This is a genomic window from Streptomyces sp. YS415 (assembly GCF_023544665.1).
GTDB lineage: Bacteria > Actinomycetota > Actinomycetes > Streptomycetales > Streptomycetaceae > Streptomyces.
On the sequence record NZ_JAMJFL010000006.1, the window covers coordinates 115,344 to 172,516 of the forward strand.

Genomic DNA, 57,173 nt, shown 5'->3' on the forward strand with positions numbered 1-57,173 from the left:
GGAACTCACCTGCTCCACCACCCTGCCGGACGTGTCGCCCTCGACGGCCAGCCGGCACTGGAACGTCCTGCGGGAGGCGGGCATCCTGCGCGCCCGCCGGGAAGGCCGGATCATCCTGCACAGCCTGCGCCGCGACGATCTCGAGCAGCGTTTCCCCGGACTGCTCGACAGCGTCCTGAGGGCGGTCAGGGACGCCTCCTCCACGTAACCGACCGACGCAAGCCTTCGCTGACATCGCGCCCCGATGGTCGTCAGAGCCGGCGGCCGGGGCGCCGGATGGTTCCCGGGAGTTCGTGGTGTTCTCCGTACGACCCGCCTGTGCTGACGACGTGCCCGCTCTCACCGCCCTGATCGAGCGGAGAGCCGCGTGGATGCGCGAGCGGCAGCTGGAGGACTGGGAAGGGTGGTCGAGCAGTGCCGCGATGATGGCGGCGCGAGCGGCCCGCACCCGGTCGCCCGCCTGGGTGCTGGAGCACGCCGAGGGCGCCGTCGTCGGGTGCACCACCGTGTCGGACCGGCCCCTGGACGAAGGGTGGACGGCTGCGGAACGGGAGGAGACCGCCCTGTATCTGCACACCACGGTCACCGACCCCGCATGGCGCCACTGCTGGCCCGGCGCGGTGCTCGCCGCATGGGCCCTGCGGCGGGCGGCCACCTCAGGGACGACGTGGGTACGGAGGGCCTGCACCAGCGACGGACTGCTGCGCTACTACCGGGACGCCCAGGGCTTCGCCCTCGTGCGGACCGTGCGCGGTGAGCACACGGTGACGCATCTGCTGGCCCGACATGCCACGACGGCGGACTGGTCCGCAGCGACGCCGACTTGAGGCGGCGGCCGACATGTGCCGCCCCTCGTGGCTTGTTTCCCGCTTGCGCCGCCGGAGAGGTGTTGGTGGTCGATGTAGGCATCAGTTGCCGATGTCAGGCCTTCGCGCGCGCGTCCATCCTGTGACGTATGCCGCGCCGTGTCGCGCGGCGAGGTCCCCGCTGCCGTAGTTGCGACACCGTGTTCGGCGTCCTGCTCTTCAGCTCACCCGCGCGCAGATTGGCGGAAGCGCTTTGGACACCTTGACACCCCCTCACACGACGGCGGCGGTCACCCTGAGCGGCGTCAGCCGCACCTATCGCAGCGGATCGCACAAGGTGCGTGCCCTCGACCGGGTCAGCGTCGATTTCGCGCGAGGCACGTGGACGGCGGTGATGGGTCCCTCGGGGTCGGGGAAGTCGACTCTCCTGCACTGCGCCGCAGGGCTGGAGCGCGTGGACGAGGGCAACGTCTGGCTCGGGCAGACGGATATCGCGGCCGCCACCGAGCAGGAACTCACCCTGCTGCGCCGGCAGCGCATCGGCTTCATCTTTCAGAACTTCAACCTGATCAGCGCGCTCACCGCGGAGCAGAATGTGGCGCTGCCGCTGAAACTCGCCCACGCCGGCCCGCACACGGCACGCGTGCGTGAGGCGCTGACCGCAGTCGGGCTCGCCGACCGGTTCGGCCACCGGCCCCGGGAACTGTCCGGAGGCCAGCAGCAGCGTGTCGCCATCGCGCGTGCCCTCGTCACCCGGCCCGACGTGCTCTTCGCCGACGAGCCCACCGGGGCGCTGGACTCCCGGTCCGCGGCCGACGTGCTCACGCTGCTCCGCGACATCGCCCAGCAGGGACAGACCATCGTCATGGTCACCCACGACCCGGCGGCGGCCGCTCGCGCCGACGCGACGGTATTCCTGCGGGACGGCCGTGTCGTCGATCAGTTCATCGGCGCCGACGCCCGCAGCCTCGCCGATCACCTCGTCGCCCTGGAGGCCTGACATGTGGCGTCTGAGCTGGGCGAGTTTCACCGAGCGCTGGACCCTGTTCGTCGGCGCCGCCCTGTCGGTGTGCCTCGGTGTGGCCCTCGTGCAGTCCTCCCTGCTGTTGCTGCTGTCCGCGGCCACCCTGGACGCTCCGGCGGGAACCACCGACCTGGAAGCCATGGACTTCGACCAGCGCTCCCTCGTGGCCGTCACGGTCGTCGCCGTCATGCTCGGCTGCGCGGCCTTCCTGGCCGTCTTCATCATCAGCTCCACCTTCGCCTTCACAGTCGCCCAGCGGCGCCGCGACCTGGCCATGCTGCGACTGACGGGTGCCACGCCCCGGCAGGTCCGCGGCCTGCTGCTGGGCCAGGCGACGCTGCTGGGCCTCATCGGTGTGGCGGGAGGAGTACCGCTCGGCGTGGCGGTCATCCGGCTGCAGGAGAAGGGCCTGCGCGAGCTGGAGTTCGTACCGGCCGGCTTCAGCGGGCAGTGGCACGGCTGGGTCGTGCTGGCGTCGGCGGGCACCGGTCTGGGCCTCGCCCTGACAGGCGTACTCCTCGCCGCTCGGCGTGCGGCGCGCATCCGGCCTCTCGAGGCCCTGCGACAGACCCGTGAGCAGGGTCGGTCCCTCGGCCGGGTCAGGTCGCTGCTGGGCGCGCTCTTCTTGATCGGCTCACTCGTGCTGGTCGTCCTGGCACCGCTGGCGGGCCCGGCCGGAGGCCAGGCCATGGCCATGTGCGTGTCGATCTGCGCGGTGCTGGCCCTCGCCTGTTTCGGACCGGTCGTCGTCCCGGCTCTCGTGCGGCTGCTGCCCGCGCGGGCGGACTCCACGGTGGCCCTCCTCGCCAAGTCGGGTCTGCGTGACGACGTGTGGCGCAGCGCGGCCACCGCGGCGCCGGTGGTCGTCCTGGTCGGACTGCTGCTGGGCCAGGCGGTGGCCTTCGACTCGGCGGCCGCCGCGGCCGCGGGGGAACAGCGCCGGGCAACCACCGCCGATCTCGTCGTCGAGGCCCGCGGTGACGTCAGCGAACGTCTTGCGGACGTGGCCGGCGTCACCGGCGTTTCCACGGAACTCGATGTGCCCGTCGCGGTCACGACGGGCAGCGGAGACATGGCGTTCACGGAGTTGCACCGGGGCATGGTGATCCGGCCGGACGCCTACTCCCGCCTGCATCCTCGCGACCGCTCCCTGGCGGATCTGAGGGGGCGCGCCGTGGCCGCCGGGCCCGGTGCGGTCGGCATCGGCGAGGGAGACCGCGTGGGTGTGCGGGTGGGTGGCGCGGACCTGGGCCGCGTGACTGTCGCCGAGGCCGTTCCGCCGCGGATGGGCGGCGGTGCGAGCCTGCTGATTCCCGCGGGACTGCTGGCGTCCGCGGACTTGGAGTCCGCCGCGTCCAGAAGCTTCATCGCCGTGGAGCGGTCCACGGACGTGGCGGAGGTCGAGGCGGACCTGTCCAGGATCGGCACGGTGTCCACGGTGTCGGACTGGGCCGCGCGCGATGCCGAGGCCCGGGCGTCGGCGAACGCCGGGACGCTCACCGCGGTGATGGGCCTCGGCGGACTCTTCGCGTTCCTCGGCATCGTCAACACGGTGGTGATGGCGGTGTCCGACCGGCGCACCGACTTCGCGGCGGCACGGGTCACCGGATTCACCCGAAGCCAGATTCTTGCGTCAGCGGCTCTGGAGGCGACCGCGATCACCGCGATCGGTCTCGTCCTCGGAGCAGTGGCGACCGCGGGCACGCTGATCGCCATGGCCGGCACTGCTGCCTCGGTCACCGGCTCGCCCACCGTGGCCGTGCCCTGGTCACTGGCGGCGGGGCTGGGCGTCGCCTGCCTGGCGGTCACCGGTCTTACGGGCGTGTCGGCGGCGTGGATCGCGACCGGGCGCAGCCCCGTCTCGCTGCTCGCCGCGCGCGAGTGACGGATGACTTGACGGCGTCCACGTTAGGCGGCGCCGCTCTTGGCCTCGGTGGCCGCGCAGGCAAAGGACGCGGGCGCCGGGCTTGTCAGGCAGGAGGGCAGGAGGCAGGAGGGTCGGGGGCGGCTGTCGACGACGCGGCTGCGCCGGTCGTGTCGTGCCCGCGCCTGCCCAAGCGCTCGTGCAGCGGGCCCTGGTTAGGCGGTGATCGCCGATGTGCGTCCGGGTGCGCCCCTGGCAGCGTGGCGTACCGGTGCACGCCGTCCGCTTCCCGGTGCGACGCGGTGCCCGCTCGGAACGGAGAAGCCATGGAAAGCGCGAAGCCTGCGGTCACGGTGACCAGAGTCGACGACAAGAACCGGCTGGAGGCGTACGTCGACGGACGGCTCGCGGGCCTGGTCGAGTACATCCCCGCCAAGGGGCTGCTCGCGTTCGTGCACACGGAGGTGCTGCCCGAGCGTGAGGGGCAGGGCATCGGATCCGCCCTGGCGAAGGCGTCCTTGGAGATGGTCAGGAGGGCTGACCTGAAGTTCCTGCCGGTCTGCCCGTTCATCGCCGCGTACGCGGACCGGCACCCCGAGTTCGAACCGTGGCGCTACCGGCCTGTGAGCCGGGTCGCCGACTGAGACGGCCGACTCCCGTCGCCGACGGTGAATCCTCACCCTCAGCCCCTGATGTTGACGCATCAACAAAAGGCGCTATTGTTGACACGTCAGCAAAACAGGACCGGGGCCACCCGCCCCGCGCACACCGGCCGCGGCACCCGACTCCACGGCTGATCACACACACGTCAGGAGCAGGATCATGAAGGCGCTCATCGCCCGTTCGTACGGCCCGCTGGAAGACCTCGAGTTCGCGGACGTGCCCGCCCCGACCCCCGGCCCGGATCAACTGCTGGTCAGGGTGCAGGCCACGTCCCTCAACGCCGTCGACAAGGTGCTCGTCACCGGCGCCATGCGTGACGCGCTGCCCGTACAGCACCCCTTCGTCCCCGGCGTGGACGTCAGTGGAGTGGTGGAGGCCGTCGGCGAGCACGTCACCCGCTTTTCCGTCGGAGACGCCGTCATCGCCTGGAACAGCATCAGCGCCGGAGCGCTCGCCGAGTACATCGTCATCGACGACGCCGCGTCCGTAGCCCTGCGGCCCGCGGGGCTCACACCGGCCCAGGGTGCCGCGCTGCCCACCGGCGCCCTCACCGCGGCAGCACTGCTCGACGCCGTCCGGGTCGAGGAGGGCGGCAGCGTCCTGATCGTGGGAGCCGCGGGCGGTGTCGGCTCCTTCACCGTCCAACTCGCCAAGCAGGCGGGCCTGACCGTTCTCGCCACCGGCCGCGCGGACGACGAGCCGTTCCTGCGCCGCCTCGGCGCCGGCCATGTTCTCGACTACCGCGACGTCGACATCGCTCAGGAGGCGCACCGCCTGACGGACGGTGGCGTCGACGTGGTGATCGACCTGGCGAACGCCGGTCCGGCTCTCGCCGCCACGGCCGCCGCGGCCAGGGCCGGCGGACAGCTGGTCTCCCCGCTCGGCGGCCCCGCCGCCTTCGAACGCGGCGTCACCGCCGTCTACACCGGTACCCGCACCCCGAAGGGCAGGCTGGAGGAGCTCGCCGCGCAGGCCGCCGACGGCCGACTGAGCGTCGAGATCGACTCCGACTACGCGTTCGGCCAGGCGGACCAGGCCCTGGTCGACTTCGCCTCCCGCCACGTGCGCGGCAAGGTGACCGTCACCTTCTGACCCCCGATCCGCCCCCCCGCGGGGCGCACTTCAACCTCCGCCGGGGGCCTCCAGAGCCAACGGTCCCACCCATGCATCACCAGTCAGGAGCTGGACACAGTGACGGACCAGTATTTCGACTTCACCGGCAAAGTCGTACTCGTCACCGGCGGCGCCACCGGAATAGGCCGGGCGGTCTCCCTCGCCTTCGCCCGCCAGGGCGCCACCGTGGTCATCGGTGACGTCGACGAACGCAGCAGTGAAACCGTGAACCTCATCGAGAAGGAGGGCGGGCGGGGTCTGTTCGTCCCCACCGACGTCACCGTCGCCCGAGAGGTGTCACGTCTCGTCTCGACGACCGTCGACACTTTCGGAGACCTGCACATCGCCTTCAACAACGCGGGCGTCTTCGTCCCGCCGGCCCCACTGGCCCAGCAGACGGAAGAGGACTTCGACAAGGCGATCGCCGTCGACCTCAAGGGCGTCTTCCTCTCCCTCAAGTACGAGATCGCCCACATGGCGTCCGCCGGTGGCGGCTCCATCATCAACACCGCCTCGATCGCCGGACTCATCGGCGACCCGGACATGGCGCCCTACGTGGCGGCCAAGCACGGTGTCGTCGGGCTGACCAAGGCGGCCGCCGTCGACTACGCCAAGGCGGGCATCCGGGTCAACGCGCTGGCTCCCGGACTGACCAGGACGGCCATGACGCAGCCATGGCTCGACGACCCGGTAAAGCGGGACATCGTGGTGGCGGGCCCGCAGCTGGGCCGTGCCGCCGAACCCGAGGAGATCGTCGGCATGGTGCTCTACCTGGCTTCCTCCGCCGCCTCCTTCACCACCGGCGGCGTGTTCGTGGTCGACGGCGGCCAGACCGCTCACTGAGCCCGCCCGGACGGTCGCCGAACCCACGACAGCACGCCGTGGGACGCCGCGACCGCCCAGTGCCGAAGGAGCAGCCATGTCGCAAATCCTCGACTCCGAGCGGCGGTCGGCCCCGGTCCCCTCCGGAGAGGTGGGTCTGCTCATCGCCCGCCAGGTGGACCCCGGCCACGAGGAGGACTTCGAGAAGTGGGCCCACGGCGTACTCACCGCGGCCTCCGCGTTCCCGGGACACCTCGGCTACGGCCTGTTCCGGCCCAGCCGCCCCGGCGAACCGTGGTGCCTGGTCCACCGCTTCCGCGACGCCGAAGCGCACGCCCTGTGGGACGCCTCCGCCGAGCGCGCCGCCTGGTTCCGGCGAGCCGACGGCCACCACTGGGAAGTCGACCGGCGCCGTCTCAGCGGCATCGAGAGCTGGTTCGTCCCACCCGGCAGCGCCCACGCCACCCCGCCGCCCCGCTGGAAGATGACGGTGACAGCGGTGCTCGGGATCTACCCGATCTCCCTCTTCGCGGGCACCATGGTGCAGCCCCACCTGGATGGCCTGCCCCTTCTCCTGCGCACGGGACTGGTGGCGATCCTGTTCAGTGCTCTCATGTCCTACGCCGTCATGCCCGCGCTGACGTGGGCCTTGAAGAAGTGGCTCCACCCGAGCTGAGTCCACGGGCCCCTGAAGCCCCGCACCATGCTGAAGAACCCTTTCTGCCCGATCTGCGCCCGGGCTCCGGAACTGTCGAACCAGGACGAGGACGTCTACAGCATGGCGCTCAATGTCCAGGGGCTGCTCGTCTTCCAGGCCGATCCGGCAGCAGGCTTGGCAACATTCGGGCGTGCTGCGAGTCTGGCCAGGCAGCGCGGGAGCTCTCCTCTGGAAGCGATGGTGCTGGGCATCGCGGTCCACGCTCGGCTGGACCTCGAGGGCCTGGACGGACGACCTGTCGCCGACTCGGAGCGGAGTGTTCAGCTGGCCCGCGAGGTCGGCGACCGCTTCGGAGAGGTCATTGCCTCCTACTCCTACGGCCAGGTCAAGGCACGCCAGAGCCTCCTGGACGACGCGGCCGCCGCCTGCGGCCGATGACGCCCATGTCCATACCCCCACTCCGTAGTTGCTGCATCAACAAGTTGGCAGTCAGATGTGCATCGTCCTGCGCAGCCACTCGACCCGCACCGCGCGAGCCCGTCGCGACAACTCCGCCTCGGGGGCGAGCGCGTCGAATCCGTGGAAGCCTCCCGGCCACACATGCAGCTCGGCGACCCCGCCGGCCTGCCAGAACCGTGCGGCATAGGCGACGACCTCGTCACGGAAGGTCTCGGCGGAACCGACGTCGATGAACAGCGGAGGCAGACCGGACAGGTCCTCGGCGCGCGCGGGAGCCGCGTAGGCCGGGACGTCCGGGCCGCCGCGGCGCTCGCCCAGCAGCGCGGTCCATCCCGTGTCATTGGAGGTGCGATCCCATGCCCCCACGCCGGCCATCTGGCGGGCGGAAACACTGTCGTTGCGGTCGTCGAGCATCGGGCAGACCAGCAACTGACCCACCGCCACGGGACCGTCTAGGTCCCGGGCGAGCAGCGTGACGGCCGCGGTCAGGCCGCCGCCCGCACTTGGTCCCGACACCACCACGCGACGGGCATCGATCCCCAGCACGTCGGCATGCGACATGGTCCACCGGAACCCGGCGTACACATCCTCCAGGCCCGCGGGGAAGGGGTGTTCCGGCGCGAGCCGGTACTCGACGGAGACCAGGACGATGCCCAGCTGCTGCACCCAGTCGAGCATTTCGCCGATGAGGTTGCGATTGTCGCCCAGGACCATCCCGCCGCCGTGCGTGAAGTAGACCGCGGGCCGCGGCTCGGTGGCGCCGGCTGGCCGGCAGACCAGCAGGGAGATGTCCGGTGCTCCTGCCGGTCCTGGGACCCGGCGCTCCTCGAACTCGATGGCGCCGCCGCGGCGTATGTCGTCATCGGTCACGGCACTGGACGCCATGAAGTCACGCAGCCCGGGGAGCATCTCCGGAAGCACGGCTGGAGGCATGAACTGCGCCAACGACTCCAAGGCAGGTACGAGTTCGGGGGCGAAGGGCGGCGGCGGTCCGATGCGCGACGTATCGGTCATGGATTCCTGTGTTCCTGTCGGGCGATGCGGGTGTGCGGGCGCGAGCCGCGGGCGGCGCGGCATCGAGACCGGTGCCGTGCCGCCCGCGCTGTCGTTGTCGGTAGGGCTCGGATCAGCCCTTGTTCTGACCGAGGAGCTGGAGCTCCCAGGCCAGGCTGGTGCCGAAGCTGCTTCCGTGCTCGAGAAGGATCTCCGTCATGCCGGGAACGGTCTCCTCGCGAGCCCAGTCGCGCTGCCACTCCGAGATGACGGTGCCCGAGCACGTCGGGATGACACCGGCCTGGATCATGCGCTCGATGCCACGCTCGTGGGCCTCGGTCGTGGTGGCGCCCGAGGCATCGGTGACGGCGAAGACGCGGTAGCCGTCGGCGAGGGCGTGGATCGCGGGCCAGGCGAGGCAGATGTCCGTCCACAGACCGGCGATGATGAGGTCCTTGCGGCCGGTGGCCGCGACGGCGTCGACGACTCGCTGGTCCTCCCACGTGTTGATCGCCGTACGGTCGATCGGCGTCTGCTCGGGGAAGACGTCCTGGAGCTGGCGGATGATGTGGCCGCCGCGGTCCTCGACGACCGTGGTCAGGATGGTCGGCACGTCGAAGAGCTTCGCGCCCTTGGCCAGTGCCGTCACGTTGTTGATGACCAGGCTGGCGTCCATGCTGCGCATGCCGGCGAACTGGGCACCCTGGTGGTCGATCAGCAGCAGCACCGACTTCTCCGGGGTGAGAAGCGCGTCGAGTCCGGTGTACGTGATGCCCTTGGCTGCCATGTCATCTCCGATGATCGTTGTGGCCGACGGCCTGGATGCGGCCGCCTCGAGCAGATTCGCAGCAGCCTCGACACCTGCGCATCGGTGACTAGTACGTACGTCGTTCGCAGAACAATCGCCTGCACGAAGGGCAACTGACAAGTAATCAGGTCCGGCAGCCCGCGGAGTACCGCAGTTTTCACCGATGCCGTGTTCCTGCTTGGCCGGGACGATGTCTACTGGCACGGGCACGACGGCGACGACGGGCATGAGAGGAAGAGCGGATGGCACGTATCGCTGTGATGGGCGCAGGCATCGCCGGATTGGCCACGGCCCTCTTCCTCGCCCGGAGCGCGCACGAGGTGACCCTCTTCGAGCAGGAGGCGACGGACCCGGGCGAGAACCTCGACGACGCCTTCTTCCGGGGACCGCGCCCGCGAGTGCCCCACGCGATCCAGCCGCACGCGCTTCTGGGCCCGGCCCGGGCCGTACTCAAGGCGCGCGCTCCAGACGTCTACGCTCACATGCTCGACCTCGGCGCCTGGGAGCAGCACGAGTTCGACTGGTTCGCCGAACACCCGCCGTACCGGCCCGGAGACGAAGACCTGGTCCTGGTGCGGCTGCGGCGCATCGTCCTGGAGTCCGCCCTCCGCACGGCGGTGGAAGCCCAGGGCAACGTCACCATGTACGTCGGCGAGGCGGTGCGCGGACTGGTGACCGAACCGGGAGCCGATGGTCTGCCCTGGGTCACCGGACTCCGGTTCACCGGCGGGCGGATCGGCACTGATCTCGTCGTCGACGCGACCGGTCGCCGTTCGCCCGTCATCGGCTGGCTGACCGCGGCCGGAGCCCGTACCCCCCAGACGGAGTCCCATCGGGTGGGCCTGGCCTACGCGTGCCGCTGGTATCGCACGGGACGCAGCATCACCACCGCGATGCCCCGCGTCCCTTACACCTCCGCGACGCCCCACGCCCTTGCCATCGCCTTCCCCTCGGACAACGACCTGCTGGGCGTGGCCCTGGTGTGCACCGTCAAGGACCCGACGCTGCCCGCGCTGCGCGACCCCGCCACCTTCGATGCGCTGGCCCGTCTCTTCCCCTCCACCGGGGCGTGGCTGTCCACCGGTCCGCTGCCGGTGGGGGACGTACAGGTCATGGCGGGGCTCGACAACCACTGGAGTCCCACGGCTGACGAGTCCGGCCTCATAGCCACCGGCGTGATCCGCGTGGGGGACGCCCTCGTTCACACCAATCCGACCATGACGCAAGGCATTTCCCTCGCACTGCGGGCGGCCGAACACATCGCGGACACGGCCCACCGGGCGGACCGCCCCGGCGACTTCGCCTGGTCCTATGACCGGTGGACGCGAGACGTGCTCAAGCCATGGTTCGACCTGCAGGTCTCGGCGGACCGGGACAACGAGGCACGGCTGTCCGGTACGGCCACGGCCGTCCAGGACGAGCAGGCCCGACAGCGAGCCGCCCGATTCTCCTGCGCCCTTGAGGACCCGGTGGTCATGCGGGCCTGGGCGCAGGCGCGGCACATGGTGCGGACGCCGCGCCAAGCGTTTGCCGCCGCCGACGTGCAGAACCGGATCGAGAACTGGCTGAAGACACAGCAGCAGGCACCGCTACCGCCCTCCGGCCCCTCGCGCGGCACTTGGGAGACGGTCGCGGCCGGCGGCGCCGTCTGAAGCGTCCACTGCTGCGCGCGAGGAGGGGCCGTCCCACAGGGACGGCCCCTCCTCGCGTGGTCGTGTTGCTCAGATGGCCTGGGCGGTGGGGAGGATGGTGATCTCGGTGAGGTTCACGTGGCGGGGGACGGAGGTCATGTAGGCGATGGTCTCCGCGATGTCGGCGCTCTGCAGGACGTCGATGTCGTGGATGAGACCGGCCATGAGCCGGGAGGCGTCCGGGTCGGTGACGTGGTCGGGCAGTTCGGTGTCGACCATGCCCGGTTCGATGGTGGCCACGCGGACCATCTTGGGGCCGAGTTCGACGCGCAGCAGGCGCGTCAGGTGGCTGATGTAGGCCTTGGTGCCCGAATAGATGGAGAACTTCTCCAGGATGCGCGTGGCCGCGATCGAGGAGGTGTTGATGAGGTCGGCCGGCTTGCCCTGGGCGGCGGAGGCGGTGAGGTGGGGGAGGAAGGCGGCGATGACGTTCATCAGGCCGGTGATGTTGAGGTCGATCTGGCGCTGCCACTCATCGACCTTGAGTTCCTCGATGCCGGAAATGAGCTGGACACCGGCGTTGTTGAAGACGAGGTCGGCATGACCGAAGCGCTCGGTGACCTGGTCGGCGGCTGCCTGTACGGCGTCGCGGTCGGTGACGTCCACCGGCAGGGCGAGGGCGGTGCCGCCGGCGTTCTCGATGGTCGTGACGACCTCCTCGAGCTTGTCCTTGCGGCGGGCGAGGACGACCACGGTGGCACCGAGGGCGGCGAGCCGCTCGGCGGTGGCGGCGCCCATGCCGCTGGACGCGCCGGAGATGACGGCGACACGGCCGGACAGCGGGGTACCGGTGAGAACCTCAGCAGACATGGCAGAACCTTCCTGATCTCGATCTGGCGCGGCACGACGTGCCGTGCGGGTGGCGGGAGGGGGCCGGGCAGGACGGAGGGGCTGCCCGGCCAGGCGGCCTCACGGATGGCGGCCTGGAGTTCGGTGCAGGTCAGGCGGCGTCCTCGTGGGCCGTGGCGGCGGACTTGTCGCGCCAGGGGGCGAGGTCCTTCTGGACCTGCTGGTACTTGACTTCGAGGCGCTCGAGGGTGTCGCGGCCGAGGTAGAGGTGGGTGGGCAGGTCGTCGGTGGTGGTGACCTCGACGATGAGGGCGGCGCCCTTGACGGGGTCACCGAGCTGGGCGTGGTTGGCCTGGTCGATCCAGTCCAGGGTGACGTGGGCGGGGGTGTTGTCGTAGGCGTCGATGCGGTGGGCGGCGACGGACAGGGAGCTTGCGTCGAGGAAGTCGGTGCGGAAGACGCCGGGTTCGACGACCATGGACTGGATGCCGAAGGAGGCCAGTTCGGCGGAGAGGGCTTCGCTGATGCCGGCGACGGCGAACTTGGAGGCGGAGTAGAGGCTCACGCCGGGTTCGCCTTCGAAGCCGGAGCGGGATCCGATGTGGACGAGCTTGCCGGAGCCTTGGGCGCGCATGATGGGCAGGACGGCGCGCGTGACGTTGATCAGCCCGAAGACGTTGAGGTCGAACAGGGAGCGGGCCTCGGCGTCGGTGATCTCCTCCAGGGCGCCGAGCAGTCCGCGGCCGGCGTTGTTGACGAGGACGTCGATGCGTCCGAAGCGGTCGACGGCGGCGGCCACGGCGGCGGGGATGCTGTCGTTGTCGGTGACGTCGAGGGCGACGGGGAAGACGGTGTCGGAGGCCTTGAGATCCTCCGGGACCCGCTCGGGGTTGCGGACGGCGACGACGACGTTGTTGCCCTCCTTGAGCGCGGCCCGGGCGATCTCCGCACCGATTCCACGCGACGCACCAGTCACGAACCACGTAGCCATGAGAATCTCCTCTTTCTCATTCCGCTGCTCTGCTCGGCAGCGAAGGTTTTTCCTTACGTCTTCGACTGTGCTCGCTCGCGAGGCCTCTATGAAGGCCGCCCCTTTCCTGGGTGTTCCACTCCTAGGAAGAGCGGCCAGGCGGGTGCCGTGGGAGCTGGACGGCACCCGCCACCATGGCCCTACTTGCCCCACTCGGGTCCGCCGTCGGTGCAGGTCTGCCCGCCGTCCACGGGCAGGGCGATGCCGGTGATGATGGCGGCCTCGTCGCTGGCGAGGTAGGCGATGGCGGAGGCCACCTCGTCGGCCTGCGCGGCGCGGCGCAACGGGATGCGCTCCCACGCCTTCTCCAGCAGCGCGTCGTCGTCCATGATGGCGTCGACCATCTCGGTGACGGTCAGGCCGGGGCAGACGGTGTTGGCCCGCACGCCGTGCTTGCCCTCGTCGCAGGCGACGGAGCGGGTGAGGTTGGCGACGGCCGCCTTGACGGCGTTGTACCCGGCGTGCGACCAGCCGCCTCCGAGGGAGGAGACGGAACCGATGTTGACGATGGAGCCCTTGGTGGCGCGCAGGTGCGGCAGAGCGGCGCGGGTGGTGTAGAAGACGCTGCTCAAGTCCGAGCCGACGCACTCCTGCCAGTCCTCGTCGGAGGTTTCCTCCACGCTGCCGACGAGGTTCATGCCGGCGGCGTTGACGAGGGTGTCGAGGCGGCCGAAGCGGTTCACCGCGGCCTGGATCAGGCCGTCGCACTCCGCGCGTACGGACACGTCGGCGGCGAAGACCAGGACGCGGTCCCGGGGCATGTCGGCTGCCGCCTGCTCCAGCCGGTCCTTGCGGCGTCCGGAGATCACGACCGAAGCGCCTTCGTCCAGGAGACGGCGTGCCGCGGCCAGACCTATGCCGGAGCCGCCACCGGTGATGACCGCGACCTTGCCGTTGAAGCGGGACATGACTGTTCCTTTCGGCTGCATATGTGTTTTCCCGTTACGGGGGAGCAGTTCTTGGTGCGCGCTGCCAGGACGGTGCGCGACTTGGGCGTGGAGAGATGGGCCTACTCGCCCGCGGGAAAGTCCGCACTGCGGGTGACCCGCTCCCACGCCTCGAACTCCCTTGCGCGTGCCTTGAGTTGGGCGGTGGCGAGGTCGTAGGCGTCCGCTCCGAGCAGCAGGTGGTGTGGCGGTTCGGGCGCGGTGACGGCCGTGAGCAGCGCGCGGGCCGCGCGGTCGGGGTCGCCGGCCTGCTTGCCGACCGAGTCGTGGTACGCCCGGCGTGCGGCACCGGCGGTGGCGTCGTAGTCGGCGATCGGCTCCTGCGTCTCCTGCGCGGAACCGGCCCAGTCGGTGCGGAACGCAGAAGGCTCGACGGTCATGACGGTGATACCAAGAGGCATCACCTCGTGGCGCAGGCTCTCCGAGAGACCCTCCACGGCGAACTTGGCGGCGCAGTAGTAGCCGACCGCCGGATGACCGACCAGACCGCCGATCGAGGTCAGATTCACGATCGTGCCCGACCGGCGAGCCCGCATACCCGGCAGCACCGCGTGGATTACCCGGGCCGTGCCGTGGAAGTTGACGTCGAAGAGCCGGTCGACGGTTTCCGGGGCCGTCTCCTCCACGGCCGCGAAGTAGCCGATACCCGCGTTGTTGACCACGACGTCGATGCGGCCGAAGTGCTCCTCGGCCCGGCGCACGGCCTCGGTCACGCTGTCCTGGCTCGTGACGTCCAGCGGCGCCGCGAATGCGTTGTCGCGAGCAGCGAGTTCCTCGACCTGCTCCGTCTTCCGGGCGGTGACGACCACGCGGAAGCCTTCGTCCAGGAGGTGGGCAGCGATGCTGCGGCCGAATCCGGTCGAGCAGCCCGTCACCAGCCACACCGGTGCTTCTTGTGTGTTGACCATTTCCCTCTCCTTCGCGCGCTTCGAGAGCGCCCTGTCCCGTGGTGTTCGGGGGGTTGATGAAAAGGGTGGTCTCTTTGCTTGCGGAGAGGGAGGCCGTCCTTTACCTGGGAGAATTCTTCCTAGGAGAGTCGCCTCGGCTTTACGCACGCGCGGCAGTGGCACCGTCTCTTCTGGAGGTGCCGCTGCCGCAAAGGGTTGCCCGGGATTCAGCTCCTGGTGACAGGGCCCTGCTGCTGGGGGAGTGCCCGCGCGCTGATCGAGGCCAGCAGCGTCAGTGCGTCGGCCGAGGCAGAGCCAGGTTCTGGCTGCAGAATGATGAGCTGCTGGCCGGGAGCGCTGCGGATGTGGAGCGCCTCGTGGTGCAGCTCCAGGTCGCCCACCGCCGAGTGGTGCATGCGCTTGACGTCGTAGGGAGGGACCTGTGTGTACTCCCTGGCCCACAGGGCGCGGAAGTCGCCACTGCGCACCGCGAGCTCTCCGACGAGTTCGAGGATGCGCGGATCGTCCGGTGTCTCGGCCGCTGTCTGCTGCAGATCGGCCACCGCACGGTGTCGGGCCCGTTCGGGGTTGCGGTAGAACGCCTGCGCCGCGGGATCGAGGAACAGCATCCGCAGCACGTTGTCCCGTTGCGTGAAGTCGGAGTAGAGGGCTGCGGCGAGTTCGTTGGCGGCCAGGATGTCCTGCGCGTGGCCGATGATGAACGCGGGCGTCCTGGTCCAGCTCTCGATCAACTGCCGCAACGCGGCACCGGCCCGCTCGACACGCATGGGAGACCTCATCCGGCGTGTCGAGGGCCGGGCCATGCGGAACAGCTCCAGCCGCTCCTCGTCGTCGAGTTGCAGGACGCGGGCCACCGCTTCCAGGACCCGACGGGAAGGGTTGAGTTCCCGGCCCTGCTCGAGGCGCATGTAATAGCTGGCGCTGACGCCTGCCAGCGCCGCCACCTCGTCGCGCCGCAGGCCCGGCACCCGTCGGCGTCCGGTGCTGGGCAGTCCTGCGGCCGCGGGGGTGAGCTGTTCCCGTCGGGAGCGGAGAAACCGGCCCAGCCCTTCCACTGAGTCAGGGTGCTTGTCCTTGTCCATGTCATCGAGGCTAGAGGCCGGAGGCCCGTGACGAACCCCCTGACGGTGGGTGCATCACTACCAGGATCAGGGAGTGCGGGCAGGAGCGTCGCGTGCGAACTAGGGCGCATTGAGCACGGGAAATCTTGAAAAACAAGACGGTGCGCTACAGCCGGTAAGGGATAGGCGACGTCGTGCCATATTACATATCCGACACTTGGAATCAGTCGCATTCGGTTTAATGTTGGCCCATGAGCAATGGGACGCCGTTGGGAGAATTCCTCAGAGCCCGCCGCGAGGCACTGAAACCGCATGACGTCGGCCTGCCGGAGCACGGGCGGCGCCGGGTCCCGGGGCTGCGCAGGGAGGAAGTCGCGCTTCTTGCCGGGGTGAGCTCCGACTACTACATCAGGCTGGAGCAGGGACGGGAGTACAGCCCTTCTCCCCAGGTACTCGATGCTGTGGCGCAAGCGCTGAAACTCGACGCGGAAGCGACCGACCACCTCAACCGGCTGTGCCTGGCCGCCTCGCAGCGCCGCCGCGACTACGGGCAGGCCGAGGTGAGCGCGCAGCTGCTGCAGCTCATGGACGGATGGGAACACCAGCCCGCCTTCGTTCTCGGCCCCGCTCTGGACATCCTCGCCGGCAATTCGCTGGCCACGGCGCTGCACAGCGGCTTCAGGGAGTTCGACAACCTGGCCAGGAACGTGTTCGTCGATCCTGCGGGCCGTGAGTTCTACCAGGAGTGGGAGCGGGCTGCGCACTCGTGCGTCGCCGAGATCCGGGCCGCCTACGGGCACGATCCCGATTCCGCCCGCATCGCCGAAGTGGTGGAGGAACTCTCCGCGGAGAGCGAGGAGTTCGCTGATCTCTGGCAGCTGCACGAGGTCAAGAGCAAGTCGCAGGAGGGCAAGCATCTGCGGCATCCCGATGTCGGAGACCTGCACATCGCATTCGCGGCCTTCACCGTCAATGGCGCCCCGCACCAGCAGCTCGTGGTCTATCAGGCGGAGCCGGCCAGCCCCACGGCCGCGGCGTTCGAGGCCCTGCGCGCGAGGGCTACACCGCCGAAGGTGGCGCAGTACGTCACCGTCGAACCCGAGGTGGCCGCGGGCTCCGCGTGAAGGAGGTGTGGCCGTCCTGCGGCATCATGCGCCGGCCGTGCTCGGTGTGCGGTGCCGCGGGACCGTCCGCCCGGTCATCGGCAGCAGCCTGGTAGTGACGCACCCAGGAAGAAGTCGGCCTTCTTCGCGGTCCGCCCTCGCCCGACCATCGAGGCAGAGAGGCGCGCCCCCGTAAACCGAGGGGACGTGCCGCGCAGGGCGAAGGAGCGAGCGCACATGATCACCGTCGAGGATCTCCGGGCCCACCCACTGGACCAGGTGCATCGGTTGATCGAACCCGGACCGGTCATCCTGATCAGTACGCAGCAGCATGGGACGCCCAACGTCATGACCAACGGGTTCAACATGATGGTGCGCCATGCGCCGCCGCTGATCGCCGCCACCGTCGGCCCGTGGGACCACAGCTACACAGCGCTGGTCGAGACCGGCGAATGCGTGATCGCGATCCCCACCGCCGACATGGCCGCCACCGTCGTCGACATCGGCAATTGCTCGGGCGCCGAGGTCGACAAGTTCCAGCGGTTCGACCTGACGGCCGTGGCGGCGCAGGAGGTCGGGGCGCCGCTCATCGCGGAGTGCCACGCCAACATCGAATGCCGGGTTGCCGACACACGTCTGGTGGGCCCGTACCACCTCTTCCTCCTCGAACCGGTTCGGGCGTGGACCGACCCCTCGCAGCCGGCTCCGCAACTCCTCCACCACCGCGGCGACGGCACCTTCACCGTGGACGGGCCGGTCCTCGACCTGAAGGACCGCATGACCAAGTGGCAGTACCTGCTGTAGCCAGTTGTTGATGTATCAACAACTGGCTAGGGTGGTGCCCCGAGCAGGGGAATCCGTCACGGACGCAGGAGACAAACATGCCCAGAGCGGTCAAGTTCTCGCAGTACGGCGGCCCCGAGGTGCTGCGGATCCACGATGTCCCGCGTCCGGACCCCGGCCCGGGAGAAGCCGTCGTGCGCGTCGTCGTGGCCCCGGTCAACCCAGGGGAGGCGGGCATCCGGGAAGGTGTCTTCGCGGACATCTGGCCGGCGCACTTCCCCGAAGGCCAGGGCAACGACTTCGCCGGATGGATCGTCGCCCTGGGCGAGGGAGTCAGGGACTTTGCCATCGGAGACGAAGTCATCGGCTACCTTCCCCGCGCCGCGCAGGCCGACTACGTCCTCTCCCCGGCCGCCGTCCTCACACCCAAACCCGCGGACATCCCCTGGGAGGCGGCGGCACCCCTGTCAGCGGTCGGGGTGACCGCATGGGCTGCCGTCCACGCGGTCGACCCCCAGCCAGGGGAGACCGTCGTCGTGTCCGCGGCCGCCGGGGGCGTGGGATCCCTCGCCGCCCAACTCGCCCGCCTGCGCGGTGCCACGGTCATCGGAACGGCCGGAGCCCACAACGCCGACTTCCTCCGCTCCCTGGATGTCGTCCCCGTGCAGCACGGCCCCGGACTCGCAGAGCGCCTGCGCGCGCTGGCCCCGCAAGGGATCGACGCCTACATCGACACCTTCGGACAGGGCAACGTCGACACTGCCATCGCCCTGGGCGTCCGACCCCAGCGCATCAACACCATCGCCGACGGCCGTGCCGTAGCCCGTTACGGCGTGCGCAGCGAGGCACAGGAGGGCTCCTTCTCCCGCGAGGTCGTCGCCGAACTCGCCGCCCTTGTCTCCAAGGGTGCGCTGACCGTGCCCATCAGCGCCGTCCACCCGCTGGAAGAGGTCCAGGAGGCCTACCGGCAGGTCCAGCGGCGCCACACCCGAGGAAAGATCGTCCTCAGCCTGGTCCCGGACGCCGAGCGCGCCGCGACAGCAGCTCTGATCAGGACCGGAGCCTGACCTTCCCACCGACCTCTGCCGGATACCAGGAGGTGCCCATGCCCGTACGGCGTGTAGGACTCATCACCCACCAGGGGCGAACTGCCGCCAGGGAGGCCGCCGACACCGTTCACGCATGGTGCCGATCGCACGGCATCCGGTGCACCGACATCGACGTATGGGCCAAGGACAAGCGCCGACGCACCAGCCGTGCGGAGGCGGAGGCCGCCGGTCACCCGGACCTCGTCGTCACCCTGGGCGGGGACGGCACCTTTCTGCGGGGTGCGCGCGTCGCCACCATCAGTGGAGCCGCTGTCCTGGGCGTGGATCTCGGCAAAGTCGGCTTCCTCACGGAAGTGCCGGCGTCGGAGGTCACGACGGCACTGCGGGCCGTGCACGAGGAGCACGCCGTGGTCGAGGAACGGATGACACTGACCATGCGTGCCTCGCGCCCGCTGGAGACACCACCGCAGATGGAAGCACTCCTGAGATACGGACGCGGCCCGGCGCTGCCTCCTCCCCAGGTGAGGCCGGAGACGACCGAGGGCCGTGGCTGGGGCGTCGCCCTGGACGTCATGGCCCTGAACGACGTGGTGCTGGAGAAACTCGCCCGGGACCGGCAGGTCGGCGTCGGCGTCTACATCGCAGGCCGCCTCCTGGCCTCCTACTCCGCCGACGCCCTGGCGGTCGCCACCCCGACCGGCTCGACCGCCTACAGCTTCGCCGCCGGCGGTCCCGTCCTCTCCCCGCACATGGAGGCGGTCGTCTTCACCCCGATCGCCCCGCACATGACCTTCGACCGCAGCGTCGTGGCGGCCCCCGACGAACCCATCGCCCTGCGCGTCCTGCCGAACTCCGGCCAGGCCGCGGTCAGCGTCGACGGCCAACTGCGCGGCATCCTCGACCCGGGCGACTGGATCGGCGTCTTCCGCGCCCCGCACCGGGTGCGGCTCATCAGGCTGCACCCCACCGACTTCTACGGCCGCCTTCGTGAGCGCTTCCGCCTCACCGACGCCCCCGCGACAGCGGTCGACGGACAAGCAGCGCCGTTCTTCCGCCCCGAGACCCCGATACCGCCCGACCTCGCCGAGATGCGCTTGCCGCCGCCCGCAGCGGCACGCTGAACACGCCGGGAACGCTCCTGCCACGGCATTGCCTGCGCAGACCACCAGCAGGGTGAGCGTGGCGGCCAGTATCGCCGCGCGTAGTCCTTGCGCGGAAGCCGCCGCCGCGGCGGTTGTGGTGCCTTCTGTGATCACACAGAGGGCTGTCCGCCACTGGCCTCACTTCGCCACTTCTGCGCCACAGGCACGAGAACTTCGTCTCTCACTCAATGAGAATGCCGTCGCGCCGTGACGCCGGCCACGCGCATCCTTCCTGCATTCCACAGACGGGAGGCGACAACGTGGTCGTACACAACCTGCTGCCCGCGGTTCCCCGGCCCACCCCCACCCTGGCCTTGCGGGTCCGAGCCAAGGACGTCGTCGCGGACGGCGTCGTGTCCCTCACCCTCGACCACCCCGACGGTGCGCGGCTGCCGGACTGGACACCCGGGGCACACATCGATGTGGTGCTGCCGAACGGGACGACACGGCAGTACTCCCTGTGCGGCGACCGCTGGGACCCGTACAGCTACCGCATCGCCGTGCTGCGCGAGCCCGCAGGGCGCGGGGGATCGGTCTACGTGCACGACCGGCTGATGCCGGGTGACCGGGTGGGCGTCGGCGGGGCGCACAACCACTTCCCGCTCGTGCCGGCCGATCGCTACCTGTTCATCGCGGGTGGCATCGGGATCACGCCCTTGCTGCCGATGATCCATCAGGCCGAACTGATGCAGACCGACTGGCAGTTGCTGTACGGCGGCCGCACTCGCGTCTCGATGGCGTTCCGCGCGGAACTCACGCACGCCTACGGCGAGCGCGTGCGGATCAGCCCTCAGGACGAGTACGGCCTGCTCGACCTGACCGAGTGGCTGCGCGAGCCGCTGCCCGGGACCAAGGTGTACTGCTGCGGACCGGCCCCTCTCCTGACCGCCGTCCAGGACGCGTCCGCTCACTGGCCCGAGCACAGCCTGCGTACCGAACGGTTCGCCGCCACCGACCGGCCCGAGCCCGTGCGCCGGACGCCGTTCGAGGTGGAGCTGCGGCGCACCGGCCGTACGGTCACCGTCACCCCGGACGTCTCCGTGCTGCACGCCGTGCGCGAGGCCGGCGCCGAGGTGCTGTCCTCCTGTGAGCAGGGAACCTGTGGCACCTGTCTCGTCCCGGTGCTGGACGGAACCCCCGACCACCGCGACGCGGTCCTGGCCGCTCACGAACGCGCGGCAGGCGACTGCATGATGCCCTGCGTGTCCCGCTCGCACTCCGACCGCCTGGTCCTGGACCTCTGAGCGTCCGGAACCGGCGGCCGACCCGAGCCGCGTGCCGCCGGACTTCCGAAGCAGTTGCCTCGAACAACCACGCCCCGCACACGTTTCATGGAGCCGCCATGACCGAGACAACAGCCGTTCCCGCGTCGCCGCCGATCAGCGACGCCGACCCGTTCGCCCCCGACCACCTGGCCCACCCCGAGCCGCTCCACCAGCACTTGCGCGAAGCCGGTCCCGTCGTCCGCCTGTCCCGCTACGACGTCCACGCCCTCGCCCGGTACCAGGAGGTGCATGCCGCCCTGGTCGACTGGCAGACCTTCCAGTCCGGGGCCGGCGTCGGCCTGGCCAACTTCCGTCACGAGAAGCCGTGGCGCCCGCCGAGCCTGCTGCTGGAGGCCGATCCGCCCCACCACGACGCGCCGCGCCGCGTACTGCGCGACATCCTCGCCCCGCTCGCCCAGCGCCGACTGCGGGAGTCGTGGCAGACGGTCGCCGAGGAACTCGTCGATACGGTACTGGCCGACCAGGGGCCGGAGTTCGACGCCTTCGACGCCTTGGCGAAGGCGTTCCCCTTGCGGGTCTTCCCGGACGCCGTCGGTATCCGCCCGGACGGGCGGGAGAATCTCCTGCCCTACGGCAACTTGGCCTTCAACGCCTTCGGACCGCGCAACGATCTCGTCGAAGCCGACGCGCACCGGGTGGGAGAACTGTCGGCCTGGGTGAACGCCCAGTGCGCCCGCGAGGCGCTGAGCGAGGACGGCTTCGGGGCGCGGATCTGGGCCGCCGCCGACCGCGGCGACCTCACCCACGCGCAGGCGCCTCTGGTGGTGCGCTCGCTGCTCACCGCCGGGGTCGACACCACCGTGCACGGACTGGCGGCGGCGCTGTACGCCTTCGCCACGTATCCGGAGGAGTGGCAGCGGCTGCGCGCCCGTCCGGAGCTGGCGCGGGTGGCGTTCGACGAGGCGGTGCGCTGGCAGTCGCCGGTGCAGACGTTCTTCCGCACCGCCACCCGCGACGTCGACATCGCGGGTACCCGCATCCCCGAGGGCGGCAAGATCCTGATGTTCCTGGGGGCCGCGAACCGTGACCCGGAGCGCTGGAGCGACCCCGACCGCTTCGACCTCACCCGCGACCCTTCGGGTCACGTCGGCTTCGGCATGGGCATCCACCAGTGTGTCGGCCAGCATGTCGCACGGCTGGAGGCTGAGTCCCTGCTGACCGCCCTCGCCCATCGAGTCGACCATCTTGAACTCGTCGGGCCGCCGCGACGTCACCTCAACAACACCCTGCGCTCCTGGGCCGCGTTGCCCGTGCGCATCCGGCCGGCTGGTTGACCACCGGAAACCTTTCACCCACCGCACGCAACACCACACGAGAGGACCTTCACCATGCCCCAGCACGTACGCGGTGTCGTCGCCCGCGCCAAGGGCGAACCGGTACGCGTAGAGACGGTCGTGATACCCGACCCCGGCCCGGGGGAGGCGGTGGTGAGGGTGCAGGCGTGCGGCGTCTGCCACACCGACCTGCACTACCGGGAAGGCGGCATCAACGACGACTTCCCCTTCCTCCTCGGCCACGAGGCGGCCGGTGTCGTCGAACAGGTCGGACCCCACGTGACCGACGTGGCCCCCGGCGACTTCGTCATCCTCAACTGGCGTGCGGTGTGCGGCCGTTGCCGCGCCTGTCGGCGGGGGCGCCCGCAGTACTGCTTCGACACCCACAACGCACGGCAGAGGATGACCCTCACCGACGGCACCGAGCTCTCACCGGCCCTCGGGATCGGTGCCTTCGCCGAAAAGACGCTCGTCGCAGCCGGACAGTGCACCAAGGTCGACCCGGCCGCTTCCCCGGCCGCCGCGGGGCTGCTCGGCTGCGGCGTGATGGCGGGCATCGGTGCCGCGATCAACACCGGGGAGGTGGGCAGAGGCGACACCGTGGCAGTCATCGGCTGCGGCGGTGTGGGTGACGCGGCCGTGGCCGGCGCACGACTGGCTGGGGCGGCGAAGGTCATCGCCGTCGACATCGACGACCGCAAGCTGACCACTGCCCGCTCCCTGGGCGCCACGCACACGGTCAACTCCCGCACCGCCGACCCCGTCCAGGCGATCCGCGACCTGACCGGCGGCTTCGGCGCCGACGTCGTGATCGAGGCCGTAGGCCGCCCGGAAACCTACCGGCAGGCGTTCTACGCCCGCGACCTGGCCGGCACCGTCGTCCTGGTCGGCGTGCCCACCCCCGAGATGAAGCTCGAACTGCCGCTCCTGGACGTCTTCGGCCGCGGCGGGGCGCTGAAATCCTCCTGGTACGGCGACTGCCTGCCGTCCCGCGACTTCCCCATGCTCATCGACCTCTACCTCCAGGGCCGCCTGGACCTGGACGCCTTCGTCAGCGAGACCATCGCCCTGGACGAGGTGGAGGACGCCTTCGCCCGCATGGACAAGGGTGACGTCCTGCGCTCGGTGGTGATCCTCTGATGACCGGCCTGCGCATCCAACGCGTGGTCACCTCGGGCGTCTTCACGCTGGACGGCGGCACCTGGAACGTCGACAACAATGTCTGGATCGTCGGCGACGACCGAGAAGCTGTGGTCATCGACGCCGCCCACGATGCCGACGCCGTCGCCGAGGCCGTCGGTGACCGGCAGCTGACCGCCATCGTGTGCACGCACGCCCACAACGACCACGTCAACGCCGCCCCGGCGCTGGCCGCGGCCACCGGCGCGCCGATCCTGCTGCACCTGGACGACCGGCTGCTGTGGAAGCACACCCACCCCGGCCGTGACCCCGACGGCTACCTCTCCGACAACCAGCGCCTCGAGGTGTCCGGCACGCGGCTGCGGGTGCTGCACACCCCGGGACACACGCCGGGAGCGATCTGCCTGCACCTCCCGGAGCTCGACACCGTCTTCACCGGCGACACCCTCTTCGCGGGCGGCCCGGGAGCGACAGGGCGGTCGTACTCGGACTTCCCCACCATCATCCGGTCGATCCGCGACCGCCTGCTGGTGCTGCCCGGCACCACCGCGGTCCGCACCGGGCACGGCGCGGACACCACGATCGGCGACGAGGCGCCGCACCTCGCGACCTGGATCGCCCGGGGCCGGTGACTTCCCGGCCGCGGCTAGAAACGTGAGGGGATGTGCCGGTGTCGGGACCGTGCTCCGCGGCAGGCGCATGATCGGATCGGATCGCAGCGATCGGGCGGCGGCGGGGCGGCAGCTGCCAGGGTTGGAGTCGAAAGGAGGCCTTATGATCTCGGCACTCAACCAGCTCGTGGATCTCGTCGAGGAGCACCTCGCCGAGGAGCTCGACGTCGACCGGCTGGCCGGATCCCTCGGCACCACCGAGTACCACCTGCGAAGGATGTTTTCGTCGCTGGCCGGCATGCCGCTGTCGGAGTACGTGCGGCGGCGCCGCATGACCGTGGCCGCCGCCGACGTCGTCCGCGGCGAGGGTGACCTGCTGGGCATCGCCGTCCGGTACGGATACGGCTCGAGTGAGGCGTTCGGACGCGCGTTCCGGGCGGTCCACGGCGCCGGCCCCAGTGACGTACGCCGCGATGGAGGCCCCTTGCGTACACAACCGCTGCTCAGGTTCCGCCTGACCGTCGAAGGGAGCACCCCCATGGACACCCGCCTCGTAGACCGCCCCGCATTCCGGCTGGCCGGACACGCAACCCGGGTTCCGCTCATTCATGAGGGCATCAACCCGCACATCCAGGAGCACATCGCAGCGCTGCCGCAGGAGGAGCATCTGCGACTGAAGGCCCTCAGCGACACCGACCCCGCGGGTCTGCTGCAGGTCAGCGCCGACGTCGACCCTGACGGCAGGGAAGGCACCGAACTGACCTACCTGCACGGGGTTGCTCTCAGCGGGGACACTCCGGTCCCGGACGACCTCGACGCCATCGAGGTACCGGCCGGCATGTGGGCGGTCTTCCGCATCAGCGGACCGTATCCGCAGGCGCTGCAGACGACCTGGGCCGCGACCGCGACGGAATGGTTCCCCTCCAACCCGTGGCGGCTGCGACCGGGGCCTTCCATCGTCGCCATCCTCGATCGCGCCGACGATTTCAGCACCGCGACCTGCGAGCTGTGGCTCCCCGTCGAACCGGCGTGACGTCACGTCTGCCGCGCTGGCAAGGTCGCCCACGGAGAAGCTGCCGATAGCGTGCGGGTATGACGATCACGGGGAAGCGACGGGTCCTGTACCGGCAGGGCAGCGGATTCTGGCGGATGACGGCGAAGTGGGTCCTGGTCTTCGGCGTCCTGTACCTGCTGGACGGCGGGCTGGTTCGGTCATGGGGCGACGCTCTGGTCTGGCCGCTGATCGGAATCCTGCTGTGGGTGCCGTTCGGGATCGGCGTCGTCTGGTACCCGAAGAAGGACCAGCGCGTCCAGCTGACGGCGCGTGAAGTGCGGGTACGGCGCAAGCGGCTACCGATGGAGAAGGTGAACCTGCTGCACGTCGCCCGGCTGTGGCTGGAGGACCGGTCGACGGCGGACGACCAGCCGGTGTCGGAGTGGGCGCGGCGCGACCGGGTGGTGTGGGTGCCCCTGAAGGACGGCCGGGCGTTCGGCGTGGAATTCCGCGACCCGGCCGCCTTCGCCAAGGTCTTCGGTGCCTTCGCCGTGGCGGCGTGCGGCGGGCCCGACCTCGTCCGCGCGAGGGCCGCAGCGGAGACCTACCCGGATCCGCTCCCCATGCGGCGCCGCCCGTCCGGCCAGAGGGACTCCTGGCCGGACCTCCTGGACGTCTTCAACTGACCCCGGACCGTCGACGATCGCCGCAAGAAGGGCCTGCCCACTGTTACGGCGAGGTGGGCTGGTGCGGGGAGCGGAGCACGAGCAGGGTGATCTCGCTGGGAGCGAAGATGCGGAACGGCGGGCCCCAGAAGCCGGTGCCCCGGCTGGTGTAGAGCAGGGTGCGGGAGCCGTGGTGGCTGAGGCCGGCGAGGGCGGGCTGGTCGACGCGGACCAAGTAGTGGAAGGGCCAGATCTGGCCGCCGTGGGTGTGGCCGGAGATCTGGAGATCGATGCCGTCGGCTGCCGCCCGGTCGATGAACTTGGGCTGGTGAGCCAGGAGCAGCACCGGTATGTCGGGGTCGGCGCCGTCCAAGGCTCCGGCGAGGTGGGCGCGGTGGCCGGCCAGCCCGGAGGACTCGGCGGTGACGTCATCCACACCGGCGACCACGAGGGTGTCGCCTCCGCGTTCCAGCAGCAGGTGGCGGTTGCGCAGCGGCTCCCAGCCCAGCTCGTCCATCAGGTCGACCCAGCCCTGGGCCTCGCTGTAGTACTCGTGGTTGCCGGTGACGTAGACCCGGGCATGCGTCGCCTGCACGGTGGCGAGCGGGACCGCCTGGGCGCGGCGGCGTTCGGCCGTGCCGTCCGCGATGTCGCCGGTGTGGCAGACCAGGTCGGCCTTGAGGGTGTTCACCGTTTCGCAGACCTGTGCCGACCAGCGGGCGCGGTCGAGGGGGCCGTAGTGGGTGTCGGTGATGAGGACGACACGCAGGCCGTCCAAGCCCGCACCCAGGCGCGGGAGTTGCACGTCGAGTTGGCGCACGCGGGGCACGCGGCGGGCCTCGGCGTACCCCCAGGCGAGCAGTGCGGCGCTTACGCCGAGGACGGCCCAGGTGACGCTTCGGGCCCGGTCCTGGCCCTCGCCGACGCCGGTCACGGTCAGGGCGAGCCTCAGCAGGACGCCCAGGAGTACGGACCAGGTGAACAGGATCCAGCTGGTGCCCAGCAGGGTGTCACCGACGATTGCGGCACGGTCCTGCTGGCGCCGGCCGTGGCCGCGCGTCATCGCGAGCGGCATGCCGACGAGGCCGAGGGCGAACAGGCCGGTGCCGGCGAGCGTGATGGGCAGCGGCCAGTGCTGGCCGGTGTGCAGGAGCACCCAGCACGGCACGGTCCACAGCAGGACGGGCGCGATCAGGGGGAGATAGCGCATCAGGCGGAGCAGCCGGCTCGGCCGTGGCGCTCGCGTCTCACTGTCGGCGGGTCGGGTGTCGCTGGTGTCGGTCACGCTTTCCCTCACAAACCAGGCTGCCGTTCCGCGCACTGTATCCGGTCGCTCGGGGGCGGGGACGAGCCGCGATCAGGACGCTGGTGCGCTGACTCGGTGGCCCCGCTTGCTCTGCGTCTCGTGCAGAGTCACGTCGTAAAAAAACGGCCCCCAGGTGTGACCACCCCGTGAACACTTCGGCAATTGCGTCGACGTCCTGCCTGGTCGGCGACGCATTACCCAGGACGCGCGACACCACACCCACTTGAAGCGGCCGAGACGGGCATGCAAGGGTCGAACCGACCCGAAAGCCGCTCCAACGCAGGAGCAAGGGAAGGGAATTCCACGTGATTCTGACGCCCGAGGGGAACCGTTTCGCGGAGGCCACGGAAGTGGCCGTCACCGGTGGCTCCGGATTTGTCGGCAGCCATCTGGTGAGGGCGCTGCACAAGCGCGGCCAAAAGGTGGTCGTGGTCGACTTATCCGCACCCCGGCCGGACATACTCGACCTGCCCGGGGTGCGGTACGCCAAGGCGGATCAGCGGGACTTCGGCGATGTGCTGCTGGCCCTGCAGGGCACCGACACCGTCTTCCACCTCGCCGGCAACGCGAGCGGGACGGTGTCGGTGGAGCGGCCCCGCTTCGACTTCGAGGTCAACGCGGTCGGCACCTCCAACGTCGGCAACGCCTCCGTACTGCTCGGCGTGCGGAAACTGGTGTACCTGTCCTCGGCGATCGTCTACGGCACGCCCCAGGACACCCCGATGACCGAGCACCACCCCACCCGGCCGTTCCTCCCGTACGGCGCCTCCAAGCTCTCCGGCGAGCTGGCCCTGCGCAGCCTCCACGACACCCTGGGACTGCCCGTAATCATCGGGCGCTCGTTCGTGGTCTACGGGCCCGGCGAGGACCCGCGGCGGGCCGGCGGCGAGGTGTCGCAGTTCCTGCGCTGGCAGCTCAACGGCCTGCCGATCCCGCTCATCGGGGACCGCGACCGCAAGACTCGTGACTTCATCCACGTCAGCGACCTGTGCCAGGCCATGATCACCCTGGCGGAGGCGGGCACGGACGGCGAGATCTATAACCTCGGCAGCGGCCACGAGGTGTCCATGCGGGAGCTGGCCGACGCCGTCGCCGAGGCAACCGGCCGCCCGGCGCTGCTGGAGGCCGACGTTAACAGCCTGGAGGACAGCTTCCGGCTGGTGGCCGACGTCTCCAAGCTCCGCGGGCTCGGCTTCACGCCGGAGTACGACCTCGCCTCCGGGCTGCGCGACCTGGCCGCGCACCTCGGCCGGCACCCCGAACTGCCGTCGGTCACCGCCGTGTTCCGCAAGACACCGGTCACCGGCGCCTCGGCCGCGGCGGCACATGCGACGACGGCGGCGGAGGTCACGGCATGCTAGCGGCGCTCGGCGGCAAGCCGGTCATGACCGAGGGCGACGTCGCTCCCTGGCCGCACATCGTCGACGAGGACCGCCGTGCCGTCCTTCGGGCGATGGACGACGCCACGCCGTGGCACTGGCCCATGGACACCGTGCTGGAGCTGGAGTCGGCCTGGTCGGAGACGACCGGGATGCCCCATGTGCTGGCGGCGAACTCCGGCACCGCGGCCCTGCACATGGCGGTGGCGGCGGCCGGGGTGGAGCCGGGCGACGAGGTGATCGTGCCCGCCGACACCTTCCTGGCCACGGCCTCCTGCGTATTGCAGGCCAACGCCGTCCCGGTCTTCGTGGACACCGACCCGGTCACGATGAACATCGACCCGGACAAGATCTCCGAGCGCGTCACCGACCGCACCAGGGCGATCATCGCCGTCGACCTCAACGGGCTCCCGGCCGACTACGACCGGCTGCGCGAGGTCGCCGACCGGCACGGCCTGACGCTCATCGAGGACGCCGCGCAGGCGCACGGCGCCACCTACCGCGGCCGGCCCGTCGGGGCGCTCGCCGACATGAGCGCCGCCAGCCTCAACGGCTCCAAGACGCTGTCAGCCCTGGGCGAGGGCGGCCTCTTCGCCACCCGCGACGCCGAGGCCCACCGGCTCGCACGCCGGGTCCTGATGTTCGGCGAGGAACTCACCGGCCAGGGCCGCGACTACAACGCGCGCATCATGGGCTGGAACTACCGCATCGACGTCCTCGCCGCCGCCTTCGCCCGTTCCCAGCTCAGCCGGCTCCCCGCGATGACGGCCGTCCGCGAGGCTAACGGCGCCGCGCTCACCGACGCGCTGCGGGACATTCCGGGGCTGCGCCCGCCGGTGGTGCCGCACGACCGTACCCATGTGTATTTCTTCTACCCGATCCTCGTGGACCCCGAGGAGTACGGACTGGCCGACGTTCCCGTGGCGGCGTTTCGGGACGCCGTGCTGAAGGCGGTCGGCGCCGAAGGACTGGCCATCATGCGCTGGCAGCACCAACCGGTACCCGCACAGACGCTGTTCCAGGAACGGCGCGGCTACGGGAAAGGCTGCCCGTGGACATGCGGCCACGCCCGGCCCGGATGCGAGTACCGGGCACAGGAATATCCCGCCGCGCTGGACGTCTGCGAACGCCGACTCGTGCTCGGGCAGAGTTTCAGCTCCCTCGGACCGCCCAACGGAGTGGACACCATGGCCCGGTTCGCCGATGTCTTCACCAAGGTGATGATCGACGAGCGTGACGCCCTGATCGGCCTGGCGCGTGACGAGGCCGCCCGTGCCGGCTGAGGCGGCCGAGCGGCAGCGGCACGGTTCGCCTCCCCGGCAGGTGCGCAGGGCGCGGGCCGCCGTCGCCACGGTGTTCTTCCTGACCGGCACCGTCTTCGCCACCTGGGCGTCCCGGGTGCCGGCCGTGCAGGAGCGGCTGGGCATGTCCGCCGGGGCACTGGCGCTCGCGCTGGTCGGGCTCAGCATCGGCGCGGTGTCGGCGCTGCCCGTCGTGGGCGGCCTCGTCGCCCGATACGGCAGCCGGCCGGTGCTGCTGGTCGGCGTGGTGCTGTACGCGGGGGCGCTGCCCCTGCTCGCGGTGGCGCCCAACCTGCCGCTGCTGGCGCTCGCCCTGGCCGCGTTCGCGTGCGGCAACACCGCCGTGGACGTCGCCATGAACACCCAGGGCGTCCTGGTGGAGCGGGCCTACCGGCGTCCGATCCTGGGCAGCTTCCACGCCATGTTCAGCCTCGGCGGCATCGCCGGAGCCGCCGCCGGAAGCGTGGCGGCCGGCCAGGGCGTCGGCGCCGGGCCGCACTTCCTCGTCACCGGTCTGGTCGCGGTGGCGGCCTTTGCCGGGGCCATGACGATCCTGGTCCCGGACCCCCCGGACGCCGCCGATCCGGGGCCGGCGCTGGCGCTGCCCAGGGGCGGGCTGTGGATCCCCGGCCTGATCGCGTTCTGCGCGCTCATGGGCGAGGGCGTGCTGAACGACTGGGGAGCGGTCTACTTGCACGACGCCACCGGCGCCGACGACGGCACCGCGGCCGCCGGCTTCGCCGTCTTCTCGGCCGGCATGGTCGCCGGGCGGCTGGCCGCCGACCGCATCCGGGCCCGCGCCGGGACGGTCCCCTTCATGCTGGCCTGCGGGCTCGTCGCGGGGCTCGGCGCCGCCGTGGCCGTGGCGGTGGCCGCCCCCGTGTCCGGGCTGGTCGGCTACGCGCTGCTGGGCCTCGGGCTGGCGGCGGTCGTTCCCGTCGTCTTCAGCCATGTGGCCGAGCTGCACCCGGACCGGCCGGGCCCGTCCATCGCCGCCGTCTCCGCCGTCGGCTACGGCGGCTTCCTGGCCGGCCCGCCCATCATCGGGGCGGTCGCAGAAGGCGCCGGACTGCGGGTCGCCATGCTCGTCCCGGTCCTGCTCATGATCGTGATGACGCTGCTGGTCCAACGGCTGGACAGCCCGCGGTCCACCCGCTGAATCCGGTCTGTGCGCAGGCGGACCGACGCCCGGCCTCCCGGCACGGCGCGTGGTCCGCGGCGGCACCGGCCACGCCGATATTCGCTTGCACGCCCTCGTCACTCGGGTCAACGTCGCCTGACAGCTGACGAAGGCAGAGAGATGACCACGCAGATCCACCCCGTCGACCACGAACTCATCCGGGCCGCGGCGCATGTCGCTCGTACTCGCTGCCGGGGCGACAACCACACCATGGCAGCCGCGGCCCGTGCCCGGGACGGCCAGATCGTCACCGCGGTGAACGCCTACCACTTCACCGGAGGGCCCTGCGCCGAACTGGTCCTCATCGGTGCGGCAGCCGCCCAGGGCGCCTACGAGCTGGACACGATCGTTGCCGTGGGCGACCGCGACCGCGGTGTTGTTCCCCCGTGCGGCCGGTGCCGTCAGGTCCTCCTCGACTACTTTCCCGCCCTCAAGGTCATCGTCGGCGGAAACGACCGCGTCCGAACCGTCCTCATCACCGACTTGCTGCCCGAGAGCTACGTCTGGGCCGACCACCAGCTCGATGCCGAGTAGACGCACCTCTGATCCGGAGGGTGCGCCATACTCCCTGAGTGACTGCACCGACAGGCCCCGTGGTCCTCTTCGATGACGACTACTACATGTACGTCCTCCAGGATCGAGCGTTCGCCGAGGCATGGTGGGAGATGCCCGACGAGTACGCCTGTGGGTTCGACGCTCTCGCCAGACCGTTGCGCATGACGGGTGAGCCGCATCGGGTCACCCTTGAGCTCAGTGGTGATGAACCGGCTGAGGCAGACCTGCGTCGTCTCGTCGCCGACCACTACCGGAGATTCCTGAAAGGGCAGACGCCGCCACAAGGGTCCGCTCTTGCAGAGTTCATTGCGGGACTGCCTGTCGAGGGCTCGTAACGCGAGTGCTTCACCCTCCGGTGTAGCGGACGCGCCGACCCGACGCCTCGGGCCCCGTCCGTACGCCACTCTTCGTCGCATGAGCGGTGTTGTCCCCGGAGCACGCGTGCGGCGCACCGGAATCGTGTACCTGACCCTGCTGGCCGTGGGCATCGCAGGTGCCCTCCTCGTCGCCCTGCGGATGGAGGACCCGGCGTCCGTGCTCGCGGCGCTGCTGCCGACCTTGGCCGGCGCCTATCTGGCCTGGAGCGCCTACCGGGCCGACCGGGCCGAGGCGGTCGTGGCGTGCAGCCCCGCCGAGGTCGCCGGTCGGCTCGCCGAGGCCGTACGGCGGCAATGGGAGGCCGAGGCGGTGGTGCGGCGCTTGGCGGACCCGTATCCGCTGCCTGTGGCCTGGCGTGCCGCCGATCCGGACCTGGCCGGGGCCTCGACCTCGGAAGGACTCGCCGGCCGGGACGGTGAGATCGTCGACGTCTTCATGCGGCGCGTCCCGGCCCGGCGGCTGCTGGTCCTCGGCGAGCCCGGGTCGGGCAAGACCCTGCTGCTGGTGCGGCTGATGCTGGCGTTGATCGAACGACGGGAGCCCGACGACCCGGTGCCCGTACTGTTCCCGCTGGCCTCCTGGGACCCGGCCGCACTGGACCTGCGCACCTGGATGGAACGCCGACTCGTGCAGGACCACCCGGAGTTGGGTGTTCGCGCGCCCGATGCCTACGGGCAGGTCACCCTGGCCGACCTGCTGCTGGAACGGCGACTTGTCCTGCCGGTGCTCGACGGCTTCGACGAACTGCCGCCCGCGGTGGGGGCGCTGGCCCTGCACCGCGTCAACGAGGCCCTGCCGTACGGCTGCGGCGTGGTTCTTTCGAGCCGTCCCGCCGAGTTGAGGGCTGCGTTGCGGCCATGCGGCGCGGTTCCCGCCCGGCTTGCCGGACTGGCGGGCATCTACATTCAGGCGCTCGGCGCCGAGGAGGTCGCGGACTATCTGCGCCAGGATGCCGGCGGCCCGCATACGTCGGCCGCCGGGCGCTGGAGTGCGGTGACCGAGACGCTGGGCGCGGCCGGGCCGGTGGCGCAGGCGCTGACCAGCCCGCTGATGGTGTCCCTGGCGCGCTCCGTCTACAACCCCCGCCCGGGAGAGGGGCACGGGCGCCTGCCGGACCCTGCCGACTTGCTACAGCTGCGCACCCGCACGGCGGTGGAGCACCACCTCCTCGACGCATTCGTCGATGCGGCATACCGGCCGCACACGCGCCGCCCGTCCCGGTGGAATGCGGACCGGGCCCGCCCCGCGCTCCGCTTCCTGGCCCGGTACATGGAGCGGGCGAGCGACGGCACCGCCGACCTCGCCTGGTGGCAGCTGCGGCGGGCAGTTCCTCCCGCGCTCCCGCGAGTGCTGACCGGCGTGCTGCTGGGCATCGTGGCGTGGCTGTTCGAGGGCATGGTCATGGAACTGGCCCACTCTTTCACCCCTGAGGAGGCGCCGGTGCGCTGGGACCAGCGGGGCGGCCTCGGTGTCGTCGGGGCCGGGATCTGCGGCGGTCTGGTGTGCGGCCTGTCGGCGTGCCTCACCGTCCTGGCGCTGTGCGTCCTCGTCGTCGCGCCTGACGTCACCACCGAACTCATCCTCAGCCGCTTGGCCGACGGCACCGCCCTGACCCTGGTCGGCGTGATCATCTCCGGGTTCGCCGTGGGAAGCCGGCCGGGTTTGCGACGGCCCGCCGACTGGGACCGACGGGCCCTGGCCTTGGGAGTTGTGGCCGCCATCTGCTACGCGGCGGCCTTCGGCAACGGCTGCGGCACGGTGCACGCCCTCCTCTACGGCGTGGCCGCAGCCGCGGTCGGTGGGGACGGCGTGTACGCAGAACGTGCCTGCCCGGCCGCCCGAGTGCGCTGGCACTTCAGCGCGCAGGGCCTCGCTCGCGGCCTACAGGTCGCCCTGCTGATCGGCTGCAGCATCCTCCTGGAGGGCCTGCTCTCGGACGTCATGTCGGGCGGCGACGGCGTGCAGTACATCGCACCGCCGGATCCGCACGCGGCCTTCTGGTCGGCCGTGCAGACGGGCGCGGTGTTCGGTGTGGCCTGCGTGCTCGTGCACGGTCTGCGGGCCGTCCCGGTTGACCTGGGTACGTCGGTCGACGGCCGCGCCCTGCTCACCAACGACCGGCACACACTTATCACCTGTGTCCTCACCGCGACGCTCGTCGGTGCCACAGGCATCGGGATCCAGGGCTGGTGCGCCGTGCTGTCGGGCTCGACGCGCGTGTGGGGCGCCGATGCCGCGGGTGGCCCACTGTTCGCATTCGTGGTCGGGCTCATCCCGGCCGTACTGACCGGGCTGGCCATCGGGATCCGGCAGGCCGCCTGGGGCCACTACACCGTTGCCCGCTGCTATCTGGCCCTGCGTCCGGGACTGCCGTACGACATCATGGCCTTCCTCACCGACGCCCACGACCGGGGTGTGCTCCGGCGGGTCGGGGCCGTTTACCAGTTCCGGCACATCGAGTTGCAGCACCGCCTCGCCGCCCACGAGCCCGTCGGCGTCCGGTGACTCGCAGCGCGGGCCGCGGAAAGTGGGTGCGGCCGATGGCGTCTCGTAGTACTCCTGGAGAGACCGAGACACCTTTCTTCTTCCGTGGAGTCGTCGATGGCCGTTCGCCGTGTGGTGCCCAACATCGAGTCGGAGGCCGCGCAGGAGAGCCGGGAGTTCTATGGCCTGCTGGGCTTCGAGGAGGTCATGAATCACGGTTGGATCGTGACGCTCGCGTCACCGTCCAGTCCGACGGCGCAGATCAGCGTCATGTCCAGCGACAAGACCGCGCCTGTGGTCCCTGACATGAGTGTCGAGGTGGACGACGTGGACGCGGCTTATGCGGTCATGCGGGCGAGCGGCGCGGAGATCATTCACCCCTTGCAGGACGAGGAGTGGGGCGTGCGGCGGTTCTTCGTCCGTGACCCCAGCGGGCGGGTGGTCAACGTACTGGGTCACCGCTGACGGCCCTGTCACGTCCCTGGTGAAGTGCGTGGCCATGACTGCTGACTGGCGGATGGACCGGATCGGGGCCGCGCTGAAGGGCGAGACCCCGACCGTGATGCGACGTATGCCGTCGGGGTTCGCGGTGATCGGGGACGTTCAATTCCTGCCCGGTAATTCGGTTCTCCTCGTGAACCAGCCGCAGGTGCAGCGGCTGTCGTTCTTGTCCGACATGGATCAGCTGGGCGAAGCGGTCGAGACTGCCTGCCGACGGCTGGACCCGGCATTTCGCCGAGTCAACCTGGAGATCCTGGGAAATACGGATCCCTTCTTGCACGCGCACGTCTGGCCGCGGTTCGAGTGGGAATCGGCCGACGTGGTGGGGGCACCGGTATGGCTGTATCCGCGCGAACGGTGGAATGACCAGCGCTTCAGGCTCGGTCCGCAGCATGACGTACTGCGCGATGCGATCGGCGGCGAACTGGACCGGCGGCGCTCGGGCATCTGACTGCGAGGGATCGTTGCGGCAGCGTGTTACCTGCCATGGCGAGCGAGACGGTCGAGGGGGTGCTGAATCCGCATCATTGCTCAGCCGTGACCTCACGACACTCACATGCGACGCAGCGCTACCGAGACAGGAAGGCAGAGGCTGCACCTGCCAGGAGCGGGCCGACGACGACCATGTTGGTCTGGAAGTCGCTGAAGGCAGTCCGGTCTACGCCCAGAGTGGTCTCAAGTCGGGACCGTTTGTCAAAAGCTTCCGCCAGCTCATCGGGGGCTAATGCCCCCAACGGATGGCACAGGTCGACCAGTTCACGTCCTCGCTGGCGCAGTTTCGCAGCCACGGGGGCGTACACGATCGCGACGAGTGCGGAACTACTGGCTCCGAAGACCAAGGTGGTCTCGATGTTGGTGTGTTCGGTCATACGCCCGCCAGTAGCCTCGGCAATGACCAACAGGGCGATGATTCCGCCCATAACGGTCAGTAGAGACTGCAGCAATCGGCTGGCTGTGATCAGGGTTCCGAACTGAAGCCCGAGCGGGGTGGGCGCAGTATCGGCGGGTGTGCTTGCCGCATGCCCGATACCAACGATGGTGGCCGCTCCGGGTGCCAGCCCGAGAGCCGCCAGCGAGATCAGTACCAGTGCCCGCCAGGCATCGACGAGGTCCCCGCGTAGCGCCACGACCAGCACCGCACCGCTGATCACATACAGCACCACCAGCGGCCAGACCACCGCCGGCAGCGGCACGTCGCCGAGCGCAGCAAGCTCAGCCCATCGCCGGAGTCCATGAACGAAGGCAGCTCCACTGGCGGCGGTCAGCGCAACAGCGGCACAGCTCCAAATCACCCACTCATCGGAGCCGCGGTGTGCGGACGTCAGCGCTGTGGCAAACCCGGCGGCGGCGCCCGTGGGAACCGTCAGACCAGCGAGGTACGGGTACGGCGTACGAGTCCGAACGCTCATGCACCGGCTCCCATCACCGCCCTGTGAGTTGCCATCCGATGCTCCCCGTGGCACGGACCGCTCACACCCGCATCCGCCTGCTGCTCACGAAGTGGCCTCGCGCAGGCCATCGATCGTGCGGGCGCACAACGTCTTCCCCCGCTTGCGCCGCATCGCGGCCAGTACTTTCTCGACCCTGGTGGGCCCGGCGGCGCGATCTCCTCGCCCGGCACTCCACCGACAGGGCCTCGCGCTGCCGACCCTCCACCAACGCGACCGGACAGACCTCCACGGCCGGCCACTCGGCCGGCGCCTTCCCGTCCGCGACCGTCGGCGGCCGCAATCCAAGGCCCGCCCAGATTTGCATGCGGTGGTGTTCAGCAGTGCGGCCGACCAGCATGTATGCGGGAAATCGGCGGCCGGAACCTGCACCGAACCGCGCTTCCCGGCCCGCCAACGTCCCTGGCTCACCCCGGGGTGAGAGCCAGACGGCGGGAGGAGCCCGCCGCCTCCAGCGCGCCCGAACTACCCGCAAGAGCCCCGCACTTAATCCACGCCAAAAGAAAAGCCGTGTCCGGAACCTTGACCCCGCTTGGCGCGAAGGGCATGGTTCCGGAGAGCGCTCTCCCAAGTACCCGCGTCAAGGAGTCACCCCATGCCCGCTGTCGGCATACCCCCCGCTGTGCCGGTGTCCCGCAGACCCGGCCGTCGCGGTGTCGTCGGTGTGGTGGTCACCGCACTGGCCGCCGCGCTGCTCGTCTTCGTCCCGACCAAGGAGGCCCAGGCCGCCCCCGTGCTGTTGTCGCAGGGCAAGCCGGTCACCGCCTCCAGCCAGGAGCACTACGGCACCCCGGCCACCGCGGCCGTCGACGGCGACAACGGCACCCGCTGGTCCAGCGCCGCCTCGGACCCGCAGTGGATCCGCGTCGACCTCGGCGCCCCCGCCACCCTCACCCAGGTCGAACTGCGCTGGGAAGCCGCCTACGCCAAGTCCTACCGCATCGAGACGTCCCAGAACGGCACGGACTGGTCGACGGCCTACTCCACCACCACCGGCGCCGGCGGCACCGAGACCGTCAACGTCTCCGGCACCGCCCGCTACGTCCGCATGCTCGGCACCACCCGCGCCACCGGATACGGCTACTCCCTCTGGGAGTTCAAGGTCTTCGGCACCACCGGCGACGACCCCGGCCCGGTCATTCCGGGCGGCGGCGACTTGGGCCCCAACGTGCACGTCTTCGACCCGTCCACGCCCGGCATCCAGGCCAAGCTGGACGCGGTCTTCAAGGAGCAGGAGTCGGCCCAGTTCGGCTCCGGTCGGCACGCCTTCCTCTTCAAGCCCGGCACCTACAGCGGCCTCAACGCCCAGATCGGCTTCTACACCCAGATCGCCGGGCTCGGCCTGCGCCCCGACGACACCACGATCAACGGTGACATCACCGTCGACGCGGGCTGGTTCAACGGCAACGCCACCCAGAACTTCTGGCGCGCCGCGGAGAACCTGGCGGTCAACCCGGTCAGCGGCACCAACCGGTGGGCCGTCTCGCAGGCTGCCTCGTTCCGCCGCATGCACGTCAAGGGCGGCCTCAACCTCGCCCCCAACGGCTACGGCTGGGCCAGCGGCGGCTACATCGCCGACTCCAAGATCGACGGCCAGGTGGGCAACTACTCGCAGCAGCAGTGGTACACCCGCGACAGCTCCATCGGCGGCTGGTCCAACTCGGTCTGGAACCAGGTCTTCTCAGGTGTTCAGGGCGCTCCCGCCACCGGCTTCCCCGAGCCCCGCTACACCACGCTCGACACGACGCCGATCTCCCGCGAGAAGCCCTTCCTCTACCTGGACGGCAACGAGTACAAGGTCTTCGCCCCCGCCAAGCGGACCAACGCCCGCGGCACCACGTGGGAGAGCGGCACCCCGCAGGGCGAGTCGATCCCGCTGAGCAAGTTCTACGTCGTCAAGCCCGGCGCCACCGCCGCCACCATCAACGCCGCCGTCGCCCAGGGCCTGCACCTGCTGTTCACCCCCGGCGTCTACCACGTCGACCAGACGATCCAGATCAACCGGGCCGACACCATCGTGCTCGGTCTCGGCCTGGCGACGATCATCCCCGACAACGGGGTGACCGCCATGAAGGTCGCCGACGTCGACGGCGTGCGACTCGCCGGCTTCCTCATCGACGCCGGACCCGTCAACTCGCCCACTCTGCTGGAAGTCGGCCCGCAGGGAGCGTCCGCCGACCACGCGGCCAACCCGACCACCGTGCAGGACGTGTACATCCGCATCGGCGGCGCGGGCGCGGGCAAGGCGACCACCAGCATGGTCGTCAACAGCGACGACACGATCATCGACCACACCTGGGTGTGGCGCGCCGACCACGGTGAGGGCGTCGGCTGGGAGACCAACCGCGCCGACTACGGCGTCCGCGTCAACGGCGACGACGTCCTGGCCACCGGCCTGTTCGTGGAGCACTTCAACAAGTACGACGTCGAGTGGTACGGCGAACGCGGCCGGACGATCTTCTACCAGAACGAGAAGGCCTACGACGCCCCCAACCAGGCCGCCATCCAGAACGGTACGACGAAGGGGTACGCCGCCTACCGCGTCGACGACTCGGTGGACACCCACGAGGCGTGGGGCCTGGGCAGCTACTGCAATTACAACGTCGACCCGAACATCCGCCAGGATCACGGCTTCAAGACCCCGGTGAAGCCGGGGGTGAAGTTCCACAGCCTCCTCGTGGTCTCCCTGGGCGGCATGGGCCACTACAACCACGTCATCAACGACACCGGCGCCTCCACGGTGCCAGCCGGCACCTCCACCGTGCCGTCCACCGTCGTGTCCTACCCCTGATCGAACCGCCCGTCGGCCACGACTCCCCTCCGGGCCGGATGACATCCCCGCGCCCCGGCCCGGAGGGGCCATCACGCGGTGCTCCCACAGCACCGCCCGTCGGTACTCCCCAACCCGCAGGAGTAGATGTGTCCACAGTCCTCGCGCACCGCAGACGCGCCGGGCGTCGCGCCGTGCCGCTGCTCGCCCTCGGCGCCCTGGTGGCGTCGTCGCTCGCGCTGACCGCTCCGCCCGCTCAGGCCGCGGAAACCCTGCTCTCCCAGGGCAAGCCCGCCACCGCCTCGTCCCAGGAAGGTGCCGGATACGCCCCCTCGGCGGCCGTCGACGGCAACCTCACCGGCACCCGCTGGGCCAGCCAGTGGAGCGACCCGCAGTGGTTCCAGGTCGACCTCGGACAGCGTGCCGACCTCAGCCGGATCGTGCTGACCTGGGAAGGCGCGTACGGCAAGAGCTACCAGATCCAGGCCTCCGACAACGGCACGGACTGGCGGACCTTGCGCACCGTGACCGGCGGTGACGGCGGCACGGACGAGCTCACCGTCTCCGGTTCCGGCCGCTACGTGCGCATGCTGGGCACCGAGCGCTCCGGCGGCTACGGCTACTCCCTGTGGGAGTTCCAGGTGTACGGGAACACGGACGACCCCCCGCCGCCCACCGGCGCGGTCAAGGTCGCCGGCTCCCAGGGGAACTGGCAACTGACCGTCGGCGGACAGCCGTACACGGTCAAGGGTCTGACCTGGGGCCCGGCCATCGCGGACGCGCCCAAGTACATGCCGGACGTGAAGTCGATGGGCGTCAACACGATCCGCACCTGGGGCACCGACGGCGGCACCAAGCCCCTGCTGGACTCCGCGGCGGCCAACGGCATCCGCGTGATCAACGGCTTCTGGCTCCAGCCGGGCGGCGGCCCGGGCAGCGGTGGCTGCGTCAACTACGTGACCGACACGACGTACAAGACCAACATGCTGACCGAGTTCGCGAAATGGGTGGAGACCTACAAGTCCCACCCGGCCACGCTGATGTGGAACGTCGGCAACGAATCGGTGCTCGGTCTGCAGAACTGCTACAGCGGCGCGGAGCTGGAGACCCAGCGCAACGCCTACACCTCCTTCGTCAACGACGTCGCCAAGAAGATCCACACGATCGACCCGGACCACCCGGTCACCTCGACCGACGCCTGGACCGGCGCCTGGCCGTACTACAAGCGCAACGCGCCCGACCTCGACCTGTACTCGATGAACTCCTACGGCGACATCTGCGGCGTCCAGGAGGACTGGAACGAGGGCGGCTACACCAAGCCCTACATCATCACCGAGGGCGGCCCGGCGGGGGAGTGGGAGGTACCCGACGACGCCAACGGCATCCCCGACGAGCCGACCGACGTGCAGAAGGCCGAGGGCTACACCAAGGCCTGGGACTGCGTCACCGGACACCGGGGCGTCGCCCTGGGCGCCACCCTCTTCCACTACGGCATCGAGCACGACTTCGGCGGCATCTGGTTCAACCTCGTGCCCGACGGGCTGAAGAGGCTCTCCTACTACGCGGTCAAGAAGGCCTACACCGGGTCGACCAGCGGTGACAACACGCCCCCGGTCATCACGAACATGGCCGTGAGCCCCGCCTCGTCCGCCCCGGCGGGCGGCGAGTTCACCGTCCGCGCCGACGTCCGCGACCCCGACGGGGACCCGATCACCTACAAGGTCTTCCTCAGCGGCAACTACGCCAACGGCGACAAGCGTCTGGTCGAGGCCAAGTGGCGCTCCACCGGCGCCGGGACGTTCGCGGTGACGGCACCCGAGAAGCTCGGCGTGTGGAAGGTGTACATCGAGGCCCAGGACGGCCGCGGCAACGCCGGCATCGAGACGAAGTCGGTCAAGGTCGTCGCCCCGCCGGTCACCGGCACGAACGTGGCGCTGAACAAGCCCACCACAGCCTCATCCTTCCAGGCCTCCTACGGCGACTGCCCCTGCGAGCCCACCAAGGCGACGGACGGCAGGACGGACACCCGCTGGGCGAGTGACTGGAGCGACCCGCAGTGGATCCGCGTCGACCTCGGCGCCGCCACCGCCATCCGCAAGCTGCAGCTCGTATGGGACCCCGCCTACGCCAAGTCCTACGAGGTCCAGGTGTCCGACGACGGAAACACCTGGCGCACGGTGCACAGCACGACGACCGGCAACGGCGACATCGACACCATCGACGTCGCGGCGACCGCACGACACGTACGACTGCACCTGACGGCGCGTGGCACCGGCTGGGGCTACTCGCTGCACGAGTTCGGCATCTACAGCTGACCGTGAAGGGCGCCCGCCAGGCGCCCTTCACCCCCCCCACCTGGCACCTCAGCGGGCAAGGAGGCCCCATGAGACCGCGTTCCAAACTCCCCGCGCTGCTGCTCGGCAGCGCACTCCTCGCAAGTCTCCTCGGCGTCGGCACCGTCGCAACGGCGGCCGACCCCGGCGGCGCGACGGCTGCCTCGGCCGGCGGCCACACCGGGCACACGATGGCGGTGTCGAACCAGGCGTCCGCCGACGACCCCGACGGCGACGGTTACATACCGGCCGTGCCGCAGGTCACCGGAGTGACCCCGTCCACGGCCACGCCGCCGCCGCGCTACCACAAGGAGTTCCAGGCCAACTGCTCCGTCACGCACACCGCGCCGGACGACCCGATCGTGTACCCCGGGCAGCCCGGCAAGTCCCACGACCACACCTTCATGGGCAACAGGACGACGAACGCCGGCAGCACGACGGCCAGCCTCTACGGCGGCAACACCACCTGCCTGGCACCGGCCGACGCCTCCGCCTACTGGATGCCGTCCCTGTACAAGGGGGACACCAAGATCCTGCCCGAAGGCCCGCAGGTCATCTACTACAAGGCCGCGGTCACCGACTACACCAGCGTGCGGCCCTTCCCCAAGGGGCTGCGGTTCGTCGTGGGCGACCCCCTGCAGAGCGCCACGCAGTTCCGCAGCCACAAGGGCTTCGTCGAGGGCTGGGAGTGCGGTGACAGCTTCTTCAACACCGACTTCCCGGCGAGCTGCCCGAGTCGGCCCGACGTGAAGCTCAACATCCGTTTCCAGGCGCCCAGTTGTTGGGACGGCAAGTACCTGGACACGCCCGACCACAAGAGCCACATGTCCTACACGGTGGTCAAACCCGGCACCAACGACAACATGTGCCCGGCCTCCCACCCGGTCGCCCTGCCGATGATCGAGTTCAAGATGGCCTGGCCGGTCAACGGCGACATGAGCCAGGTCCGCCTGGCCAGCGGCCGCGGCTACTCCTTCCATTACGACTTCTTCAACGCCTGGGAGGAGCGGACCCTCAAGGCGCTGGTCGACCACTGCATCGTGGGCGGCCTCCAGTGCGACACACGCGGCTACGACCAGAACCACCCGGAGCGCGGCGCGGTGCTGAACGCGGACCACCGGCTGCCCTGACCCGGCCGGAAGTCCGGGGCCCGACCATCCGCTTTCCGTGGGTGCCGTCGGGCCCCTTCCGCTGCCCGCGCGGCCCCGTCGACCTGCGGCGGGAGGGTCTTGACGGGAGGAGAAGCCCGGCCAATGGTTGGGAGAGCGCTCTCCCGTACGAGGGGGGCATGGACGTGGGGGCGGGAATGGACGACGAGACACGCGACCGGCTCATCCACCGGCTGAGCCTCGAGGACAAGGTGCGCCTGCTCACCGGCGCGACCACCTGGCGCACCGCCGGTGAATCCGCCATCGGGCTGCGGGAGATGGTGACCTCGGACGGACCCGCCGGTGTGCGCGGCGAGGCCTGGGACGAGCGGCGCACCTCGATCCTGCTGCCCTCCGCCTCCGCCGTGGGGGCGATGTGGGACGAGGACCTGGTGGAGCGGCTCGGCGGCCTGCTCGCCACCGAGGCCGCCCGCAAAGGCGTCGACGTCGTCCTGGCCCCCACGCTCAACCTCCACCGCAGCCCGCTGGGCGGCCGCCACTTCGAGTGCTTCTCCGAGGACCCGGAACTGACGGGGCGTACCGGGGCAGCGCTGATCCGTGGCATCCAGGCCCTCGGGGTGGCGGCCACCGCCAAGCACTACGTCGGCAACGACTCCGAGACCGACCGCCTGACCGTCGACGTCCGCGCCTCCGAACGCACCTTGCGCGAGGTGTACCTCGCACCCTTCGAGGCGGCCGTCGCGGCCGGGGTGTGGATGGTCATGGCGGGCTACAACGCCGTCGCCGGTACGACCATGACGGCCAGCCCGCTCCTGGCGGAACCCCTGAAGGGGGAATGGGGGTTCGACGGGGTTGCCGTCTCCGACTGGGCGGCCGTGCGCACCACCGAGGAAACCGCTCGCGCCGCCCTCGACCTGGCGATGCCGGGCCCGGACAGCCCCTGGGGCGCATCGCTGGTGCGGGCGGTGAAGGACGGCCTGGTCGCCGAGGAGGCGGTCGACGACAAGGTGCGCCGGCTGCTCCGGCTCGCCGACCGCGTGGGCGCGCTGGACCCGCATCACCGACGCCGGCCCCCGGCGTCGGCCTCCCGCGACACCCGGGCGCTGCTGCGCCGGGCCGTCAGTGCCGGTTCGGTGCTGCTGCACAACAAGGCCGTCCTGCCGTTCGACCCCGCCAAGCTCTCCACCGTCGCGGTCCTCGGCGTGCACGCCGCGTCCCCGCGCGTCCAAGGAGGCGGCAGCGCAGGCGTCTTCTGCTCCGACGTCGTCACCCCGCTTGCCGGCATCCGGGCCCGGCTGCGCGGACGGGCCCGGGTCGTGTACGCGCCCGGCCCGGCACTGGGCTCCCCGCCCGCCCCGCTCGACACCGACAGGTGCACCGACCCCGAGACCGGTGCCCCCGGCGTGCGGCTGCGGGTGCTGGATGCGGCGGGGCGGGAGCTGTACGCACAACGCAGGTTCTCGGGCCGACAGCTGGAACCGGACCTGCCTCCCGGCGCGCACACCGTGGAGATCGCCGCGGTCCTGCATCCCCGCGAGGCGGGGGAGTGGACCTTCGGTGTCGGGGGCTTCGGCCGCATGACCCTCACCGTCGACGGCCACACGCTGCTGGACGGGGAGTTCCCCGGCGACACCGACGACCCGGCCGTCGTCCACGTCAACCCGCCCCTGCACACCGTGCGGACGGTACTGACCGCCAAGCGGCCCGTGCAGCTGGTGGCCCGCCGCGAACTGGTGCCCGGACGCGGGCGCGCCACCGTCGTCGCCGCGGCGCCCCCGGAACCGGACACGGCAACCGCGCTCGCCGACGCGGTGCGGGCGGCGCAGGACGCCGATGCCGCGATCGTGGTCGTCGGCACCACCGAGCACAGCGAGACCGAGGGCTACGACCGCGCCGGCCTCTCGCTCGGAGGGCAACAGGACGAGCTGGTCCGCGCCGTGATCGCCGCGAACCCGCGCACGGTCGTCATCGTCAACAGCGGCGGCCCGGTCGAGCTGCCCTGGCGGCGGGAAGCGGGCGCCGTCCTGCTCGCCTGGTTCCCGGGGCAGGAGGCCGGGGCGGGCCTGGCCGACGTCCTGTTCGGCCTCGCCGAACCCGGCGGCCGGCTCCCCACCACCTGGGCGGCGTCCCTGACGGACGCCCCCGTCACCCGCACGCGGCCGGTCGACGGCCGGCTCGACTACGACGAGGGCCTGCACATCGGCCACCGGGCGTGGCTGCGCGCCGGACGGGAGCCCGCCTACTGGTTCGGCCACGGCCTCGGCTACACGACATGGCAGTACACGGCCGTGGAGGCCCCCGCCCACGTCACGGCGGGCGAGCCGTTCACCGTCCGGGTGACCGTGCGCAACACCGGCACCCGAGCCGGGCGCGAGGTCGTACAGGTCTATCTGTCCCGGCCCGATTCGGCGGTGGAGCGTCCGGTGCGCTGGTTCGCCGGGTACACGGCCGTCGAGGCGGAGGCGGGCCGGACGGCGACTGCCACGGTGGTCGTGGGCCCGTGCGCCGTGCGGCACTGGTCGGAGGAAGACCACGGCTGGTGCGTGGAGCCCGGCCCCTACCGGCTCATGGTGGGCAGGTCGGCGGGGGACGTGCGGTGGGAGGGGAAGGTGACGCTCAGCGTCACCTGAGGAGCGGGGCTGCCAAGTGACGCGGTGTCCCTGTTACTCGGTTCGAGACAAGGGCAACCGACTTTGCATGAATCGCGATGCGGTAGTGCAGGCCGCCACGAACAGCGATGGCGGCGGTTGGGTATTCGTCCTGATCCTGTGCTTCTTCCTGGTCATGGGGCTGGTCCAAGTCGTACGCCCTCAGTTGCTGTGGAAGGCCAACAGCCGTCTTCAGCGAGGCTGGGTGAAGAATCCCGAGGCGACGGAGCCCACGAGCAGGGGCTACGCAATGAACCGGGTGGTGGGCGTGATCTTCTTGGGCTTCGTCGTATGGATGCTGATACAGCGGATCTGACGTCTTCAACGCGGTCGGCTCCTCGCCTCTCGCCGGAAGTGCCGGATCGGCTCAGCTCGATAGCATGCACGGCATGGCCATCAAACTGGAGAACGTCGGCATCGCCGTCCGCGACCTCGAAGCGACGATCGCCTTTTTCACCGACCTCGGCCTCACGGTCGTCGGCCGTGACACGGTCAGCGGCGAGTGGACCGACACCGCTGTCGGCCTCGACGGCAATCACGCCAGGATCGCGATGCTCCAGACGCCGGACGGCCAAGGCCGCCTCGAGCTCTTCGAGTACATCCATCCCGAGGCGATCGAGTCGGAACCCACTCGTCCCAACGAGATCGGCATGCATCGCGTCGCCTTCTCGGTCGACGACATCGACAAAGCCCTCGAGACAGCGGCAAAGCACGGATGCCGTCCGCTGCGCGGTGTGGCGACCTACCAGGACCTCTACAAGCTCACCTACCTCCGCGGTCCCAGCGGCATCCTGGTGATGCTCGCCGAGGAGCTGAAGAAGGACTGACCGGAAGGGCGCACCGCCGTGAAGTACACCGTCTCGATCGAGATCGCCCTGCCGCGGGAGAGAGCGGTCCAGCTGCTCGCCGACCCGGCCCACCTGCCCAAGTGGCTGCGGGGTCTGGTGCTGCACGAGCCGCTGAGCGGGGTGCACGGGCAGGTCGGTACCACGTCGCGGGTCGTGATGCAGATGGGGCGGCAGAAGATCGAGTGCACCGAGACCATCACGCGCCGGGAACCGGTGGACCTGCGCGAGATCCCGAAGACGAGCGTCGTTCACTTCGACCGCGAGATCGTCGGCGAGGGCATGTGGAGCGCCGTGCGCGACCGGCTGACCGAAACCGGCCCGGAAACGACGCTCTGGGAGAGCGAGAACGAATACCGGTTCAACGGCATCCTGATGAAGCTGGTGGGGCTTCTGATGCCTGGTGCCTTCCGCAAGCAGTCGCTGCAGCACATGCGGGACTTCAAGGCGTTCGCCGAGCTGGGAAAGGACGTCCGCGAAGCGCAGGACTGATCCGCTTGCGGACAAGGCCGCGCAGTCGGAGCTCAGGGCGTGAGGGAGTTCTGGTCGTGGTCGCCCCATTCGGCGATCAGGACCGTGGCGTCGTCGTCCAGGTGGCCGTCGTGGTGGGCGAGGACGGCGTGGGTGAGGCGGCGCAGGGTCTCGTGCACCGTGAACTGGTCGGCGTGGTGGCGTACGACGTAGTCGAGGAAGCGGTCCAGGCCGAACTGCCGCCCTTCGGCGTCACGGGCTTCGACGACGCCGTCGGTGTAGAGGATGAGGCGGTCGCCGGTCTGCAGCTGTTCGTGGCAGACGGTCACCGGTAGTCCCAGGGCGGTGCCCATGGGGCCGGCCGGGCGGCATCGCAGCTCGTGGGGCCAGCGTCCGGAGCGCAGCAGGATCGGCAGGTGGTGGCCGCGGTTGATCCAGGTGAGGCGTCCGGTGTTCAGATCGAGGTCGGCGATGATGCCGGTGACGTAGCGGCTGGTGCCGAACTGTGAGAGCAGGGTGTCCTCGACCGCCTGGGAGGTCTGGACGAGGTCGGCGCCCTGGCGGCGTGCGTTGCGGCAGGTGGCGACCGCCATGTTGGCGGTCAGGCCCGCGGTGGCGTCGTGCCCCATGGCATCGAAGACCGACAGGTGCAGCACCCGGTCGGCCACGGCGTAGTCGAAGGCGTCGCCGCCGACGTCGTAGGCCGGTTCCGAGACGGCGGCGACGGTGGTGGCGTGGCCGGCGAAGGCCGAGGGCGGGGTGAGATGCCACTGCATCTCGGCGGCCACACTCATGGGCGCGGTCCGGATCAGCCGGGCGTAGGAGTCGCTGAAGGCCCGCTTGCTCAGCAGCAGCAGGGCCACCATCGACGCCAGTTCGCGCAGCGCGTCACGGGTTTGGTCGTCGTCCCGGTCGGTGTCCGCGCGCACCATGCCCAGGCGTTCCACGCCGTCGGTGACGGGCACCCACCACCGGCGGCGCTCGCGCCCGCACGCCGCATCCGGCTCGGCGACCATGTCCACCCGCTGGAACGCCAGCCCCGCCACGGTGGTGTCGACCGGCAGCTCCGCACCGCCCGCACCGGCGTCCAGGCCCTGCCCGGTGACCTGGCGCAGCACCTTGCCTTGCAAGTCGACCACGAAGAACGCCACATCGTGCAAGCCGATGGCCTCAGCGTGGTCGGCCACCAGAGCCGGCAGCTCCTCCAGCGCCGCCTCATGGCTGACCATCATCAGATCGGTCAGCGCCCTGCCCACCAGCGCCCGCTCGATCACAGGACGTGTCCCCTTCCGGCGGTTTCTCCCCAGATAGCCGCTGAGGAGACTTCGGTACCTACCGACTACCCCGCTTGCCACTCGATGCTCTCGGTGGCCGGTCGGCGCCGTGCGGGTCCAGGAGGCAGGAGGGAGGACCGGAGATCATGTCGGTTCGCCCTTGTGGTCGGTGGCGTCGATGGCGTCACGCCTGCCGGCGTTCACCTGCTCCTCGACTTCGGCGAGTTCCGGGTGGTGGTTGTCGAAGGCGGGGGATTCGGAGCGGATACGGGGCAGGGCGTTGAAGTTGTGGCGGGGCGGCGGGCAGGAGGTGGCCCACTCCAGGGAGCGGCCGTAGCCCCAGGGGTCGTCGACCTCGATCTTCTTGCCGTACTTGGCGGTCTTCCAGACGTTGTAGAGGAAGGGCAGGGTCGACAGACCCAGCAGGAAGGAGCCGATGGAGGAGACGGTGTTCAGGGCGGTGAAGCCGTCGGCGGCGAGGTAGTCGGCGTAACGACGGGGCATGCCCTCCGCGCCGAGCCAGTGCTGCACCAGGAACGTCGTGTGGAAGCCGACGAAGAGCGTCCAGAAATGCATCTTCTCGAGCCGGAAGTCCAGCATGGTGCCGGTCATCTTCGGCCACCAGAAACTGAACCCGCCGAACATCGCGAAGACGATCGTCCCGAACAGCACGTAGTGGAAGTGGGCCACCACGAAGTAGCTGTCGGTGACGTGGAAGTCCATTGGCGGTGAGGCGAGCAGCACACCGGTCAGCCCGCCGAACAGGAACGTCACCAGGAAGCCGCACGCCCACAGCATCGGCGGCTCGAACGAGATCGAGCCCCGCCACATCGTGCCGATCCAGTTGAAGAACTTCACTCCGGTCGGCACGGCGATCAGGAAGCTCATGAAGGAGAAGAACGGCAGCAGCACGGCACCGGTGGCGAACATGTGGTGCGCCCAGACGACCACGGACAGACCGGTGATGGCGATCGTGGCGCCCACCAGCCCCATGTAGCCGAAGATCGGTTTGCGGGAGAAGACCGGAAGGATCTCGGTGATGACGCCGAAGAAGGGCAGGGCGAGGATGTAGACCTCGGGGTGGCCGAAGAACCAGAACAGGTGCTGCCACAGGATCGCCCCGCCGTTCTGCGGGTCGAAGATGTGGGCCCCGAACTTGCGGTCCGCCTCCAGGGCGAACAGCGCCGCCGCCAGGACCGGGAACGCGAGCAGGACCAGCACCGACGTGAGCAGGACGTTCCACGTGAAGATCGGCATCCGGAACATGGTCATGCCGGGTGCGCGCATGCAGATGATCGTGGTGATGAAGTTGACCGCGCCGAGGATCGTGCCGAAGCCGGCCAGCGCCAGCCCCATGATCCACAGGTCGCCCCCGATCTGAGCGGTGCGCTCACCGCCGCTGAGCGGGGTGTAGGCGGTCCAGCCGAAGTCGGCGGCGCCGTCGGGGGTCAGGAAGCTGCCGAGGACGATCAGGCCGCCGAAGGCGAACAGCCAGTACGAAAACATGTTCAGCCGGGGGAAGGCGACGTCCGGGGAGCCGATCTGCAGCGGCATGATCGCATTGGCGAAGCCGGCGAACGTCGGGGTGGCGAACAGCAGCAGCATGATCGTGCCGTGCATCGTGAACGCCTGGTTGTACTGCTCATTGGACAGGAACTGCAGCCCGGGCCGGGCCAGCTCCGCCCTGATCGCCATCGCCAGCGCCCCGCCGATCAGGAAGAACGCGAACGACGTGATCAGGTAGAGATGACCGATCTTCTTGTGATCGGTGGTGGTCAGCCAGGAGACGATCATCCGGCCCCGGCTGCGCCGTCCCTTGACCGGCACCAACGTGACCGGTGCAGCTTCAGCAGCCATCGAGTCCCTTATCCGTTGAAGTGCGGTGTTCAGCTGTCAGGGTTCCGCAAAACGCTCAGGCATCGCATGCTGACGCGCTGTGAGGCGTGGAGCGCGCCTACTGTGTAACCAAATGGCGCGGGTCCACACGGCGTCTTCAGTGCTGGATCCCCTTGCGCCTGCATGGTCGTTGGGCGCCGGGATGGACGGGTCCTCGGGACGTCGAGCATCCGTGGCATGGCCGCTGCGCCACGCACGTCCCGGGTGGGCCGGTGGATCGCGGCGCGCCCCCTGCCCGCCGAAACGCTGCGCTCCGCCTGGCTCAATATCTGTGCCCGCGGACTTAGATTTCAACGGAACATGCGGACAGATTCTCTGCCGCAATAAAGGGACCGGCATTTTTCCCCGCACATGGACCGCTGAGGCGTGCTACTGTCGATCTCAGTTGCAGTTGTGGTTCCCGACTTCAAGTGCCTCCGGCAGGCTTCATGCCGCTGGAAGCGCTTTTGTATTTCCGGTCTTTTCCGGCGGGGTGATCAACGCGGCGACACGGGGTCCGCGCAGTGTGGACCCCGATGCACTGCCCCAAAGGAGAAATGACATGGCTGCTGGTACCGTGAAGTGGTTCAACGCGGAAAAGGGCTTCGGCTTCATCGAGCAGGACGGTGGCGGCGCTGACGTGTTCGCCCACTACTCGAACATCGCCGCCCAGGGCTTCCGCGAGCTGCTTGAGGGCCAGAAGGTGACCTTCGACATCGCGCAGGGCCAGAAGGGCCCGACGGCCGAGAACATCGTTCCCGCCTGACGCTGACGCGCACTTCGTAGCTGGGGCCCGCATCCTTCGGGGTGCGGGCCCCAGCTGCTCGCTTTTCCCGCAGTGCTTCTTCCTGCGGACGACAATCAGGTAAGCCGCCTTCATGGCGTCATCGCGGTGAACGCCCCACTGTTGCGTCCACTCCGCGTCACTCATTCCAGCGACTGTGCCCGCGCGATATTTCCGCCGGTCAGATTCGCTTTCCCGTTACACCGGCTCATTCTTGCAATTCTCAGTGCTGCTCATCGCTGCGGGAATTCCTTGATATGTGCCGCATCGAGGAAGGTTCCGCATGAACCGCACACGTACGAACGACCGCTTCCCCCGCACCCGCAACGGCAGCGCCGACTCCGGACGGGGCGGCAGCCGATTCGGTTCGTCGGCCACGAGCCGCTCCGGCGGGCCGAGCCGTTCCGGTGGTTACGGCCGTCGGCCCGCCGCCGTGCAGGGGGAGTTCGCGCTGCCCAAGACGATCACTCCCGCGCTTCCCGCCGTGGAGGGCTTCGCCGATCTCGACATGCCCCGGGCGCTGCTGTCCGCGCTCGGTTCGCAAGGCGTGACCGTGCCGTTCCCGATCCAGGCCGCGACCCTGCCGAACGCCCTCGCCGGCCGTGACGTGCTCGGCCGTGGCCGCACCGGTTCCGGCAAGACCCTCGCCTTCGGGCTGGCGCTGCTGGCCCGTACGGCCGGGCAGCGCGCGGAGCCCGGGCAGCCGCTCGGGCTGATCCTGGTACCCACGCGTGAGCTGGCGCAGCAGGTCACCGACGCGCTGACCCCGTACGCCCGGTCCGTCAGGCTGCGGCTGGCCACGGTGGTGGGCGGCATGTCCATCGGCAGGCAGGTGAGCGCGCTGCGGGGTGGCGCCGAGGTCGTCGTCGCCACGCCGGGACGCCTCAAGGACCTCATCGACCGCGGCGACTGCCGGCTGAACCAGGTGTCCATCACCGTCCTCGACGAGGCCGACCAGATGGCCGACATGGGCTTCATGCCGCAGGTCACTGCCCTGCTCGACCAGGTGCGCCCGGAGGGCCAGCGGATGCTGTTCTCCGCCACCCTGGACCGCAACGTCGACCTGCTCGTCCGCCGCTACCTGACGGACCCGGTGGTCCACTCCGTCGACCCCTCGGCCGGAGCCGTCACCACGATGGAGCATCACGTGCTGCACGTGCACGGCGCCGACAAGCACGCGGCGACCACGCACATTGCCGCACGCGACGGTCGCGTGATCATGTTCTTGGACACCAAGCACGCCGTCGACGGCCTCACCGAGCACCTCCTGAACAGCGGGGTACGGGCCGCCGCCCTGCACGGCGGGAAGTCGCAGCCGCAGCGCACGCGCACGCTGGCGCAGTTCAAGACCGGGCACGTCAACGTGCTGGTGGCGACCAACGTCGCGGCCCGCGGCATCCACGTCGACAACCTCGACCTCGTCGTCAACGTCGACCCGCCGACCGACCACAAGGACTACCTCCACCGCGGCGGCCGTACGGCCCGCGCCGGCGAGTCCGGCAGTGTCGTCACCCTGGTCACCCCGAACCAGCGCCGTGGCATGACCCGCCTCATGGCGTCGGCCGGCATCGTCCCGCAGACCACCCAGGTCCGCAGCGGCGAAGAGGCCCTGCAGCGCATCACCGGCGCCCAAGCCCCCTCCGGCGTCCCGGTCGTCATCACCGCACCCGTGGTCGAACGCCCCAAGAAGCGCGGCACCACCTCACGCGGTCGCCGCCGCCCTGCCTCGGCGACCCGCCGCGCGCCCCTGGGGCAGTCCACCACCGGTGCGGCGGCGTAGAACCTTCGTGGTCCCAGAGCCGGCCCAACTCCGCAGGAGGCACCCTTTGACGCTGGACCAGACGCAGTTCCGCCCGGCGAGCGCCCGCCCCGCGCACGGCACGGTGGCCAACACCGTCGAGGCGGCCGGACCGCAGGTCTGGGCGGACATGACCGTGGAGGTGGCGCTGTCCGTGATGGCCGCCGCCCGCACGGGGCATCTGGTCGTCTGCGACGAGGACGGGCTGGGCACCGGCATGGTCACCTGGGCCGGGCTCAGGGCTGTTCATGACGGCTCCGGCTACAGCGACCGCATCCGCCTGCGGGACATCGCCGACGAACACGACAACGCTCCGAGCGTCCTCGCCTTCTCCCGCTAGAAGGCCTCGGTGCAGGTCGACCCCCTCCCCCCTCTCTCTGTGAGGCATCATGCGCTGTGTCATCGCCCGCTTCCCGTTCGACCTGACCAAGGGCGGAGTGCTGGAATCGATGAAGGGCATCAGGCCCGAACCGGTCACCGGTGAGTCCGTGATCATCGGACGGCGCCACTACCCGGTCAAGCAGATCGGCCAGGTCATCACCCGCCAGGACCCCCGAGACTTCAGTGGCGCGGAAGTCCTCCGGGCCATGGCCCGCCTCGGCTTCACCTGCCGCACCCTGCCCGAGCCCGCGCCCGCCCCCGTCGAAAGCCCGTTGCAGCGGGCTTCCGCCCTGCTCGGCGCCCCCCTGTCCGTCTGACGGACGCGACGGGGGCTCCGGCCCCCCAGAGCAGCAGTGAGGGCCCTACCGGCGCGCGCCGGTAGGGCCCTCACTGCGTGTCGTGCCGCTTGCTGGCGCGGCGGTGGGTCAGTGGTCGGAGTAGCTGAAGTCGCCCACGGTCCAGGCACCGACGTCCTCGATCGCGACGCGGTACATCCCGCCTGTCTCCGGGATCCCCACCGTTCCCTGCAGGATCCGGGCGACATGGAAGTGCAGATGCGTAGGGCGCCCGTCCTGCTTCGGGGGGGTGTCGAAGACGGCGGAGAACTCGCCCAAGTGGGCGGAATCCGTCAGAACCTCCGACACTCTCTGTCTCCACACGGCTTCGGGAGCCAGGCGACCGGTGATGACAGCACCACCGGTGACCACGGTCAATGACATCTGAGTGCTTTGCCCGGATTCCACGCGGGCGGCGATGTCAACGATCAGCTCGTCAGGCTTCGGCATGAGGTCAGATTGTACGCACCGGCCCCTCCGGGCGGCTCGGGCGGTGCCGGTACCGGGCGAGATGTTCACACACGGGACGGTGACCCGGGCGGTCGGGAAGAAGAGATCACAGGCCAATGGATCATCCTGTCCCGCACTGAGGGTACCGTCAGGGTATGAGTCATCCGCATCCAGAGCTGAAAGCCGCACCGCCTCTTCCCGAAGGAGGGCTGCGGGTCATTGCCCTGGGCGGCCTAGGTGAGATCGGCCGCAACATGACCGTCTTCGAGTACGCCGGCAAGCTGCTCATCGTCGACTGCGGCGTGCTGTTCCCCGAGGAGACCCAGCCCGGCGTGGACGTGATCCTGCCGGACTTCACCTCGATCCGGGACCGGCTGGACGACATCGTGGCCGTGGTGCTGACCCACGGACACGAGGACCACATCGGCGGTGTGCCCTATCTGCTGCGCGAGCGCCGGGACATTCCCGTGGTCGGCTCCAAGCTGACGCTGGCGTTCCTGGAGGCCAAGCTCAAGGAACACGGCATCCGGCCGCGCCCGGTACGGGTGCGAGAGGGCGACCGGCGCAGCTTCGGGCCCTTCGACTGCGAGTTCGTGGCGGTCAACCACTCCATCCCGGACAGCCTCGCGGTCGCGATCCGCACCGGCGCCGGGATGGTGCTGCACACCGGCGACTTCAAGATGGACCAGTTCCCTCTCGACGAGCGGATCACCGATCTGCGCGCCTTCGCCCGCCTCGGGGAGGAGGGCGTGGACCTGTTCCTCACCGACTCCACCAACGCCGAGGTGCCCGGTTTCACCACCTCCGAGCGTGAGCTGAACCCGGCGATCGAGCAGGTGATGCGCACCGCACCGCGCCGGGTCATCGTCTCCAGCTTCGCCAGCCATGTGCACCGCATCCAGCAGGTCCTGGACGCCGCTCACCAGCACGGCCGCAAGGTCGCCTTCGTGGGCCGCTCCATGGTCCGCAACATGGGCATCGCCCGTGACCTGGGGTATCTGAAGGTGCCGTCCGGTCTGGTCGTGAGCACGAAGGAGCTGGAGAAGCTCCCGGACCACAAGATCACTCTGGTGTGCACCGGCTCCCAGGGCGAACCGATGGCCGCACTGTCCCGGATGGCCAACCGCGACCACGTCATCCGCATCGGCAAGGGCGACACCGTCCTGCTCGCCAGCTCCCTCATCCCCGGCAACGAGAACGCCATCTACCGGGTGATCAACGGGCTCACCCGGTGGGGTGCCCACGTGGTCCACAAGGGCAACGCCAAGGTGCACGTCTCCGGGCACGCCAGCGCCGGCGAACTGGTCTACTGCTACAACATCGTCAAGCCCCGCAACGTCATGCCCGTGCACGGTGAATGGCGCCACCTGCGGGCCAACGGCGACCTCGCCATCCGTACCGGTGTCGATCCCGACCGGGTCGTCATCGCCGAGGACGGCGTCGTCGTCGACCTGGTCGACGGCCGCGCGTCCATCACGGGCAAGGTCCCCGCCGGCAACGTCTACGTGGACGGCATGGAAGTGGGCGGCGCCACCGAAGCCTCCCTCAAGGACCGCCTCACCCTCGCCTCCGAAGGCGTGGTCACGGTGGTGGCGATCGTCGACGCGGACACCGGCGCCCTCGCCGAGGCCCCCGACTTCCTGGCCCGCGGCTTCGTCCACGACGACGCCACCTTCGAGCCGGTGATTCCCGTCATCGAGAAGACCCTGGCCACCGCGGCCGAGGAAGGCGTCGGGGACGCGCACCAGCTCGAACAGCTCGTCGCCCGCGCCGTGGCGAACTGGGCGTTCCGCACCCACCGCCGCAAGCCGCTCATCATCCCCGTCATCATCGACGCCTGAGCCCGCAGCCCGGCAGGCCTCGCCCCCGCGGGCCTGCCGGACGGGCGGTGCATTGGCGCGTCATCCGCAGGTGGGCCCGGGCGGTTGCAGGGTACAAGGGGTGACGGCGGAGCAGCTGGGCTCAACGTGCCGGCTGAGGTCGGCCGGTGGGCTGACGTCCTGAGCAGCCTCGCCGTGGCCGTTGACGGCGGAGCGAAGGGAAGAGCGGCGGGGTGACGATCGGCGACGCCGTGTTCGCATGGCTGGGGGTGGGCGCACTGCTCGCGGCGGTGCTGCCACGGGTGGTCGCCGGCCGGCCGCTGTCACTTCCCCTCGTCTTCCTCGGGGGCGGCATCGCCGTCTACCTGCTGCCGTTGCCGCTGCCGGTCATCGACCCGGTGAACGACCGGCTGATGGCGGAGCACATCACCGAGATCTGCGTGATCATCGCCCTGATGGGCGCCGGACTGGCACTCAACCGGCCCATGGGGTGGCGTCGATGGGCCGCGACATGGCGGCTGCTGGGCGTCACGATGCCGCTGACCGTCGTTTTCACCGCCCTCACGGCCTGGTGGCTGCTCGACTGGCCGCCCGCAGCGGCACTGCTGCTGGCCGCAGTCCTGGCGCCGACCGATCCGGTGCTCGCTGCGGAAGTCCGGGTCGGCGAGCCGACCGAGGACGAGCACGACGAGGACGAGGTGCGGTTCGCTCTGACCAGCGAGGCGGGCCTGAACGACGGCTTGGCGTTCCCCCTCGTCTACGCGGCGGTCGCCCTGGTGGCCGCCGCCGGAGGAGGCTGGTCCGCGGACTGGATCGGCGGGTGGGCGCTGAAGGACCTCGCGCTCAAGTGCGGGATCGGGTTGCTGTGCGGCTGGCTGATCGGCCGTTTGCTGGGCTGGCTGTTCTTCCATTCCCACTCATCGGCGCTGCGGTTGTCCGAGCACCGAGAGGGATTCGTGGCCCTGGGCGCCACCTTCCTGGCCTACGGCGTGACCGAACTGCTCCAGGGCTACGGCTTCCTCGCCGTGTTCGTCACTGCCTGCTCCATCCGGGCGGAGGAACGTGCTCACGGATTCCACAACGTCCTGCACGACTTCGTCGAACAAGTCGAGCGTCTGTTCACCGCTGTGCTGCTGTTCCTGCTGGGGGCCTTCGTCGCTCTGGGAGGTCTGGACTCGCTGACGTGGCAAGGAGCGGTCACCGGGCTGGTCCTGTTGCTCGTCATTCGGCCACTGTCCGGGTGGGCCGGCCTGCTCGGCACCCGCATGCGGCGCAGCGAACGCTGGGTGACCGCGGCCTACGGCATCCGGGGCATCGGCTCGCTCTACTACCTTGCCTACGCCCTCGGACAGCACAGTTTCCCCGTACCGGCGCGAGAGCTGTGGGCGGTGGTCACGTTCACCGTCCTCGCCTCCGTCGTGCTGCACGGTGTCACGGCCGGACCGGTCGTGACCCGCCTGGACCGGCTACGCGAAAACGTGCCGTGACGCCCGCAGTACCGAGCAGGCGTGTCTTCCAGGCCACCATGCCGTAGTCCTGCTCTTCGGGACCGCATGCCGCAGGAGCGGGCCTGTTCGAAGCCTGCCGCGCAGGCCTGATACCGGGTTGCCGCAGCTGGGCGGGGATGGGGGGTTGGTCGACGTTCATGTTCCATGCGGTGTCGCCCGTGGCGTCGGCGCAGTTCGCGTCATGGGCAGCCGGTGCCGAGTCGATGGAGGATCCCGCCCACCGGGCGGCGGTCCCGCCGCCGACCGCATGCGAAGGGATATGACCTTCAGGGAGTGAAAGCCCCGGTCAGCAGCCCGGAAAGGTGTTGCCTCGGCAGAGGAGGGGCTACTAGCCTCACGCTGGCGCGAAGGACGCGTGATCTCGGGATGAGGAGGTTGATGAATATGGCTGCCATTGGCCGACATCAGCATGCCCTCATCCGGCCCGTGCGATAACAGAGCCCGGCCGGTCGTTGTTCCAACGATCAGGAGAGACACATGTCTTCCTCTTCTTCACACGTCCCCGCCGACGTGGTCACCAAGCGCCTTGTCCTGAGGCCCTGGACCACGGGTGAGGC

Annotated in this window: 53 protein-coding genes and 1 pseudogene (2 of these 54 cut by a window edge); 42 read left to right on the forward strand and 12 right to left on the reverse strand. The window is 69.9% G+C overall.

Translation table 11 applies throughout. From position 1 onward, the window contains the following. The 9 genes from M8H82_RS09910 to M8H82_RS09950 form a co-directional block, all read left to right on the forward strand. On the forward strand, positions 1-208 hold the 3' portion of the coding sequence (locus M8H82_RS09910; protein WP_250072240.1) for a metalloregulator ArsR/SmtB family transcription factor. 110 nt of this gene lie to the left of the window's left edge; the window shows 208 of its 318 coding nt (coding positions 111-318); its start codon lies beyond the left edge, outside the window; its stop codon occupies positions 206-208. A 121-nt stretch (positions 209-329) separates the two neighbouring features. Next, positions 330-827: a GNAT family N-acetyltransferase gene (locus M8H82_RS09915; protein WP_250072241.1), complete on the forward strand. Its 498-nt coding sequence runs from the start codon at positions 330-332 to the stop codon at positions 825-827. A gap of 232 nt (positions 828-1,059) precedes the next feature. Further along, positions 1,060-1,806 (forward strand): ABC transporter ATP-binding protein, encoded by a 747-nt coding sequence (locus M8H82_RS09920; RefSeq protein WP_374211642.1) that lies wholly within the window; start codon positions 1,060-1,062, stop codon positions 1,804-1,806. A gap of 1 nt (position 1,807) precedes the next feature. After that, positions 1,808-3,715 (forward strand): FtsX-like permease family protein, encoded by a 1,908-nt coding sequence (locus M8H82_RS09925; RefSeq protein ID WP_250072243.1) that lies wholly within the window; start codon positions 1,808-1,810, stop codon positions 3,713-3,715. Between the two features lie 305 nt (positions 3,716-4,020). Further along, entirely contained in the window at positions 4,021-4,338 is a 318-nt protein-coding gene (locus M8H82_RS09930) for a GNAT family N-acetyltransferase (protein WP_250072245.1), read from the forward strand. Between the two features lie 178 nt (positions 4,339-4,516). Next, positions 4,517-5,449, forward strand: coding sequence for an NADP-dependent oxidoreductase (locus M8H82_RS09935; protein WP_250072247.1), 933 nt, complete (start codon positions 4,517-4,519; stop codon positions 5,447-5,449). A 99-nt stretch (positions 5,450-5,548) separates the two neighbouring features. Beyond that, positions 5,549-6,313 carry an SDR family oxidoreductase gene (locus tag M8H82_RS09940; protein WP_250072250.1) on the forward strand — a complete coding sequence of 255 codons (765 nt, stop codon included), beginning with the start codon at positions 5,549-5,551 and terminating at the stop codon, positions 6,311-6,313. A 76-nt stretch (positions 6,314-6,389) separates the two neighbouring features. Beyond that, positions 6,390-6,968, forward strand: a complete 579-nt coding sequence (locus tag M8H82_RS09945) for an antibiotic biosynthesis monooxygenase (protein ID WP_250072252.1) — start codon at positions 6,390-6,392, stop codon at positions 6,966-6,968. Positions 6,969-6,995: 27 nt separating this feature from the next. Further along, a complete protein-coding gene (locus tag M8H82_RS09950) occupies positions 6,996-7,388 on the forward strand; it encodes a hypothetical protein (protein WP_250072254.1) in 393 nt (130 codons plus the stop codon). A 51-nt stretch (positions 7,389-7,439) separates the two neighbouring features. Here M8H82_RS09950 and M8H82_RS09955 read toward each other — a convergent pair whose 3' ends face one another. Together M8H82_RS09955 and M8H82_RS09960 are read right to left on the reverse strand one after the other, a co-directional pair. Then, positions 7,440-8,423, reverse strand: coding sequence for an alpha/beta hydrolase (locus M8H82_RS09955; protein WP_250072256.1), 984 nt, complete (start codon positions 8,421-8,423; stop codon positions 7,440-7,442). A gap of 112 nt (positions 8,424-8,535) precedes the next feature. Further along, the gene (locus M8H82_RS09960) at positions 8,536-9,189 is read right to left on the reverse strand and encodes a hydrolase (protein WP_250072258.1); all 654 of its coding nucleotides are present in this window, start codon (positions 9,187-9,189) and stop codon (positions 8,536-8,538) included. Positions 9,190-9,452: 263 nt separating this feature from the next. Here M8H82_RS09960 and M8H82_RS09965 point away from each other — a divergent pair, with 263 nt between their 5' ends. Beyond that, positions 9,453-10,862, forward strand: coding sequence for an NAD(P)/FAD-dependent oxidoreductase (locus M8H82_RS09965; RefSeq protein WP_250072261.1), 1,410 nt, complete (start codon positions 9,453-9,455; stop codon positions 10,860-10,862). Positions 10,863-10,931: 69 nt separating this feature from the next. Here the strand turns inward: M8H82_RS09965 and M8H82_RS09970 are convergent, their stop codons facing one another. The 5 genes from M8H82_RS09970 to M8H82_RS09990 all read right to left on the reverse strand — a co-directional run bounded on the left by M8H82_RS09970 (position 10,932) and on the right by M8H82_RS09990 (position 15,657). Continuing rightward, positions 10,932-11,711, reverse strand: a complete 780-nt coding sequence (locus tag M8H82_RS09970; protein ID WP_250072268.1) for an SDR family oxidoreductase — start codon at positions 11,709-11,711, stop codon at positions 10,932-10,934. Positions 11,712-11,841: 130 nt separating this feature from the next. Then, on the reverse strand, positions 11,842-12,681 hold the full coding sequence (locus M8H82_RS09975; RefSeq protein ID WP_250072269.1) for an SDR family NAD(P)-dependent oxidoreductase: 840 nt from the start codon (positions 12,679-12,681) through the stop codon (positions 11,842-11,844). A 179-nt stretch (positions 12,682-12,860) separates the two neighbouring features. Beyond that, positions 12,861-13,628: an SDR family NAD(P)-dependent oxidoreductase gene (locus M8H82_RS09980; protein ID WP_250072270.1), complete on the reverse strand. Its 768-nt coding sequence runs from the start codon at positions 13,626-13,628 to the stop codon at positions 12,861-12,863. Positions 13,629-13,729: 101 nt separating this feature from the next. Next, positions 13,730-14,575 (reverse strand): oxidoreductase, encoded by an 846-nt coding sequence (locus M8H82_RS09985; protein ID WP_250072271.1) that lies wholly within the window; start codon positions 14,573-14,575, stop codon positions 13,730-13,732. 206 nt (positions 14,576-14,781) lie between these two features. Then, positions 14,782-15,657 carry a helix-turn-helix transcriptional regulator gene (locus tag M8H82_RS09990; RefSeq protein ID WP_250072272.1) on the reverse strand — a complete coding sequence of 292 codons (876 nt, stop codon included), beginning with the start codon at positions 15,655-15,657 and terminating at the stop codon, positions 14,782-14,784. 230 nt (positions 15,658-15,887) lie between these two features. Here M8H82_RS09990 and M8H82_RS09995 point away from each other — a divergent pair, with 230 nt between their 5' ends. The 10 genes and pseudogenes from M8H82_RS09995 (at position 15,888) to M8H82_RS10040 (ending at position 25,704) form a co-directional block, all read left to right on the forward strand. Continuing rightward, positions 15,888-16,760, forward strand: coding sequence for a helix-turn-helix transcriptional regulator (locus M8H82_RS09995; RefSeq protein ID WP_250072273.1), 873 nt, complete (start codon positions 15,888-15,890; stop codon positions 16,758-16,760). 216 nt (positions 16,761-16,976) lie between these two features. Continuing rightward, the gene (locus M8H82_RS10000) at positions 16,977-17,543 is read left to right on the forward strand and encodes a flavin reductase family protein (RefSeq protein ID WP_250072274.1); all 567 of its coding nucleotides are present in this window, start codon (positions 16,977-16,979) and stop codon (positions 17,541-17,543) included. Between the two features lie 77 nt (positions 17,544-17,620). Beyond that, complete coding sequence (locus tag M8H82_RS10005) at positions 17,621-18,589, forward strand: NADP-dependent oxidoreductase (protein WP_250072276.1); 969 nt, start codon at positions 17,621-17,623, stop codon at positions 18,587-18,589. 38 nt (positions 18,590-18,627) lie between these two features. Continuing rightward, positions 18,628-19,692, forward strand: coding sequence for an NAD(+)/NADH kinase (locus tag M8H82_RS10010; RefSeq protein ID WP_250072278.1), 1,065 nt, complete (start codon positions 18,628-18,630; stop codon positions 19,690-19,692). 281 nt (positions 19,693-19,973) lie between these two features. Next, positions 19,974-20,957 (forward strand): 2Fe-2S iron-sulfur cluster-binding protein, encoded by a 984-nt coding sequence (locus M8H82_RS10015; RefSeq protein WP_374211643.1) that lies wholly within the window; start codon positions 19,974-19,976, stop codon positions 20,955-20,957. A 98-nt stretch (positions 20,958-21,055) separates the two neighbouring features. Beyond that, positions 21,056-22,159, forward strand: a pseudogene (locus tag M8H82_RS10020) (cytochrome P450); the annotation flags it as partial. A gap of 168 nt (positions 22,160-22,327) precedes the next feature. Then, positions 22,328-23,413 carry an S-(hydroxymethyl)mycothiol dehydrogenase gene (locus M8H82_RS10025; protein ID WP_250072290.1) on the forward strand — a complete coding sequence of 362 codons (1,086 nt, stop codon included), beginning with the start codon at positions 22,328-22,330 and terminating at the stop codon, positions 23,411-23,413. Continuing rightward, positions 23,413-24,045, forward strand: coding sequence for an MBL fold metallo-hydrolase (locus M8H82_RS10030; RefSeq protein ID WP_250072303.1), 633 nt, complete (start codon positions 23,413-23,415; stop codon positions 24,043-24,045). The genes M8H82_RS10025 and M8H82_RS10030 overlap by 1 nt, the downstream gene beginning before the upstream one ends. Before the next feature lie 142 nt (positions 24,046-24,187). Further along, positions 24,188-25,057, forward strand: coding sequence for an AraC family transcriptional regulator (locus M8H82_RS10035; protein WP_250072304.1), 870 nt, complete (start codon positions 24,188-24,190; stop codon positions 25,055-25,057). A 59-nt stretch (positions 25,058-25,116) separates the two neighbouring features. After that, the gene (locus tag M8H82_RS10040) at positions 25,117-25,704 is read left to right on the forward strand and encodes a hypothetical protein (RefSeq protein WP_250072305.1); all 588 of its coding nucleotides are present in this window, start codon (positions 25,117-25,119) and stop codon (positions 25,702-25,704) included. Between the two features lie 43 nt (positions 25,705-25,747). On the opposite strand, the gene M8H82_RS10045 is transcribed toward M8H82_RS10040, so the two are convergent. Further along, positions 25,748-26,968: a metallophosphoesterase gene (locus M8H82_RS10045; RefSeq protein WP_250072306.1), complete on the reverse strand. Its 1,221-nt coding sequence runs from the start codon at positions 26,966-26,968 to the stop codon at positions 25,748-25,750. A 326-nt stretch (positions 26,969-27,294) separates the two neighbouring features. Between M8H82_RS10045 and M8H82_RS10050 the strand changes: the two genes are divergently transcribed. From M8H82_RS10050 to M8H82_RS10085, 8 genes are all read left to right on the forward strand, one after another. Further along, positions 27,295-28,350, forward strand: coding sequence for an NAD-dependent epimerase/dehydratase family protein (locus M8H82_RS10050; protein ID WP_250072307.1), 1,056 nt, complete (start codon positions 27,295-27,297; stop codon positions 28,348-28,350). Then, on the forward strand, positions 28,344-29,651 hold the full coding sequence (locus tag M8H82_RS10055) for a DegT/DnrJ/EryC1/StrS aminotransferase family protein (RefSeq protein ID WP_250072308.1): 1,308 nt from the start codon (positions 28,344-28,346) through the stop codon (positions 29,649-29,651). Before M8H82_RS10050 ends, M8H82_RS10055 begins: the two co-directional genes overlap by 7 nt. Continuing rightward, positions 29,641-30,828, forward strand: coding sequence for an MFS transporter (locus M8H82_RS10060; RefSeq protein WP_250072309.1), 1,188 nt, complete (start codon positions 29,641-29,643; stop codon positions 30,826-30,828). Before M8H82_RS10055 ends, M8H82_RS10060 begins: the two co-directional genes overlap by 11 nt. 141 nt (positions 30,829-30,969) lie before the next feature. Further along, positions 30,970-31,383, forward strand: a complete 414-nt coding sequence (locus M8H82_RS10065) for a cytidine deaminase (RefSeq protein ID WP_250072311.1) — start codon at positions 30,970-30,972, stop codon at positions 31,381-31,383. Between the two features lie 38 nt (positions 31,384-31,421). Continuing rightward, a complete protein-coding gene (locus tag M8H82_RS10070; RefSeq protein WP_250072313.1) occupies positions 31,422-31,739 on the forward strand; it encodes a hypothetical protein in 318 nt (105 codons plus the stop codon). 79 nt (positions 31,740-31,818) lie between these two features. Continuing rightward, on the forward strand, positions 31,819-34,287 hold the full coding sequence (locus M8H82_RS10075; RefSeq protein ID WP_250072314.1) for an NACHT domain-containing NTPase: 2,469 nt from the start codon (positions 31,819-31,821) through the stop codon (positions 34,285-34,287). A gap of 96 nt (positions 34,288-34,383) precedes the next feature. Next, positions 34,384-34,731 (forward strand): VOC family protein, encoded by a 348-nt coding sequence (locus M8H82_RS10080; protein WP_250072315.1) that lies wholly within the window; start codon positions 34,384-34,386, stop codon positions 34,729-34,731. A gap of 34 nt (positions 34,732-34,765) precedes the next feature. Continuing rightward, positions 34,766-35,218: a diadenosine tetraphosphate hydrolase gene (locus M8H82_RS10085; protein ID WP_250072316.1), complete on the forward strand. Its 453-nt coding sequence runs from the start codon at positions 34,766-34,768 to the stop codon at positions 35,216-35,218. Between the two features lie 118 nt (positions 35,219-35,336). Here the strand turns inward: M8H82_RS10085 and M8H82_RS10090 are convergent, their stop codons facing one another. Continuing rightward, the gene (locus M8H82_RS10090) at positions 35,337-36,176 is read right to left on the reverse strand and encodes a hypothetical protein (protein ID WP_250072317.1); all 840 of its coding nucleotides are present in this window, start codon (positions 36,174-36,176) and stop codon (positions 35,337-35,339) included. Between the two features lie 634 nt (positions 36,177-36,810). Here M8H82_RS10090 and M8H82_RS10095 point away from each other — a divergent pair. From M8H82_RS10095 to M8H82_RS10125, 7 genes are all read left to right on the forward strand, one after another. Next, positions 36,811-39,006 carry a discoidin domain-containing protein gene (locus M8H82_RS10095; RefSeq protein ID WP_250072318.1) on the forward strand — a complete coding sequence of 732 codons (2,196 nt, stop codon included), beginning with the start codon at positions 36,811-36,813 and terminating at the stop codon, positions 39,004-39,006. Positions 39,007-39,134: 128 nt separating this feature from the next. Next, positions 39,135-41,300 carry a discoidin domain-containing protein gene (locus M8H82_RS10100; protein WP_250072319.1) on the forward strand — a complete coding sequence of 722 codons (2,166 nt, stop codon included), beginning with the start codon at positions 39,135-39,137 and terminating at the stop codon, positions 41,298-41,300. A gap of 68 nt (positions 41,301-41,368) precedes the next feature. Continuing rightward, the gene (locus M8H82_RS10105; protein WP_250072321.1) at positions 41,369-42,448 is read left to right on the forward strand and encodes a DUF1996 domain-containing protein; all 1,080 of its coding nucleotides are present in this window, start codon (positions 41,369-41,371) and stop codon (positions 42,446-42,448) included. A 176-nt stretch (positions 42,449-42,624) separates the two neighbouring features. After that, positions 42,625-45,057: a glycoside hydrolase family 3 protein gene (locus M8H82_RS10110; protein WP_250072323.1), complete on the forward strand. Its 2,433-nt coding sequence runs from the start codon at positions 42,625-42,627 to the stop codon at positions 45,055-45,057. Between the two features lie 67 nt (positions 45,058-45,124). After that, positions 45,125-45,391: a DUF6199 family natural product biosynthesis protein gene (locus M8H82_RS10115; protein ID WP_250072328.1), complete on the forward strand. Its 267-nt coding sequence runs from the start codon at positions 45,125-45,127 to the stop codon at positions 45,389-45,391. Positions 45,392-45,464: 73 nt separating this feature from the next. Then, the gene (locus M8H82_RS10120) at positions 45,465-45,902 is read left to right on the forward strand and encodes a VOC family protein (RefSeq protein ID WP_250072330.1); all 438 of its coding nucleotides are present in this window, start codon (positions 45,465-45,467) and stop codon (positions 45,900-45,902) included. Positions 45,903-45,920: 18 nt separating this feature from the next. Next, entirely contained in the window at positions 45,921-46,412 is a 492-nt protein-coding gene (locus M8H82_RS10125; protein ID WP_250072331.1) for an SRPBCC family protein, read from the forward strand. Between the two features lie 32 nt (positions 46,413-46,444). On the opposite strand, the gene M8H82_RS10130 is transcribed toward M8H82_RS10125, so the two are convergent. Together M8H82_RS10130 and ctaD are read right to left on the reverse strand one after the other, a co-directional pair. Continuing rightward, positions 46,445-47,665 (reverse strand): PP2C family protein-serine/threonine phosphatase, encoded by a 1,221-nt coding sequence (locus tag M8H82_RS10130; RefSeq protein ID WP_250072332.1) that lies wholly within the window; start codon positions 47,663-47,665, stop codon positions 46,445-46,447. Between the two features lie 144 nt (positions 47,666-47,809). After that, entirely contained in the window at positions 47,810-49,459 is a 1,650-nt protein-coding gene (gene ctaD / locus M8H82_RS10135; protein WP_250072526.1) for a cytochrome c oxidase subunit I, read from the reverse strand. Positions 49,460-50,102: 643 nt separating this feature from the next. On the opposite strand from ctaD, the gene M8H82_RS10140 reads away from it, so the two are divergent. The 4 genes from M8H82_RS10140 (at position 50,103) to M8H82_RS10155 (ending at position 52,820) form a co-directional block, all read left to right on the forward strand. Continuing rightward, complete coding sequence (locus M8H82_RS10140; RefSeq protein ID WP_023586116.1) at positions 50,103-50,306, forward strand: cold-shock protein; 204 nt, start codon at positions 50,103-50,105, stop codon at positions 50,304-50,306. Positions 50,307-50,607: 301 nt separating this feature from the next. After that, positions 50,608-52,104, forward strand: coding sequence for a DEAD/DEAH box helicase (locus M8H82_RS10145; RefSeq protein ID WP_250072333.1), 1,497 nt, complete (start codon positions 50,608-50,610; stop codon positions 52,102-52,104). Positions 52,105-52,150: 46 nt separating this feature from the next. Then, positions 52,151-52,462 (forward strand): CBS domain-containing protein, encoded by a 312-nt coding sequence (locus M8H82_RS10150; protein ID WP_250072335.1) that lies wholly within the window; start codon positions 52,151-52,153, stop codon positions 52,460-52,462. Positions 52,463-52,511: 49 nt separating this feature from the next. Continuing rightward, the gene (locus tag M8H82_RS10155) at positions 52,512-52,820 is read left to right on the forward strand and encodes an SCO5918 family protein (protein WP_250072336.1); all 309 of its coding nucleotides are present in this window, start codon (positions 52,512-52,514) and stop codon (positions 52,818-52,820) included. 108 nt (positions 52,821-52,928) lie between these two features. On the opposite strand, the gene M8H82_RS10160 is transcribed toward M8H82_RS10155, so the two are convergent. Next, positions 52,929-53,288 (reverse strand): hypothetical protein, encoded by a 360-nt coding sequence (locus M8H82_RS10160; protein WP_250072337.1) that lies wholly within the window; start codon positions 53,286-53,288, stop codon positions 52,929-52,931. Between the two features lie 155 nt (positions 53,289-53,443). On the opposite strand from M8H82_RS10160, the gene M8H82_RS10165 reads away from it, so the two are divergent. The 3 genes from M8H82_RS10165 to M8H82_RS10175 all read left to right on the forward strand — a co-directional run. Beyond that, the gene (locus M8H82_RS10165) at positions 53,444-55,129 is read left to right on the forward strand and encodes a ribonuclease J (protein ID WP_250072339.1); all 1,686 of its coding nucleotides are present in this window, start codon (positions 53,444-53,446) and stop codon (positions 55,127-55,129) included. A gap of 212 nt (positions 55,130-55,341) precedes the next feature. Then, positions 55,342-56,595, forward strand: coding sequence for a sodium:proton antiporter (locus tag M8H82_RS10170; RefSeq protein ID WP_250072341.1), 1,254 nt, complete (start codon positions 55,342-55,344; stop codon positions 56,593-56,595). Between the two features lie 498 nt (positions 56,596-57,093). Continuing rightward, positions 57,094-57,173: the beginning of a GNAT family N-acetyltransferase gene (locus M8H82_RS10175; RefSeq protein ID WP_250072343.1), read on the forward strand. Its footprint extends 436 nt past the window's final position; the window shows 80 of its 516 coding nt (coding positions 1-80); the start codon lies at positions 57,094-57,096; its stop codon lies beyond the right edge, outside the window.

Excerpts from the sequence above, each read along its gene's own strand:
- M8H82_RS09930 (WP_250072245.1), top strand. The coding sequence starts at position 4,021 with ATGGAAAGCGCGAAGCCTGCGGTCACGGTGACCAGAGTCGACGACAAG.
- M8H82_RS09975 (WP_250072269.1), bottom strand. The coding sequence starts at position 12,681 with ATGGCTACGTGGTTCGTGACTGGTGCGTCGCGTGGAATCGGTGCGGAG.
- M8H82_RS10120 (WP_250072330.1), top strand. The coding sequence starts at position 45,465 with ATGGCCATCAAACTGGAGAACGTCGGCATCGCCGTCCGCGACCTCGAA.
- M8H82_RS10140 (WP_023586116.1), top strand. The coding sequence starts at position 50,103 with ATGGCTGCTGGTACCGTGAAGTGGTTCAACGCGGAAAAGGGCTTCGGC.
- M8H82_RS10005 (WP_250072276.1), top strand. The coding sequence starts at position 17,621 with ATGCCCAGAGCGGTCAAGTTCTCGCAGTACGGCGGCCCCGAGGTGCTG.
- M8H82_RS10055 (WP_250072308.1), top strand. The coding sequence starts at position 28,344 with ATGCTAGCGGCGCTCGGCGGCAAGCCGGTCATGACCGAGGGCGACGTC.
- M8H82_RS10080 (WP_250072315.1), top strand. The coding sequence starts at position 34,384 with ATGGCCGTTCGCCGTGTGGTGCCCAACATCGAGTCGGAGGCCGCGCAG.
- M8H82_RS09950 (WP_250072254.1), top strand. The coding sequence starts at position 6,996 with ATGCTGAAGAACCCTTTCTGCCCGATCTGCGCCCGGGCTCCGGAACTG.
- M8H82_RS10160 (WP_250072337.1), bottom strand. The coding sequence starts at position 53,288 with ATGCCGAAGCCTGACGAGCTGATCGTTGACATCGCCGCCCGCGTGGAA.
- M8H82_RS09990 (WP_250072272.1), bottom strand. The coding sequence starts at position 15,657 with ATGGACAAGGACAAGCACCCTGACTCAGTGGAAGGGCTGGGCCGGTTT.
- M8H82_RS10000 (WP_250072274.1), top strand. The coding sequence starts at position 16,977 with ATGATCACCGTCGAGGATCTCCGGGCCCACCCACTGGACCAGGTGCAT.
- M8H82_RS10115 (WP_250072328.1), top strand. The coding sequence starts at position 45,125 with ATGAATCGCGATGCGGTAGTGCAGGCCGCCACGAACAGCGATGGCGGC.
- M8H82_RS10095 (WP_250072318.1), top strand. The coding sequence starts at position 36,811 with ATGCCCGCTGTCGGCATACCCCCCGCTGTGCCGGTGTCCCGCAGACCC.
- M8H82_RS09935 (WP_250072247.1), top strand. The coding sequence starts at position 4,517 with ATGAAGGCGCTCATCGCCCGTTCGTACGGCCCGCTGGAAGACCTCGAG.
- M8H82_RS10105 (WP_250072321.1), top strand. The coding sequence starts at position 41,369 with ATGAGACCGCGTTCCAAACTCCCCGCGCTGCTGCTCGGCAGCGCACTC.
- M8H82_RS09955 (WP_250072256.1), bottom strand. The coding sequence starts at position 8,423 with ATGACCGATACGTCGCGCATCGGACCGCCGCCGCCCTTCGCCCCCGAA.
- M8H82_RS10025 (WP_250072290.1), top strand. The coding sequence starts at position 22,328 with ATGCCCCAGCACGTACGCGGTGTCGTCGCCCGCGCCAAGGGCGAACCG.
- M8H82_RS10110 (WP_250072323.1), top strand. The coding sequence starts at position 42,625 with ATGGACGACGAGACACGCGACCGGCTCATCCACCGGCTGAGCCTCGAG.
- M8H82_RS09970 (WP_250072268.1), bottom strand. The coding sequence starts at position 11,711 with ATGTCTGCTGAGGTTCTCACCGGTACCCCGCTGTCCGGCCGTGTCGCC.
- M8H82_RS10030 (WP_250072303.1), top strand. The coding sequence starts at position 23,413 with ATGACCGGCCTGCGCATCCAACGCGTGGTCACCTCGGGCGTCTTCACG.
- M8H82_RS10090 (WP_250072317.1), bottom strand. The coding sequence starts at position 36,176 with ATGAGCGTTCGGACTCGTACGCCGTACCCGTACCTCGCTGGTCTGACG.
- M8H82_RS10145 (WP_250072333.1), top strand. The coding sequence starts at position 50,608 with ATGAACCGCACACGTACGAACGACCGCTTCCCCCGCACCCGCAACGGC.
- M8H82_RS10010 (WP_250072278.1), top strand. The coding sequence starts at position 18,628 with ATGCCCGTACGGCGTGTAGGACTCATCACCCACCAGGGGCGAACTGCC.
- M8H82_RS10085 (WP_250072316.1), top strand. The coding sequence starts at position 34,766 with ATGACTGCTGACTGGCGGATGGACCGGATCGGGGCCGCGCTGAAGGGC.
- M8H82_RS10065 (WP_250072311.1), top strand. The coding sequence starts at position 30,970 with ATGACCACGCAGATCCACCCCGTCGACCACGAACTCATCCGGGCCGCG.
- M8H82_RS09980 (WP_250072270.1), bottom strand. The coding sequence starts at position 13,628 with ATGTCCCGCTTCAACGGCAAGGTCGCGGTCATCACCGGTGGCGGCTCC.
- M8H82_RS09945 (WP_250072252.1), top strand. The coding sequence starts at position 6,390 with ATGTCGCAAATCCTCGACTCCGAGCGGCGGTCGGCCCCGGTCCCCTCC.
- M8H82_RS09995 (WP_250072273.1), top strand. The coding sequence starts at position 15,888 with ATGAGCAATGGGACGCCGTTGGGAGAATTCCTCAGAGCCCGCCGCGAG.
- ctaD (WP_250072526.1), bottom strand. The coding sequence starts at position 49,459 with ATGATCGTCTCCTGGCTGACCACCACCGATCACAAGAAGATCGGTCAT.
- M8H82_RS10075 (WP_250072314.1), top strand. The coding sequence starts at position 31,819 with ATGAGCGGTGTTGTCCCCGGAGCACGCGTGCGGCGCACCGGAATCGTG.
- M8H82_RS09965 (WP_250072261.1), top strand. The coding sequence starts at position 9,453 with ATGGCACGTATCGCTGTGATGGGCGCAGGCATCGCCGGATTGGCCACG.
- M8H82_RS09960 (WP_250072258.1), bottom strand. The coding sequence starts at position 9,189 with ATGGCAGCCAAGGGCATCACGTACACCGGACTCGACGCGCTTCTCACC.
- M8H82_RS10040 (WP_250072305.1), top strand. The coding sequence starts at position 25,117 with ATGACGATCACGGGGAAGCGACGGGTCCTGTACCGGCAGGGCAGCGGA.
- M8H82_RS10155 (WP_250072336.1), top strand. The coding sequence starts at position 52,512 with ATGCGCTGTGTCATCGCCCGCTTCCCGTTCGACCTGACCAAGGGCGGA.
- M8H82_RS10035 (WP_250072304.1), top strand. The coding sequence starts at position 24,188 with ATGATCTCGGCACTCAACCAGCTCGTGGATCTCGTCGAGGAGCACCTC.
- M8H82_RS09925 (WP_250072243.1), top strand. The coding sequence starts at position 1,808 with ATGTGGCGTCTGAGCTGGGCGAGTTTCACCGAGCGCTGGACCCTGTTC.
- M8H82_RS09985 (WP_250072271.1), bottom strand. The coding sequence starts at position 14,575 with ATGGTCAACACACAAGAAGCACCGGTGTGGCTGGTGACGGGCTGCTCG.
- M8H82_RS10165 (WP_250072339.1), top strand. The coding sequence starts at position 53,444 with ATGAGTCATCCGCATCCAGAGCTGAAAGCCGCACCGCCTCTTCCCGAA.